This window comes from Burkholderia sp. Bp9090 (assembly GCF_003857985.1).
GTDB lineage: Bacteria > Pseudomonadota > Gammaproteobacteria > Burkholderiales > Burkholderiaceae > Burkholderia.
In genome coordinates this window covers 230,687-284,228 of the sequence record NZ_QTPV01000006.1, presented here as the reverse complement: position 1 = coordinate 284,228, position 53,542 = coordinate 230,687, and the positions used below count along the sequence as shown (strand labels likewise).

General features: G+C 68.3%; 42 protein-coding genes and 1 pseudogene (1 of these 43 only partly in view). 26 read left to right on the top strand and 17 right to left on the bottom strand.

The genetic code is table 11. From position 1 onward, the window contains the following. Positions 1-217: 217 nt before the first annotated feature. On the bottom strand, positions 218-1,858 hold the full coding sequence (locus DIE16_RS09060; RefSeq protein ID WP_124892138.1) for a S8 family peptidase: 1,641 nt from the start codon (positions 1,856-1,858) through the stop codon (positions 218-220). 418 nt (positions 1,859-2,276) lie between these two features. On the opposite strand from DIE16_RS09060, the gene DIE16_RS09055 reads away from it, so the two are divergent. Beyond that, on the top strand, positions 2,277-3,173 hold the full coding sequence (locus DIE16_RS09055; protein WP_124523952.1) for a glutamate/aspartate ABC transporter substrate-binding protein: 897 nt from the start codon (positions 2,277-2,279) through the stop codon (positions 3,171-3,173). 335 nt (positions 3,174-3,508) lie between these two features. On the opposite strand, the gene DIE16_RS36560 is transcribed toward DIE16_RS09055, so the two are convergent. After that, positions 3,509-3,646 (bottom strand): hypothetical protein, encoded by a 138-nt coding sequence (locus DIE16_RS36560; RefSeq protein ID WP_185500441.1) that lies wholly within the window; start codon positions 3,644-3,646, stop codon positions 3,509-3,511. On the opposite strand from DIE16_RS36560, the gene DIE16_RS09050 reads away from it, so the two are divergent. From DIE16_RS09050 to DIE16_RS09035, 4 genes are all read left to right on the top strand, one after another. Beyond that, positions 3,645-4,487: an ABC transporter substrate-binding protein gene (locus DIE16_RS09050; RefSeq protein ID WP_124892137.1), complete on the top strand. Its 843-nt coding sequence runs from the start codon at positions 3,645-3,647 to the stop codon at positions 4,485-4,487. The genes DIE16_RS36560 and DIE16_RS09050 overlap by 2 nt on opposite strands. A gap of 72 nt (positions 4,488-4,559) precedes the next feature. Next, the gene (locus DIE16_RS09045; protein ID WP_124484591.1) at positions 4,560-6,062 is read left to right on the top strand and encodes an amino acid ABC transporter permease/ATP-binding protein; all 1,503 of its coding nucleotides are present in this window, start codon (positions 4,560-4,562) and stop codon (positions 6,060-6,062) included. 23 nt (positions 6,063-6,085) lie between these two features. Further along, entirely contained in the window at positions 6,086-7,429 is a 1,344-nt protein-coding gene (locus DIE16_RS09040; protein WP_124892136.1) for an amidase family protein, read from the top strand. A 61-nt stretch (positions 7,430-7,490) separates the two neighbouring features. Beyond that, complete coding sequence (locus tag DIE16_RS09035) at positions 7,491-7,886, top strand: ectoine synthase (protein WP_124892135.1); 396 nt, start codon at positions 7,491-7,493, stop codon at positions 7,884-7,886. Positions 7,887-7,976: 90 nt separating this feature from the next. On the opposite strand, the gene DIE16_RS09030 is transcribed toward DIE16_RS09035, so the two are convergent. Together DIE16_RS09030 and DIE16_RS09025 are read right to left on the bottom strand one after the other, a co-directional pair. Continuing rightward, entirely contained in the window at positions 7,977-8,651 is a 675-nt protein-coding gene (locus DIE16_RS09030; protein ID WP_044843280.1) for a GntR family transcriptional regulator, read from the bottom strand. An 85-nt stretch (positions 8,652-8,736) separates the two neighbouring features. Then, entirely contained in the window at positions 8,737-9,597 is an 861-nt protein-coding gene (locus tag DIE16_RS09025; protein ID WP_124572173.1) for a DUF1989 domain-containing protein, read from the bottom strand. A gap of 460 nt (positions 9,598-10,057) precedes the next feature. On the opposite strand from DIE16_RS09025, the gene DIE16_RS09020 reads away from it, so the two are divergent. Further along, positions 10,058-11,305: a multidrug effflux MFS transporter gene (locus DIE16_RS09020; RefSeq protein ID WP_124484594.1), complete on the top strand. Its 1,248-nt coding sequence runs from the start codon at positions 10,058-10,060 to the stop codon at positions 11,303-11,305. A 34-nt stretch (positions 11,306-11,339) separates the two neighbouring features. Here the strand turns inward: DIE16_RS09020 and DIE16_RS09015 are convergent, their stop codons facing one another. The 3 genes from DIE16_RS09015 to DIE16_RS09005 all read right to left on the bottom strand — a co-directional run bounded on the left by DIE16_RS09015 (position 11,340) and on the right by DIE16_RS09005 (position 20,481). Further along, positions 11,340-12,032: a hypothetical protein gene (locus DIE16_RS09015; RefSeq protein ID WP_124523966.1), complete on the bottom strand. Its 693-nt coding sequence runs from the start codon at positions 12,030-12,032 to the stop codon at positions 11,340-11,342. Between the two features lie 150 nt (positions 12,033-12,182). Beyond that, complete coding sequence (pbpC, locus tag DIE16_RS09010; RefSeq protein WP_124892134.1) at positions 12,183-14,432, bottom strand: penicillin-binding protein 1C; 2,250 nt, start codon at positions 14,430-14,432, stop codon at positions 12,183-12,185. Between the two features lie 10 nt (positions 14,433-14,442). Then, positions 14,443-20,481: an alpha-2-macroglobulin gene (locus DIE16_RS09005; RefSeq protein ID WP_124892133.1), complete on the bottom strand. Its 6,039-nt coding sequence runs from the start codon at positions 20,479-20,481 to the stop codon at positions 14,443-14,445. Between the two features lie 304 nt (positions 20,482-20,785). Here DIE16_RS09005 and DIE16_RS08995 point away from each other — a divergent pair, with 304 nt between their 5' ends. The 7 genes from DIE16_RS08995 (at position 20,786) to DIE16_RS08965 (ending at position 27,349) form a co-directional block, all read left to right on the top strand. Then, the gene (locus DIE16_RS08995) at positions 20,786-21,292 is read left to right on the top strand and encodes a sugar dehydrogenase complex small subunit (protein WP_044843286.1); all 507 of its coding nucleotides are present in this window, start codon (positions 20,786-20,788) and stop codon (positions 21,290-21,292) included. Continuing rightward, on the top strand, positions 21,292-22,911 hold the full coding sequence (locus DIE16_RS08990) for a GMC family oxidoreductase (protein WP_124484599.1): 1,620 nt from the start codon (positions 21,292-21,294) through the stop codon (positions 22,909-22,911). Before DIE16_RS08995 ends, DIE16_RS08990 begins: the two co-directional genes overlap by 1 nt. A 2-nt stretch (positions 22,912-22,913) precedes the next feature. Beyond that, positions 22,914-24,191, top strand: a complete 1,278-nt coding sequence (locus DIE16_RS08985) for a cytochrome c (RefSeq protein ID WP_124892132.1) — start codon at positions 22,914-22,916, stop codon at positions 24,189-24,191. Between the two features lie 178 nt (positions 24,192-24,369). Beyond that, entirely contained in the window at positions 24,370-24,789 is a 420-nt protein-coding gene (locus DIE16_RS08980; protein WP_124484601.1) for a DoxX family protein, read from the top strand. A gap of 66 nt (positions 24,790-24,855) precedes the next feature. After that, the gene (locus DIE16_RS08975) at positions 24,856-25,959 is read left to right on the top strand and encodes a porin (RefSeq protein WP_124892131.1); all 1,104 of its coding nucleotides are present in this window, start codon (positions 24,856-24,858) and stop codon (positions 25,957-25,959) included. A gap of 412 nt (positions 25,960-26,371) precedes the next feature. Then, positions 26,372-26,830, top strand: a complete 459-nt coding sequence (locus tag DIE16_RS08970; RefSeq protein ID WP_185640851.1) for an NUDIX domain-containing protein — start codon at positions 26,372-26,374, stop codon at positions 26,828-26,830. A gap of 18 nt (positions 26,831-26,848) precedes the next feature. Then, a complete protein-coding gene (locus DIE16_RS08965) occupies positions 26,849-27,349 on the top strand; it encodes an AAA family ATPase (RefSeq protein ID WP_124484604.1) in 501 nt (166 codons plus the stop codon). A 51-nt stretch (positions 27,350-27,400) separates the two neighbouring features. Here DIE16_RS08965 and DIE16_RS08960 read toward each other — a convergent pair whose 3' ends face one another. From DIE16_RS08960 to DIE16_RS08950, 3 genes are all read right to left on the bottom strand, one after another. Then, the gene (locus DIE16_RS08960) at positions 27,401-27,943 is read right to left on the bottom strand and encodes a cysteine hydrolase family protein (protein ID WP_124667931.1); all 543 of its coding nucleotides are present in this window, start codon (positions 27,941-27,943) and stop codon (positions 27,401-27,403) included. Positions 27,944-28,185: 242 nt separating this feature from the next. Further along, the gene (locus DIE16_RS08955; protein WP_044843292.1) at positions 28,186-29,505 is read right to left on the bottom strand and encodes an MFS transporter; all 1,320 of its coding nucleotides are present in this window, start codon (positions 29,503-29,505) and stop codon (positions 28,186-28,188) included. 43 nt (positions 29,506-29,548) lie between these two features. Then, positions 29,549-30,733, bottom strand: a complete 1,185-nt coding sequence (locus tag DIE16_RS08950) for a M20 aminoacylase family protein (RefSeq protein WP_124484607.1) — start codon at positions 30,731-30,733, stop codon at positions 29,549-29,551. A 198-nt stretch (positions 30,734-30,931) separates the two neighbouring features. Here DIE16_RS08950 and DIE16_RS08945 point away from each other — a divergent pair, with 198 nt between their 5' ends. Together DIE16_RS08945 and DIE16_RS08940 are read left to right on the top strand one after the other, a co-directional pair. Next, the gene (locus tag DIE16_RS08945; protein WP_044843294.1) at positions 30,932-31,834 is read left to right on the top strand and encodes a LysR substrate-binding domain-containing protein; all 903 of its coding nucleotides are present in this window, start codon (positions 30,932-30,934) and stop codon (positions 31,832-31,834) included. 163 nt (positions 31,835-31,997) lie between these two features. After that, a complete protein-coding gene (locus tag DIE16_RS08940) occupies positions 31,998-32,318 on the top strand; it encodes a pyrimidine/purine nucleoside phosphorylase (RefSeq protein WP_006478890.1) in 321 nt (106 codons plus the stop codon). Positions 32,319-32,432: 114 nt separating this feature from the next. Here the strand turns inward: DIE16_RS08940 and DIE16_RS08935 are convergent, their stop codons facing one another. The 4 genes from DIE16_RS08935 to DIE16_RS08920 form a co-directional block, all read right to left on the bottom strand. Further along, positions 32,433-32,765 carry a hypothetical protein gene (locus DIE16_RS08935; RefSeq protein ID WP_185735458.1) on the bottom strand — a complete coding sequence of 111 codons (333 nt, stop codon included), beginning with the start codon at positions 32,763-32,765 and terminating at the stop codon, positions 32,433-32,435. A gap of 492 nt (positions 32,766-33,257) precedes the next feature. Further along, a complete protein-coding gene (locus DIE16_RS08930) occupies positions 33,258-35,045 on the bottom strand; it encodes a chloride channel protein (protein WP_124892129.1) in 1,788 nt (595 codons plus the stop codon). Positions 35,046-35,075: 30 nt separating this feature from the next. Then, positions 35,076-35,489: a MarR family winged helix-turn-helix transcriptional regulator gene (locus tag DIE16_RS08925; protein WP_124484609.1), complete on the bottom strand. Its 414-nt coding sequence runs from the start codon at positions 35,487-35,489 to the stop codon at positions 35,076-35,078. 116 nt (positions 35,490-35,605) lie between these two features. After that, positions 35,606-36,781 (bottom strand): HPP family protein, encoded by a 1,176-nt coding sequence (locus tag DIE16_RS08920; RefSeq protein ID WP_124892128.1) that lies wholly within the window; start codon positions 36,779-36,781, stop codon positions 35,606-35,608. 366 nt (positions 36,782-37,147) lie between these two features. Between DIE16_RS08920 and DIE16_RS08915 the strand changes: the two genes are divergently transcribed. Further along, positions 37,148-38,116 carry a LysR family transcriptional regulator gene (locus DIE16_RS08915; RefSeq protein ID WP_044843298.1) on the top strand — a complete coding sequence of 323 codons (969 nt, stop codon included), beginning with the start codon at positions 37,148-37,150 and terminating at the stop codon, positions 38,114-38,116. A gap of 33 nt (positions 38,117-38,149) precedes the next feature. On the opposite strand, the gene DIE16_RS08910 is transcribed toward DIE16_RS08915, so the two are convergent. Together DIE16_RS08910 and DIE16_RS08905 are read right to left on the bottom strand one after the other, a co-directional pair. Beyond that, positions 38,150-39,535, bottom strand: coding sequence for an MFS transporter (locus tag DIE16_RS08910; RefSeq protein ID WP_124645943.1), 1,386 nt, complete (start codon positions 39,533-39,535; stop codon positions 38,150-38,152). Positions 39,536-39,609: 74 nt separating this feature from the next. Beyond that, on the bottom strand, positions 39,610-40,548 hold the full coding sequence (locus DIE16_RS08905; protein ID WP_124892127.1) for a 2-hydroxyacid dehydrogenase: 939 nt from the start codon (positions 40,546-40,548) through the stop codon (positions 39,610-39,612). Positions 40,549-40,661: 113 nt separating this feature from the next. Here DIE16_RS08905 and DIE16_RS08900 point away from each other — a divergent pair, with 113 nt between their 5' ends. The 6 genes and pseudogenes from DIE16_RS08900 to DIE16_RS08875 all read left to right on the top strand — a co-directional run. Continuing rightward, a complete protein-coding gene (locus tag DIE16_RS08900; protein ID WP_124484614.1) occupies positions 40,662-41,573 on the top strand; it encodes a LysR substrate-binding domain-containing protein in 912 nt (303 codons plus the stop codon). A gap of 239 nt (positions 41,574-41,812) precedes the next feature. Continuing rightward, entirely contained in the window at positions 41,813-42,841 is a 1,029-nt protein-coding gene (locus tag DIE16_RS08895; RefSeq protein WP_124522083.1) for a TRAP transporter substrate-binding protein, read from the top strand. 3 nt (positions 42,842-42,844) lie between these two features. Next, the gene (locus DIE16_RS08890) at positions 42,845-44,731 is read left to right on the top strand and encodes a TRAP transporter large permease subunit (protein WP_124892126.1); all 1,887 of its coding nucleotides are present in this window, start codon (positions 42,845-42,847) and stop codon (positions 44,729-44,731) included. 8 nt (positions 44,732-44,739) lie between these two features. Further along, a complete protein-coding gene (locus DIE16_RS08885; protein ID WP_124892125.1) occupies positions 44,740-45,816 on the top strand; it encodes a LacI family DNA-binding transcriptional regulator in 1,077 nt (358 codons plus the stop codon). Continuing rightward, complete coding sequence (locus DIE16_RS08880; RefSeq protein ID WP_124892124.1) at positions 45,813-46,835, top strand: D-isomer specific 2-hydroxyacid dehydrogenase family protein; 1,023 nt, start codon at positions 45,813-45,815, stop codon at positions 46,833-46,835. The genes DIE16_RS08885 and DIE16_RS08880 overlap by 4 nt, the downstream gene beginning before the upstream one ends. Beyond that, a pseudogene (locus DIE16_RS08875) lies at positions 46,832-47,592 on the top strand (amidohydrolase family protein); the annotation flags it as partial. The gene DIE16_RS08880 and the pseudogene DIE16_RS08875, both read left to right, overlap by 4 nt. Positions 47,593-47,866: 274 nt before the next feature. On the opposite strand, the gene DIE16_RS08870 reads toward DIE16_RS08875, so the two are convergent. Next, a complete protein-coding gene (locus tag DIE16_RS08870; RefSeq protein WP_124484620.1) occupies positions 47,867-48,955 on the bottom strand; it encodes a calcium:proton antiporter in 1,089 nt (362 codons plus the stop codon). 542 nt (positions 48,956-49,497) lie between these two features. Between DIE16_RS08870 and DIE16_RS08865 the strand changes: the two genes are divergently transcribed. From DIE16_RS08865 to DIE16_RS08850, 4 genes are all read left to right on the top strand, one after another. Continuing rightward, positions 49,498-51,051: a 3-hydroxyacyl-CoA dehydrogenase gene (locus DIE16_RS08865; RefSeq protein ID WP_124892123.1), complete on the top strand. Its 1,554-nt coding sequence runs from the start codon at positions 49,498-49,500 to the stop codon at positions 51,049-51,051. A gap of 59 nt (positions 51,052-51,110) precedes the next feature. Further along, positions 51,111-52,433 (top strand): phenylacetate--CoA ligase PaaK, encoded by a 1,323-nt coding sequence (paaK, locus tag DIE16_RS08860; RefSeq protein ID WP_124645939.1) that lies wholly within the window; start codon positions 51,111-51,113, stop codon positions 52,431-52,433. A gap of 41 nt (positions 52,434-52,474) precedes the next feature. Next, positions 52,475-53,275, top strand: coding sequence for an enoyl-CoA hydratase-related protein (locus DIE16_RS08855; RefSeq protein WP_124522073.1), 801 nt, complete (start codon positions 52,475-52,477; stop codon positions 53,273-53,275). Positions 53,276-53,395: 120 nt separating this feature from the next. Beyond that, positions 53,396-53,542: the 5' end (the start) of a MarC family protein gene (locus tag DIE16_RS08850; protein WP_044843309.1), read on the top strand. The gene runs 528 nt beyond the window's last position; 147 of the gene's 675 nt are visible here — the first part of the coding sequence; it begins with the start codon at positions 53,396-53,398; its stop codon lies beyond the right edge, outside the window.

Sequence of the window (53,542 nt, the reverse complement as noted above, 5' to 3'; positions counted from 1 at the left end):
TTGTTTTCCTCGCCTCCGTCCGTCTGCGCTGTCTACGCGCTGGCGCGGTGCGCGGCGGGGGTGCGCGGGGGGGGGGGGGGGGGGGGGGGGGGGGGGGCGCGCCCCCCCCCCCCCCCCCCCCCCCCCCCCCCCCCCCCCCCCCCCCCCCCCCCCCCCCCCCCCCCCCCCCCCCCCCCCCCCCCCCCCCCCGCGGCTGCATGCGTCGAGAACGGGCCGCTTACTGCGTGGCTGACGCGACCGCGGTTCCTGCATCGAGAATGCCCGAGCCTGCCGGCAACGCGGTGCATGGCGTACTGGCCGCCAGCTTCGCCGTGTGCGTGCCGCTTTTCAGCTTCTGCTGGATCTGCGTGGGCGTGAGGTTGCCGTTCACCGCGAGCATCAGCGCGGCGACGCCCGTCACCTGCGGCGTCGCGAGGCTCGTGCCGCTCGCCAGGCCGTAGGTGTCGCCATCCGGCGTCGTCGTGCCGCTGTTGGCCGTCGACAGGATGTTGACGCCCGGTGCGCTGAGCGTGATGTTGGTGCCGAAGTTGCTGAACGAGGCGCGGCGGCCGGCTGCATCGTTGGCACCGACGCTGATCACGCCGCTGCAGTTCGCGGGCTGGTCGAGGCCGGTCGACAGACCGTCGTTGCCGGCGGCGACGACGACGGTTACGCCCTTCGCGTTCACGTCGTCGATCGCCTGCTGGAACGTCTTGCTGCAGGCGCCGACGCCGCCGAGGCTGAGGTTGATGATTTTCGCCGGCGTCGGGTTGTTCGGCACCCCGGTGACGGGAATGCCGGCCGCCCAGCGCATTGCGTCGGCAATGTCGCTCGTCACGCCGCCGCATTTGCCGAGCACGCGCACCGGCAGAATCTTGCCGAGCCACGATACGCCGGCGATGCCGATGCCGTTGTTGGCGGTCGCGCCGATCACGCCCATCACGCGCGTGCCGTGCCAGCTGCTGGTGTTCGGTTCGCTTTCGCAGTGGTAGTACGGGCCGCTCGCGTTGTCGAGTTCCTGCTGCGTGACCCAGTCGCCCGGGTCGCTCGCGTCGGGGCCGCGCGACAGGCCGTTGTTGCTGGTGTTGACGCTGGTGATGAAGCTGTAGCCGGGCAGCAGGTTGCCGACGAGGTCGGGGTGCGGCCGATAGCCGGTGTCGAGCACGGCCGTCACGACGGTCGGCGAGCCTTTGGTCTGGTTCCACGCAGGCGGCAGATCGGCGCCGGCGGTCGGGTCGGACAGATACCACTGCTGGCCGTAGCTCGGGTCGCTCGGCGTGTCGCGGACCTTCATCGGATGATCCGGTTCAGCGTAGTCGACGTCGGCGTCGGCGCCGAAGGCCTCCGCGAGCGCCGCCGCGTCGGCGGCCGCGACGCGCTGGCCGAGCGACAGCACGGCCGCGCCGTTCGAGACCGTCCGCTCGACCTGCACGTTCAGCGGCGTCGCCGCGGCCGCATACGCACGCGCGGCGCCGGTTGCCGTCGGCGCCGTCCAGCGTGTCATCGAACGCTGGATCACCGCGTCGAGCCGCGTGCCGTCGTCGATGGCCGCTCGTGCGTTCGTGGCCGTCAGCGTCTTCAGCCTGACGATCAGGTGATCGACCGGCGGCTCGTCGGGCGTGGTCTGGGCGGCCATTTGCGTGGCGGCCTGCTGCGACGTACACGCGTTGCTGCCGGAATTGGTGGGCGGGGTCGTCGGAGCAGGCGCGGGGGCCGGGGTCGGGGCCGGTGCCGTGTTGGTCGGCGACGGGTTGCTGCCGTCGCCGCCGCCTCCGCCGCAGCCGGCGATCGGGAGCAGGGCGACGGCGGACAGCATGCCGGCGAGCATGCGCGCATGGGCCGAACGGGCCAGCGCGAAATTGAAACGTTTGGCTTTCATGTTGAAAGTCGATCCTCGGAGATAACCGTCGTGCCGGCGGTGGTGCCTGGTCTGGCCTAAGCCGGACCTTGATTTTTGTCGGGCGCGCGCGGGGTTCCTGCGACACGCCATGCATTGGGTAACGGCTGATGAGGCGGCTTTCTTGAATATGTTTTGTGTGAAAAAGATGCGACGCGCAAACGATTGCGTTGCTGGGTTGCAGCATGAACGCGCGTTTGGAACGGGTGATCTGTTCATGAGGTGCAAGATTGCAGGCGGTCGACCCGGCGAAACATGCGGCGCGGGCGCTTTTGCGCGGCACGGAAACGATTGCGCGCGGTGTGGCCTTGACGAAGGGCGCTTGACGCTTTCCCCGATGCGGTGCGAATTTTTCGGGCGTAGGATCGCGATTCGATCAAGGTTTCGTCAGGAGAAAAGCATGGATCACCGCTTCCGTTGGCTGGCTGTCGCGTTGTCCTGCGCGCTGGCGGGCGCCGCGCACGCGCAGGCGCTCACCGGCACGCTGAAGAAGATCAAGGACACGGGCGTCGTGTCGCTCGGCATCCGCGAATCGTCGGTGCCGTTCTCGTATTCGGACAACCAGCAGAAGAACATCGGTTACTCGCGCGACATCGCGGCGCGCATCATCGATGCGCTCAAGGCGGAGTTGAAGACGCCGAACCTGACGGTGAAGGAAATCCCGATCACGTCGCAGAACCGGATTCCGCTGCTGCAGAACGGCACGATCGACTTCGAGTGCGGCTCGACGACGAACACGCTGGAGCGGCAGAAGCAGGCCGCGTTCTCGAACAGCATCTTTCTGTACGGGATCCGTTTCAGCACGCGCAAGGATTCGGGCGTGAAGGACTTCCCGGACCTGGCCGGCAAGACGGTCGCGACGACGGCCGGCACCTCCGACGAGCGGCTGCTGCGCAAGCTCAACGAAGAGAAAGGGATGAACATGACGATCATCAGCGCGAAGGACCATGCCGAAGCGTTCATGAACGTCACGACCGGGCGCGCGGTCGCGTTCGTGATGGACGAGCCGCTGCTGTACGGCGAGATCGCGAAGGACCGCAATCCGGGCGCGTACACGGTGGCGGGCACGCCGCTCGTCCACGAGAACTACGCGTGCATGATGCGCAAGGACGATCCGGCGTTCAAGCACGTGGTCGACGGCGTGATCGCGAAGCTGCAGACCTCGGGCGCGGCCGAGAAGCTCTACGACCAGTGGTTCATGCAGCCGATTCCGCCGAAGGGTGTGAGCCTCAACTATCCGCTGTCGCCGGAGATGAAGCAGCTGTTCAGGAATCCGACGGATCAGGCACAGTACTGATCGAAACGTCGCAGTGGCGTGCGGGCCGACACGTTGCGTGCTCGGCCTGCACGATCGAATCCCCCGGCCTTCGGGTCGGCGTCGCGGCGCGCATCCCCGCAGCCGCAAGCGCGAGCCGGGCCCGTCGCGCCCGATGCTGAACCCCGTGTCCTGATCCTCCATCGCGTGCATCGCGTTTATGGCGCCGCACCTCGACGGCCCGCCGTCCGCGCGTCGTCCCGCCCGGTCTTTTCTCCCTTGCCTGAACACGTGCCCCGCACCGAAGCGGGGTTGGCGGATGCGCGCCCGACGCACGTCCGGCGACGCTGTTTGCCGTGTAAACCCGAATACAGATTTCAATTTGAACTGGTCAGAATCGGCCGAAATTGTTCAACAATTTTCGGCGAAAAATCCCGGGGAGCCGCGTGTGGCGGCGCCTGGGAGGCGTTGCGACGTTTCAGCGCGAGAGCCGAACAACCCAGGAGCTTCGCCATGTCTGCTCGTTTCCCGGTTCGACATTTCCTCCGCGGCGTGCTCGTGCCGCTGGCCTTCGCATGCTCGCTCGCGTCGGCGGCGCCGCTGCAGACGGTGCGGCCCGGCACGCTGCTGGTGGGCTCCGACCTCACGTATCCGCCATACGCGTACCTGGACGCCGGCAAGCCTGCGGGTTTCGATGCCGAGTTCTCACGGCTGCTGGCACGTCACCTGAAACTGGAGCCGGTATTTCTCGATACGCGCTTCCCGGACCTGATTCTCGGGATGAAGGCGCGCCGCTTCGACGTCGTCGCATCCGCGCTGTACGTGACGCCCGATCGCGTGAAGCAGGTCGATTTCGTGCCGTACCTGAAGACGGGCGCGTCGCTGCTAGTCGCGAAGGGCGGCGCGTTCCTGCCGAAGACGCCGCAGGACCTGTGCGGCAAGCGGGTCGGCTCGATCAAGGGCGCGTCGTGGACGCCGAAGCTGCGTGCGGTGTCGCAGGACACGTGCAAGGCGGCCGCGCGCGCCGAGATCGCGATCCTCGAGTTCCCGACGTCGCCGGAAGCGACGTCCGCGCTGCTGTCGAAGGCGGTCGATGTCCAGATCGAGGACGCGGCCGTCGCGCAGGAGATTCCGAAGCAGACGAACGGGCGCGTCGACATCAGTTCGACCACGCTGCTGTATCCGATCGTGATCGGCCTGGGCGTGACGAAGGGCGATAGCGGATTGCAGGGTGCGCTCGAGGGTGCGTTGAACGATGCGCGGCGCAGCGGCGAATACGGCAGCCTGGTGAAGAAGTACGGGTTGCAGGAGCCGACACCTTCCGACGTCGCCAACGCGCTCGGCGCGCCGAAGTAAGCGCGCGGCCAGTACGACCTGACCACCGCGCGCCGCGCGGCCGCATCACCATCCGCGGTTGAGGAGTCTTCGATGCAGTTCGATTGGCACTATGCGTTTCAGCTCTTGCGGGACCAGGATTTCTGGGGCGCCTGCGTTGTGGTCGTCGAACTCAGCGTCGCCGCCTGGCTGCTCGGCGTGTTGCTCGGCTTTCCGGTGGCGCTCGCGAGACAGTCGCACCAGCCGTTGCTGAAGCGGGCGGCGGCGCTCTACATCTGGTTCTTCCGCAGCCTGCCGCTGCTCGTGCTGCTGGTCTTCATCTACAACCTGCCGCAGGTCTTTCCGGCGACGAGCGCGGTGCTGTCCGATCCGTTCATGGCCGGCCTGATCGCGATGGTGCTGAGCGAGACCGCCTATTTCGCGGAAATCCATCGCGGCGGGATCCTGTCGGTGCCGCGCGGGCAGCTCGAGGCGGGCCGCGCGCTGGGTATCCGCTTCACCGGCATCCAGCGGATGATCGTGATGCCGCAGGCGATCCGCATTGCGCTGCCGGCGCTGGCGAACGAGTTCATCACGATCGTGAAGCTCACGTCGCTGGTGTCGGTGATTTCGCTGGCCGAGATCCTGCTCGTCGGCCAGCGGCTGTACACGCAGAATTTCCTGGTGTTCGAAACGATGCTGGCCGTGGCGTTCTACTACGTGCTGATCGTGACCGTGTTCAGCCGGCTGCTCGGTTATCTCGAGCGGTACCTCGACGTCAGCCGCCGTACGCCGGCCCAGGCCGGCCACGTCGATCTTGCGCTGCCGCCGTCGGCGCCGGCCGTCGCGCCGAGGCCGCGGGCGAACGCCGAATTCGCGCTGCGCCTGAAAGGCGTGCAGCAGCGCTACGGCCGCCATGAAGTGCTGAAGGACATTCATCTCGACGTCGTGCCCGGGCAGGTCGTGTCGATCATCGGGCCGTCCGGCTCCGGAAAGACGTCGCTGATTCGTACCGTCAACGGCCTCGCGCCGGTGAACGCGGGCGAGATCGACCTGTACGGAGAGCCGTTCATCCGCGCGTCGGGTCCGCATCCGCCGCGCGTGTCGCACGAGCGCATCCTCGACATCGGCATGGTGTTCCAGAGCTTCAACCTGTTCCCGCATCGCACCGCGCTGCAGAACGTGATGATGGCGCCGTGCTATCACCGGCAGGCCGATGCGGCGGCGATCCGGCTGCAGGCGCTGTCGCTGTTGTCGAAGGTCGGGATGCTCGAACATGCGAACAAGTATCCGCATCAGCTGTCGGGCGGCCAGCAGCAGCGCGTCGCCATTGCGCGCGCGCTCGCGACGCGGCCGTCGATCATGCTGTTCGACGAGCCGACGTCGGCCCTCGATCCGGAGCTCGTCGGCGAAGTGCTGAAGGTCGTCGAGACGCTGGCGAAAGAAGGGATGACGATGATCATCGTGACCCACGAGATGAATTTCGCGTTCAAGGTGTCCGACCGGATCGTGTTCATGGAGAACGGGCGCATCCTGTACGACGTGCCGCCGGACCGGATTCGCGGCAGCGCGGACGCGCGCGTGAAGGATTTTCTGAAGCACGTTCACTTCGCATGACAAATGACCAGATGGGAGCGGGAATGGATCCGACGGATTTCCGGCTGGGCAACGTGAACGAGCACGCGTGTGCGGAACGGGTGCGTGCGTGTCTTGCGCATGCCGACGCGCATCCCGGCGACATCGAAGCCGCGTGGCTCGCGCGGCGCGACGACGCGGCGGTCGCCGATGCACGTGCATGGGATGCGGCGCGGCGCGCCGGCGCGATCGATGCGCCGCTGGCCGGCGCCGTGCTGACGGTGAAGGCCTGCTTCGATTGCACCGGCTGGGTCACGCATGCCGGTTCGCGCGTGCTGGCCGACGAGCCGCCGGCGCGAATCGACGCGGCGCCGGTGTCGGCACTGCGTCGGGCCGGCGCGGTGCTGGTCGCGCAGACGGCGATGACCGAGTTCGCGTACGGCGCGCTCGGCGTGAACCGTGCGTACGGGACGCCGACGACGCCGCTCGATGCGCGGCGCGAGCGGGTGGCCGGCGGATCGAGTTCGGGCGCGGCGGTGTCGGTGGCGCTCGGTGCGGCCGACCTGTCGCTGGGTTCCGATACGAGCGGGTCGGCACGCATTCCGGCCGCATTCTGCGGCGTGACGGGATTCAAGCCGTCGCGCGGGCGCTATGCGAGCGACGGCATGCGGTTTCTGTCGACGAGCTTCGACGTGCCGGGCCTGCTGGCCGCGACGGTCGGGCTGTGCCGGCAGGCGGACGTTGCGCTGCACGGCCGCGAAGCGCGGCGGCGGCGACCGGCGGCGATCCGCGACCTGCAGTTCATCGTGCCCGAGGCGTTCGTCGCGGATGACGTCGACCCGGTCGTCGGACGCGCATTCGACGCGTGGCTGTCCCGACTGTCCGCGCACGGCGCACGGATCCGGCGCAAGCGGCTCGATTGCGTGGCCGAGGCCGGCGCGGTCGCCCGCGCGGGCGGCATCATCGCGGCAGAGGCGTTCATGCTTCATCGTGCGCGGCTGGCCGCGGCGGCGGACCGCTACGATCAGCTGGTCGGCCCGCGCATCGCTGCAGGCGAGCAGGTGCGGGCGCACGACTACGCCGCGGCGCTGCGGCGCCTGGCTGCACTGGCCGCCGCGTACCACGCCGAACTCGGCGACGCGGATGCGGTGCTGACGCCGACGGTGCCGATGCTGCCGCCGCGCGTGGCCGATCTGGCCGACGAAGCCGCATACCTCGCACAGAACGCGCGTGCGTTCCGGCTGACCGAATTCGCGAACCGGCTCGACCTGCCGAGCATCAGCGTGCCCGGCGACCTGCGCAACCGTCAGCCCGTCGGCTTGCTGATCACCGGGCATCGCGGCGAGGACGCGCGGCTGCTCGATGTCGCGGCAGCGGTGGAGAGCGCGCTGACCGCCGAATCCGCATGACGCATTTTCCGGCGGCAAGGATCGCCTTGCCATTTTTCATCTCAACTATTCAGAGGTACTTATGATCGTCGTGAGATCGACCGATATCGCCAATACCGAGCGCCATGCGCGCGGCCCGGGCTGGGACAGCAAGCGCATGATCGTCAAGCAGGACGGCGTCGGCTATTCCGTTCATGAGACGCGCGTGCACGAAGGCGCCGAACTGCATCTGCACTACAAGAACCACTTCGAGACCAACTACTGCGTGGCCGGAGAGGGGGAGGTCGTCGACACGGCGACCGGCAACGTGCACCGGATCACGCCCGGAACGATCTACGCGCTGAACCTGAACGATCCGCATGTCCTGCGCGCGACGCGTGGCGACCTGCATCTCGTGTGCGTGTTCAATCCGCCGCTGACGGGACTCGAGACGCATCGGGAAGACGGCAGTTACGCGCTGCCGACGGAGCAGGTCTGACTGCGCGAGCGGTCGGGCCGTTGCGTGCCTTTTCGTGCTGCCGTTGCTTGCCACGTCTTGAGGCAAGCAACGGCGGCGCGGCGTGCAGGGTCAGGCCGCCTCGCGATGGCTGCGCTTGATTGCCTCGACGAGCATCCGCTCGGAATCGTCGAGATAGCGCGCGAGCGCGGTGACGGCTTCGCTGCGGCGGTTCTGCGTGAGGAGGTCGTAGATCTGGTATTCGCGCTGGATCCAGTCGGGCGTTTGCACGCGTTTCTCGTCGGGATCCGCGGCGAAGACGAGCCGCAGCTGTGCGGAGATGGTCCGGAAGAACTCGTCGAGCAGCGCCGACTTCTGCAGCGCGACGATGTGCTGGTGAAAGCGCAGGCTGTGCGTGCCGACGGCCTGCCAGTTTTCCTTGTCGAGTTCGCGCTCGGCCGCGCGAATGGCGGCCTGCATCTTTTCGAGCAGCGCCGGCTGCGCGAGTTCGGCCGTGTTCAGCGCATGCAGTTCGAGCGTGCGGCGCGCGACGTAGAGATCGCGCACGTCCTGGCGATTCAGCGTGCGCACGACGACACCCTTGTGGCGCACGAACGTGACGAGCCCTTCGCGGCCGAGCTGATGCAGGACTTCGCGAAGCGAGTTGCGCGACGTGTCGTATTCGGCCGCGAGGTCCATCTCGATCAGCGCGGTGCCGGGCGGCAGCTTGCCGCTGATGATGTGTTCCCGCAGTTGATGGCTGATCCGGTCGGCGACCGACTGTCCTCTCGCTTTTTCGCTTGCCATTCCGTTCGTTCGCTCCTCTCCTGGTCGTGCGCCGCCGGCGTGGCCGGCCGGCGGCGTTTCGCCATTCTACGGGCTCCGGACCGCGTTACGCCGTCTTGTCGTGCTGCCAGTCGGCCTGCGGCGGCTGCATCCCGTGCTGGCCACGGTAGGGCGCGACGCTCGGCTGCGACCAGCCTTCGAGCAGGCTCGGGTCGAGCCGGTATACCTCGACGCCGAGCGGCCGGCACACGTCGATCGGGTCGCGTGCGTCGGGGCCCCACATCGGCACCGAAAGGTCGCCGCCCGGACACGTGGACATCGCGCACAGCACGTCGATTTCCGCGAAGAACTCGAGGTAATCGCCCGGCTGCGCGGGACAGGCCTTCATGAAGTACTTGTCGTCGTCGTTCAGGCCGGTGCACTGGAACACGTTGAGCACGTCGTGCACGTCGAATTCGGTCAGCCCGTACGGCGCGACCGCCCGCACGAGGTTCGAATGACAGTGGAAATGAAAATCCTCGCCGGTCAGCAGCTTGTTCACGTACGGGTCGCAGCGCGTGCCGAGCAGGTCGTGCACGCGGCCGCCGTCGCCGTCGACGCCATAGCCGGCGAGCGTGTCGTCGGTGATCGTGACCATCGGCCGCAGGTACGGCAGCGTCGACCAGAGCCGGTCGAACGTCGTCACGTGCGCGGCTTGCAGCTGACGTGTGCGCGACGCCCACATGCGCTCGCGCGGATTGTGCAGGTTCCAGATGTTGAAGTCGGCGACTTGCGGGCCTTCGAGCGTGACGATCCGGAACACGTGACCCGCCGGCACCGTCCACGCGAAGCCGCTGCGGATCGGCACGACGTGCGACGCGATCCGTTCGCGCGCGTCCTGGCGCTGGGCGATCGTGGAATAAAAGGCTTTGTCGACGTTCAGGACGGAACCCTTGGTGACCTGGTAGGCGGCGGGATAGTTCGACATGACGCGGTGCTCTCGGGGAAATTTGCAGATTCGGAGATCCGGCTGGAATCCGTTGTGGTGGCCGGTCAGGCGTCAATTTTCATGCTGGATTGTTCAACAATTCATTGGCGCTGCGAGGAGTATAGGGGGAACGCCGGGAGGTGTGTCAATCGGTGGAAAGTACGGAGTGGCGCGGCGAGCCGCGGATGCGCGCAGGCAGGCGAGTGGCGCCGCAAACAAAAAACGAAATATGGATCAAAACCGTGGCCGTGCCGGCCGCCGGACCGGCTCGCCATGATCGGCAAGCGGGGCGTGTAACGCGTTTCGAAACCTGACGCAATCCGCATTCAACCGCGCCCACGCCAGGGGATTCCTGTCGCGTTGCGCAACAACAGGCACAATATGCGCTTCGCCGCGCACCGTTGTTCGACTTCGAGCAGCACGGCGCGTGTTGCCGCCGTCCGAATCCTTCCCGGTTGTCATGAACGCCTCGCTCACTCCCGCGCGCGAATCGAACTCGCCGCGCTTCCTGCTGTTCCTGATTTGCCTGTTCGCCTCCGCCGGCCAGCTCGCGATCGACATCTACGTGCCTGCGCTGCCCGACATGGCGCGTTCGTTCGCGACCACGCCGCAGGCGATTCAGTCGAGCGTCTCCGGCTACATGGCCGCTTATGCGCTCGGCCAGCTGATCTTCGGTCCGGTTGCCGATGCATACGGGCGCAAGCGCGTGCTCGCGTTCGGGCTGGTCATCTACACGATCGGCTGCCTGCTGTCGCTCGGCGCGCCGAACCTGGAGACGTTCGTGCTGGCGCGCTGTCTGCAGGGCTTCGGGATCGCGACCACGAACCTGCTCGCGAAGGCGATCATCACCGACTCGTTCTCGGGCCAGGCGCTGATGCATGCGTTTACCTATATGTCGATCGCGTGGGGGCTCGCGCCGATCATCGCGCCGGTGATCGGCGCGCACCTGCAGGAATGGTTCGGCTGGCGCGCGTGCCTCGTGTTCCTGCTGGTGTATTCGCTGGTGATGTGGGCGCTGCTGTGGCGCTATCGCGAGACCTTGCCGAAGCCGGTCCATCTCGAGCCGCGCACGCTGATGGCGAACGCGGGCAAGGTGCTCGCGAGCCCGGTGTTCCAGAGCTGCTTTCTCGCGCAGGGGCTGTGCTACAGCATCCTGCTGGTGTTCAACATCGTCGGGCCGTTCATGGTGCAGACCACGCTGCACAAGCCGCCGACCTTCTTCGGCTATCTCGCGCTCGGGATCGGGCTGATGTATTTCCTCGGCGGGCTGTCGAACCGGATTCACGGGCGCGGGCTGCCGAGCGCCGAGCAGCGGTTGCGTATCGGCGCACGCGTGATGGCGGGCGCGGCGGTCGCGATGCTGGTGCTGGCGCTGACCGTCGGGCTGCGCGTATGGACGCTCGCGACGCCGGTGCTCGTGATGGGCTTCTGCGCGGGCGCGATGTATCCGACGCTGATGGCGAAGGGCAATTCGCTGTTTCCGCATATCGCGGGGCTGACGAGCGCGATCCTCGGGTGCGCGCTGCTGCTCGTGTCGTCCGCGATGATGGGGCTGGCCGGTTTCGTATCGATTCACGTGCTGACGCCGCTCGCGGTGTTCTTCGTCGCGCTGTCGTTCATCGTCGTGTGGATGGTGACGAAGCTGCTGCGCTACCTCACGCAGCAGCAGGCGGCGAGCGTGGCTTGCGGGAGCGGGGAAGCCGCGTAAGCCGCGTCGACGCGGGCGGCGGCACGCCCGCCGCTCACAGCGGGTGCGCCGCGCCCGCCTGCGCCAGCAGCGAAACCGCAACCGGATCAGGCATCCCGTTCGAGTCGATCGCGCCGGCCTTGGCCAGCGCGGCGAGGTCGCTGTCGACGCCCGGTTGGCCGACCACGAACGGTGTCGTCAGGAAGGCCGGCGCCGACAGCGTGACCGCATAGCGCTGCTGCAGATTCGTCACGACCGCCGATTGCGCGGCCTGCACCGTGTTCGGGCTGCCCATCACCTGCTGGAAGTGCGCATTCCCCTGGAAATTGCCGATCAGCCCGGCCGTGTTCGTGCCGAGCTGCGCGGCGAGATAGACGAGCATCAGCTCGGTCTCGGGCGTCGTGTTGAAGGTGCCGCCCGCGTAGGCGAGCGAATGCAGGCTCGTGCCGCTCGACGCGACGGTGATCACGCACGGCAGCACGGCGTTGACCGCCACGCGGTAGTTGCCGCCGCCGTCGGTCAGCGTCGTCGCCGAGCCTTGCGCGCAGCTGACCGTCACCGATGCGCTCGCGAGCGCGGAGCCCGTGGCGGCCGTGCCGGACAGCGCGACGGTTTGCGTGTTGGCGTTGTTGAAGCAGACGTCGACGCCGAAGCAGGCGTCGCCGTTGCAGCCGGCAAGCGTCGCGAGGGCCGCGGCGCACAGCGTGCCCAGCGCGGGGCGGAGGAAGCGCGGATGGCGAAGGTTCATGGTCGCGGGCGGATCGGAAGAGTGAGCGCGGCAGGGCAACCGGCGCGCGCCGACGCTTCGGCGCGCTGTTCGTATTCTAGGTCTCCGATCGCGGGGTTGCTGGCCCGTTTGTTCGCCGCGGCCTGCGGTGTGCGGCATGGCCGGCGCCCGTTACGGCTTGCGCGCGGCCGGTTTCGCGAACGCGCCGCGCACCTCGAAGCCGATCGCATCCGCCACGTTGCCGCGCGCGTCGACGAGTTCGAGCCGGTGCCGCCCGGGCCACGGCATCCACGCGATGCGGTCGGCGTGGCCGATTACCTTGTCGTCGAGCCGCCACGCGAACCGTGCGGCATGCCCGGAAGATCGCTCGAACCAGATCCGCTGATTCTTCGGCGGAATGTCCGGATCGATCGCGAAGATCGTGCCGTCGGTCGGCGCACCGATCGTCAGCGGCGCGCGCGCGCCGTCCTTGCCCGGCGTGACGGGCGCCGCGAGCCGGATCGTGTCGAGCGCGGTGCCCGTGACGAACCACTCGTTGCGCGACGGCTCGACGTCGCGCTCGAACGTGATGCGGCGTGCTTCGACGCCGGCCGGCGGACGCGGCGCGCGGCTCGGCAGGTCGCGGTGCAGGTAGCCGACGACGGCCGACCACACCGGCGACGCGCCCGTGACGCCCGACACGTCCCACATCGGCGAGCCGTCCGCATTGCCGACCCACACGCCGACCGTATAGCGCGACGTGAAGCCGACCGTCCAGTTGTCGCGCATGTCCTTGCTCGTGCCGGTCTTCACCGCCGAGAAGAAGCGCGTCGCGAGCGGATTGTCGAAGCCGAACGTGCGCACGCGCGCGTTGTTGTCGGCGAGGATGTCGGTGACGACGAAGCTGGCCGCTTCGCTGAACACGCGCGTGCCGTTGTCCGCACGCCCCGGTGCCGATGCGCCGGCAGCGGGCGACGGCGCAGGCAGGTCGACGACCTTGCGCGCGACGCCGCCGTTCGCGAGCGCGCGATACGCATTGGTCAGCGACAGCAGCGTGACGTCCGCGCTGCCGAGCGCGAGGCTGAAGCCGTAGTAGTCGCCTTCCTGCGCGAGCGGCAGGCCGAGCGCGGTCAGCGTGCGCGCGAAGCGATGCGGCGTGACGAGCACGAGCGTGCGCACGGCCGGCACGTTCAGCGAGCCGCCGAGCGCGCTGCGCACGCTCACCCAGCCCTTGAAATCCTTGTCGTAGTTCTGCGGAATGTAGAGGCCGCCGCCGGCCGCGAGGTTGATCGGCGCGTCGTCGAGCAGCGACGCGGCCGTCAGCCGCTTCTCGTCGATCGCCTGCGCATAGAGGAACGGCTTGAGCGTTGAGCCGGCCTGGCGCGGCGCGAGCACGGCGTCGACGTCGCGTGCGCTCGACAACGCGCCCGACGAACCGACCCACGCGCGAATCTCGCCGGTCGCGTTGTCGATCACGACGACCGCGCCGTCCTGCACGTTGCGCCGGTGCGCGGGCGCGTTGAGCTCGGTCAGCGCGCGCGTGAGCGTGTCGCGCGCGAAGCGCTGCAGCGGCGCATCGAGCGTCGTGCGCACCTGCGCGCCGGCCGCGGGCCTGACCTCGGCCGCGATGCGGCGCGCGAAGTGCGGGGCGAGGGCGGCGCCGTCCGCCGTCAGGTCGTTACGGACGGCATTGGCCGGGCGCGCGATCACGAGCTGCACGTAGCCGTCGAGCGACGCGCAGGCCTGCTCCGCGTGCATGTCGCGCAGGATCCGGCACGCACGCTCGGCGACCTTCGCGCTCGCCGCGTTGGGCGCGCGCACCAGCGCTGCCGCGATCGCGGCTTCACGCGCGTCGAGGCCGGACGGCGCCTTGCCGAACAGCACCTGCGACAGCGCGGCGAGCCCGACCGTCTCGCCGCGGAACGGCACGAGATTCAGGTAGGCCTCGAGGATCTGGTCCTTGCGCCAGCCGCGTTCGAGCAGCAGCGCGTTCATCGCCTGCGTGGCCTTCTGCGGCAGCGAGCGCTGGCCCGAGCGGCGCGGTTCGTCATTGAGGAGCCCGGCGAGCTGCATCGTCACGGTCGACGCGCCGCGCGTGCGCTGGTTCCACAGGTTTCCCCATGCCGCACCGGCGATCCCGCGCCAGTCGACGCCGCTGTGTTCGTAGAAGCGCTTGTCCTCGGACACGACGATCGCCTCGCGGAACGCGGGCGACACGTCGGCGAGCGACACCCAGTCGCCGCGCCGTTCGGCGAGGTCGACGCGCGTGCGCTGCAGCGGCGTGCCGTCACGCGCGAGCAGCACCCAGTCGGAACTGCGCCAGTTGCGGCGCACGTCGTCGTAGCCGGGCAGCGCGTGCGCGACGAGCGGCGCGGCCAGCACGACGGCGACGAAAACGCGGCCGGCGAAGCGCGGCGGCCGCGGCAATCCATGATCGATCATCGCGTACCCGTTACTTGCCCGCGTCGGCCGGCTTCACGGTCATCGGCGGGTTCGGCCACAGGCCGTACACGGACGGTGCGTACAACGCCTCGACGCGCGTCGGCGGCAGCCCGAAGGTGCCGACGTTGTTCAGCCGCACCGTGTACTCGACCGAGAGCTTGCCCTTCGGCAGATAGTCGTAATACGCGCGGTAGCCGTCGAAATCGCGTTCGATGAACGCCGGCCATGCGCCGTCCGGGGATTTCTCGCCCTGCGTCGCGGCTTCCGAATCGCGGCCGAGGCCCGAGCCGAGGATCGTCGCACCGGACGGGATCGGATCGTTGACGACGACCCACGTCATGTCGCTCTGCGCGTCGATGTCGAGATGCACGCGCACGACGTCGCCGCGCGTCAGCACGCCCTTGACGGCGGGCGACACGGGCGTGACGGTCTTCGTGATCCGGTAGCCGGCCGCGAACGGCGCGCGCAGCGGCACGGCCGCGAGGCTTTCGACGGTCGCCCACGGGCGGCCCGTGCCGTCCTGCGTGACGGACAGCGTGGCCGGTGCCTGGGCCGCACGCGGCCACGGCATCAGCACGCTGCGCGCGGCGGCGGCGCGGGTCGCGGGAGTGGCCGAGGCGGGGCTGTCGGCGGGCGCGGTCGAGGGTGCCTGCGACCACGAAATCGCGCGCTCGTTGCCGCCGAGCGCGACCTTCGTCGTGCCGGCCACCGGCGTGCTCTCGTAGGTGCGCGAGAAGCGCTCGATCGCGAGCTGGCCGAGTGCGTTCGACGTCGTCGTCTGCCATGCGCCCTGGCGTTGCAGCGCCAGCAGGCCGGTCGCCACGCGCGGCATCTCGTCCTTCCACGCCGGGTCGCCCGCGAATTCCAGCGCGAGACGCGCGGCGTTGGTCTCGTTGCTCGTCATCAGCCACCACAGGTCGTCGTCGCGCGCGGTCGAGAACACGAGCTGCGTGCCCTGGTACGTGAGGCGCGCCCGCAGGATCTGCTCGACCTGCGCGCGTTTCGCGTCGCGCTGCGGGATGTCCTTCACGCGCGTGAGGATCGCGTGATAGTCGATTACCGCCGACGTCGGCCACTGGTTCGGCGCGATTTCGATCGAACCGAGCATGCGGCCTTGGGCGGCACCGTAACGCGACAGCGCCTCGATCGCGGCGAGCTTGCGCAGGTCGCGATCCTGGCGCGGAGCCCACGCGTTGCGCTCGATGCGGCCGTCGACGAAACGCGCGAGCCCGGCCTCGAGCTGCGTGCGCAGGTCTTCCGGCAGCGCGAAGCGCGGGTCGAGGCGGCCGGCCTCGTCGGCGACCACGAGCAGATACGACGACAGCGTCGGGCTGCCGTAGTGCGCATCGTCGGAAGACGGCGGGAAGTAGTTCGCGAGTCCGTCGCTGTCGAGGTAGACGGGCATGCGCGCCACCAGCGCCTGCCATTGCGCGGCGTCGTGCAGGCCGATCGCGCGCGACGTCTGCTGTTCGAGGCAGCGGTACGGGTAGTGCTCGAACCAGCGCCGCACGCCGGGCAGGCCGTCGGCGAGCTTCGACTGCAGCGACACGGCGATGCCGCCGCGCGGCGCGCCCTGCGCGTTGTTGACGGCGCCGGCCGGGGCGGACACGGGCAGCGTCAGCGTGCCGTCGACCTGGGTGAGCGTGGCCTGCTGCACGGTGACCGGCAGCGCGGGCACGACCTTCTGCGCGACGGCCAGCGCGTCGGACGCGCGCTTGCCGCCTTGCTCGGCCGCCTCGATGCGCCAGTTCAGCGCGCCGGCCGCGTCGAGCGCCTGCTCGGGCACGGTGATCGTCCACGCGACCTCGGCCGCCGCGTTGGCCGCGAGCGACACGGTTTGCGGCGCGACGTCGAGGCCCGTCACGCGCGGCGTCACGACGACCTGCATCGCGCGGTCGGTCGTGTTGCGCAGCGTGACCTGCGCGCGGAACGCATCGCCTTCGCGCACGAGCGGCGGCAGGCCGGAGATCAGCTGCAGGTCCTGCGTGCTGCGGATCGACGTGCTGCCGGTGCCGAAGCGGTCCGCGCCGACCGCCGCGATCGCGACGATCCGGAAGCGCGTGAGCGCATCGTTCAGCGGCACTTCGACGGTCGCGCTGCCGTTCGCGTCGAGCGTCACGCGCGGATTCCACAACAGCAGCGTGTCGAACAGCTCGCGCGTCGGCGCGCTGCCGCCGCCGCCGCCGGCCGGCACCGCCTTGCGGCCGAAGTGGCGGCGGCCGACGATTTCCATCTGCGCGGTGGCCGTCTCGACGCCGTACGCACGTCGCTGCAGCATCGCGTCGAGCAGGTCCCAGCTGTTGTTGGGCATCAGCTCGAGCAGCGCCTCGTCGACGGCCGCGACCGCGATCTGCGTGCCGGCCGGCGCGGGCTGCCCGTTCGGCAGCGTGACCTTCACGTGCGCCTGCGCCTTGCCGCGCACCGTGTAGCGCGTCGCGTCGGTCGTCACGGCTACGCCGAGACGATGCACGCCGGTGCCGACCTTGATCTCGCCGAGGCCATAGCGGAACGCGGGCTTCGACAGGTCGACGAACGCGGTCGGCGCTTCATGGTAGCGGCCTTCGCGCCAGAACGCGCGGGCCCATTCGACCGGCGCCTTCCAGCCCCACGTGAAGAACGAGTACCACGGCACTTCGCGAATCCGGCCGCGCAACGCGAGCACCGACACGTAGACGTTCGGCCCCCACGATTCGCCGACCTTCAGGTCGACGGTCGGGTTCTTGCCGTTCAGCTCGACGACGTGCGTTTCCATCACGCCGCCGCGTTCGACCGCGACGAGCGCGCTCGCGTAGCGGAACGGCATGCGCACCTGGAAGCGGGCCGTTTCGCCCGGCTCGTAGGACGTCTTCTCCGGGATCACGTCGATCCGGTCGGTGTTGTCGCCGCCGAACCAGAGTTGGTCCTCGCGCGTGACCCAGACGGACGTCGACGCATTCGACGTGCGGCCGTCGCCATCCTTCGCGACCGCGATCAACTGGACGTTGCCGGCCTGTTCGAGCGTCGCGTCGCAGGCCATGCGGCCCTTGTCGTCGGTCTTGCCCGAGCACAGCACGCCGAGGTCGCGCGTATCGCTCTTGTTGTCGTAAGCATAAAAGCCGCCGACCATGCGCTTGCGCGAGGACGTCGTGATGTGCGCGACGCCCTTGATCTCGATCGACACCGAGGCACGCGGCTTGCCCTGCAGGTCGACCGCGAGCGCCTGCACCGGCACGCGCTGGCCGACCGACACCCAGCGGCCGGCCTTGATGCCGGCCACCACCGCGGCCGGCCACAGGATCGTGTCGCCGCGGATCGTCTGCACTTCGCCGTTCGGGTCCGCGAACGTCGCCTCCAGCGCGATGCGCTTCGGCGCGTCGACGTCGGGCAGGCCCTTGAGCGTGACGGAACCCGCGCCGTTGCGGTCGAGCGTGAGCGGCAGCTTGTCCGCGATCAGCTTCGTCGCGTCGGGATCGTTGTTCGCGGCGGATGTGCTGTCGCCGTCCTGCGCATCGTCGTCGGCGTTGCCGTCGCTGCGCTCCGGACGATAGGGCGTGAAGCTGAAGTCCTCGAAGCGGTCCGCGAACGGCGGCGACGCCCACTTCATCAGCGCCGACACCTGCACGGGCAGGTTCGATGCGCCGCCGCCCGACACGTAGTCGATCTGCACCGCGAGCGGCGCTTCCTTGACCGCGACGAGCGGGCTCTTCTGCGCGTCGCGCGCGCCGATCGTCCCCTTGAGCACCGGCAGGCGGAACGCCTCGACGCGGAAGCTGCCGCCGTAGTAGCTGGCGGTCGGCGCATCGTCCGGGCCGCCATCGAGCGATACGCTGTATTCGCCGAGCTTCGCCGCGGGCGGCAGCGTGAACTGCGTGTCCGCGCTATGGTCGGCCGACCACGTGAGCGGCAGCTTGTAGGTCTGGTCGGAGCCGAGATGGCGGATCGTCACGCGTGTCGGGTAGTGCGCCGGGAACGCGAGGCTCTGCAGCGTCTCGGTGCGCAGGAAGTGCTTCATCGACACGGTTTCGCCGGCCCGCAGCAGCGTGCGGTCGAACACGGTATGCGCGCGCACGGTCGGCGCGCTGTCGGTGTCGGTCGGCACGTTGAAGCGCCACGATTCGATCCCGCGGTTCCAGTTCGAGCTGACGAACGCCATGTCGCGGCCCGTCTTCGGATCGTCGACGCGTGCCGACACGAAGTAGTCGTCGAAGCGTTCCGACTGGCTGCATTCGTGTTTCGGCTCGAACGGGCCGTCGATCTTCAGCAGGCCTTGCGCATCGGTCTTGCCCGACGCGATTTCGTCGCCATTGCAGTCCGACACGCGGATCTGCGCGTTCGGCACGGGCTTGCCCTTGTCGAGCGTCGTGACCCACACGAGGTTGTTCTCGCGGCCCTGTTTCAGGTGCACGCCGAGATTCGTGACGAGCACGGTGGTGCGCACGTACATGCTCGACGGCTTCGCGAGCAGCGAGCGGCCGAGCGCGGGCGACGCGAGTTCGAGCACGTAGAAGCCGGGCTTGTCGATCGGCACGCCGACGACCTCGAACGGACGCAGCGCCTTCGGGTCGGCCTTCGGCAGCGCCAGCGCGTGCGCACCCGGTTCGCCGGCGAGCAGCGACAGCGAGCGCACGTCGATGCGGCGGTTCTGCGGCGCGGGCATTTTCTCACCGGCCTCGAGCGGCACGTAGACGGGGTGCTGGCCCTTGCGCCGCAGCAGGCCCGGGACGCGTTCGTCGATCGTGCCGGCCGTCATCGACCAGTTGTCGAAGCGCTCGACGGTGCGCATCCATTGACGGATCGCGGTGTCGTCGTCGACCTTCAGGTTCGAGAATTGCGCGCCGCTCGTATTGAGGCCCGCGATGCGCAGGTCGGCCTCGACGTTGCGCAGCGTGACGGGCACGAGTGCCGGCGTATCGGGTTCGGCGAAGCGCTCGACGATCCCGAACGTGCCCGACGAGAATTTCGCGAGCGGCGGCATCGGCGCGGTGCGCGTCGCGAGCGGGAACAGGTCGGCGTTCGAGAGCGAGCGGTCGGTCACGTCGCGCAGGCCGGACGGCAGTTCGATCGTCAGGTTCGCCTGCGCGGGCAGCGGCGGGTTGAACGTGACGGTCGTCACTTCGTCGCTGTGGTCGTCGGCCGCGAAGGTCGGCGAAAGCGAACCGTCAGGACCGCTCAGCCGGATCGCCTCGGCGTTCTTGCGCGAGATCGGTGCATTGAACGACAGCGTCAGCGGACGCAGCGGCGTGCAGGGCGCCTTCGCGTTCTCGCGCTCGCACGAGAAGCTCGCGGCGAACGGCGCACGCACGGTGAAGTCGAAGCGGCGCTCGGTGTCGTTCGCGATGCCGCTCGGGCTCGCGACGCCCTTGCCGTAGACGAGCTGCATCTTCGCGCTCGCGGGCAGCGCCTGCGCGCACGACAGCGTCAGCACGCGCGCGGCGTCCTTCTTCAGCCCGAAGTGATCGAGCAGCGCGTTGCGCGCATCGTCGTCGGCGGCCGTGACGGGGATGCGGTTGCCGATGCCGGCCGCTTCGCACCAGATGTTCGCGAGCGCGGAGCGGGGCTCGGCCGGGCCATTCAGCTTCAGCACGAAGACCTGGCGCTCCTCGATCTCGCGCGAGCCGGGGCGCACCGTCACCGGGAACGGGCCGCCGGTTTGAAACGTGAAGCGGCGCGGGCCGCTGACCGCATTGCCGGCGACCGAACGCAGCGCGTCGTTGAGCGCGACCGAGCAGCGCACGCCCGGCGGCAGGTCGTTCTCGAAATCGTAGACCCACGTCTTGTCGTCGAGCCAGTGACCCTGGCCGCGTGCGGCGGTGGAATCGTTGCAGGTCATGCGCGCGGGACTCGGCGCGGATGCCGAACCGAACGCGACCATCGGTTCGTCGAACTTGACGACGCTCTGCCGGACTTCGGTGACCGTGCCTTGCGGCGACACGCTCACGGTGCGTGCCGCGCCCGCATGCAGCGACAGTGCGGCGGCGCCGCCGAGCGCCGCGACGGCGCCGATGCGCCAGAGCAGCCGTGTGGTGTGATGGGTTGAATGTGTGTTGTTGTGCTTGTCGTGCTGCTTCATCGCTCGATGCCCTCGGAGGGAAGCTTTCTGTTTGATTGCACGCGATTCTAACCGACGGGCATGCGAGCGGATGACGGGAAGCGGCGTGTCGCCGGGTTGCGACACGCCGGCATCCCGATACGGAATTGTCGCGTCGACGACACAAAGATGCCGCGAAATGTCGATTGTCTCGGATTGCGGAACATTAAATGGACTATAAAAGCATTGTCCAATCCGAATTGAGCGCGTACATTTCAGGGCCGCGCGAAAGTTTGAGAAATATCAAGCGTGGTTTTCCCGAATCCGGTGTTCGAGAGAAGGAAACATGCACAACGACAACACCCCCCACTCGCGTCGCGATCGCGACGCAGCCGCATCCGGCATCACGCGGCGTCAATGGCTGCAGGGCGCACTGGCGCTGACGGCGGCGGGCCTCACCGGCTCGCTGGCGTTGCGGGCCCTGGCCGATAATCCCGGCACCGCGCCGCTCGATACGTTCATGACGCTCTCCGAAGCACTGACAGGCAAGAAAGGGCTGAGCCGCGTGCTCGGCGAACGCTTCCTGCAGGCCTTGCAGAAGGGCTCGTTCAAGACCGCCGACGGTCTGTCGCAACTCGCCGGCGCACTCGCGTCCGGTTCGTTGACTCCCGATCAGCAAACGTCCGCGCTGTCGATTCTCGAAGCCTGGTATCTCGGCATCGTCGACAACGTCGTAATTACCTACGAAGAAGCATTAATGTTCAGCGTCGTGTCCGATACGCTCGTGATTCCTTCGTATTGCCCGAATAAACCCGGCTTCTGGGCCGAAAAACCGATCGAGAGGCAAGGCTGATGGCCGATACCGATACGCAAAAGGCCGACGTCGTGGTCGTCGGGTCCGGTGTCGCGGGCGCGATCGTCGCGCACCAGCTCGCGATGGCCGGCAAGTCGGTGATCCTGCTCGAGGCAGGCCCGCGCATGCCGCGCTGGGAAATCGTCGAACGCTTCCGCAACCAGCCCGACAAGACGGACTTCATGGCGCCGTACCCGTCGAGCCCGTGGGCGCCGCATCCGGAATACGGCCCGCCGAACGACTACCTGGTCCTGAAGGGCGAGCACAAGTTCAACTCGCAGTACATCCGCGCGGTGGGCGGCACGACGTGGCACTGGGCCGCGTCGGCGTGGCGCTTCATCCCGAACGACTTCAAGATGAAAACCGTGTACGGTGTCGGCCGCGACTGGCCGATCCAGTACGACGATCTCGAGCATTGGTACCAGCGTGCCGAGGAAGAGCTCGGCGTGTGGGGCCCCGGCCCCGAGGAAGACCTGTATTCGCCGCGCAAGCAGCCGTACCCGATGCCGCCGCTGCCGTTGTCGTTCAACGAGCAGACGATCAAGAGCGCGCTCAACGGCCATGACCCGAAGTTCCACGTCGTGACCGAGCCGGTCGCGCGCAACAGCCGTCCGTACGACGGCCGGCCGACTTGTTGCGGGAACAACAACTGCATGCCGATCTGCCCGATCGGCGCGATGTACAACGGCATCGTGCACGTCGAGAAGGCCGAGCAGGCCGGCGCGAAGCTGATCGACAGCGCGGTCGTGTACAAGCTCGAGACGGGCCCGGACAAGCGCATCGTCGCCGCGATCTACAAGGACAAGACGGGCGCCGACCATCGCGTCGAGGGCAAGTACTTCGTGGTGGCCGCGAACGGCATCGAGACGCCGAAGATCCTGCTGATGTCGGCGAACCGCGACTTCCCGAACGGCGTCGCGAACAGCTCCGACATGGTCGGGCGCAACCTGATGGACCACCCGGGCACGGGCGTGTCGTTCTACGCGAGCGAGAAGCTGTGGCCGGGCCGCGGCCCGCAGGAAATGACGTCGCTGATCGGTTTCCGCGACGGCCCGTTCCGCGCGACCGAAGCCGCGAAGAAGATCCATCTGTCGAACATGTCGCGCATCAACCAGGAAACGCAGAAGATCTTCAAGGCCGGCAAGCTGATGAAGGCCGACGAGCTCGACGCGCAGATCCGCGACCGCTCCGCGCGCTACGTGCAGTTCGACTGCTTCCACGAAATCCTGCCGCAGCCCGAGAACCGCATCGTGCCGAGCAAGACGGCCACCGACGCGGTCGGCATTCCGCGCCCGGAAATCACGTATGCGATCGACGACTACGTGAAGCGCGGCGCCGTGCATACGCGCGAGGTCTATGCGACCGCGGCGAAGGTGCTGGGCGGTACGGACGTCGTGTTCAACGACGAGTTCGCGCCGAACAATCACATCACGGGCGCGACGATCATGGGCGCGGATGCGCGCGACTCGGTCGTCGACAAGGACTGCCGCACGTTCGACCATCCGAACCTGTTCATCTCGAGCAGCTCGACGATGCCGACCGTCGGTACGGTGAACGTGACGCTGACGATCGCGGCGCTGGCGCTGCGGATGTCCGACACGCTGAAGAAGGAAGTCTGACCGTGCGGAAATCTACTCTCACCTTCCTCCTCGCCGGCTGCCTCGCGCTGCCGGGCCTCGTGCGCGCGGCCGATGCGGCCGACCCCGCGCAGGTCAAGCGCGGCGAATATCTCGCGGTCGCGGGCGACTGCATGGCCTGCCACACCGCGAAGGGCGGCAAGCCGTTCGCCGGCGGCCTGGGGATGCCGGTGCCGAAGCTCGGCAAGATCTACACGAGCAACATCACGCCCGACCCGGATACCGGCATCGGCAACTGGACGTTCGACGACTTCGAGCGCGCGGTGCGCCACGGCGTGTCGAAGAACGGCGACAACCTGTATCCGGCGATGCCGTACGTGTCGTACGCGAAGATCAGCGACGACGACGTGCAGGCGTTGTACGCGTACTTCATGCACGGCGTCGAACCGGTCAAGCAGGCGCCGCCGAAGAACGAGATCCCCGCGCTGCTGAGCATGCGCTGGCCGCTGAAGATCTGGAACTGGCTGTTCCTGAAGGACGGCGCATACCAGCCGAAGCCGGCGCAGAGCGCCGAGTGGAACCGCGGTGCGTACCTGGTGCAGGGCCTCGCGCACTGCAGCACGTGCCACACGCCGCGCGGCGTCGCGATGCAGGAGAAGTCGCTCGACGAAACCGGCGGCAGCTTCCTGTCGGGCTCGGTGCTGGCGGGCTGGGACGGCTACAACATCACGTCCGACCCGAACGCGGGGATCGGCGGCTGGACGCAGCAGCATCTCGTCCAGTACCTGCGTACCGGCAGCGTGCCGGGAGTCGCGCAGGCGGCCGGTCCGATGGCCGAGGCGGTCGAGCACAGCTTCTCGAAGATGACCGACGCCGACATCGGCGCGATCGCGACGTACATCCGTACGGTGCCGGCCGTCGCCAGCGGCGACGCGAAGCAGTCGCGCTCGTCGTGGGGCAAGCCGGCGGAAGACGGCCTGAAGCTGCGCGGCGTCGCACTGGCGTCGTCGGGCATCGATCCGGCGCGGCTGTATCTCGGCAACTGCGCGACGTGCCACCAGATGCAGGGCAAGGGCACGCCGGACGGTTATTACCCGTCGCTGTTCCACAACTCGACGGTGGGCGCGTCGAATCCGGCGAACCTGGTGCAGGTGATCCTGAACGGCGTGCAGCGCAAGGCCGGCAGCGAGGACGTCGGGATGCCCGCGTTCCGCAACGAGCTGTCGGATGCGCAGATCGCCGCGCTGACGAACTACCTGACCGGCCAGTTCGGCAACCCGGCCGCGAAGGTGACCGAGCAGGACGTCGCGAAGGCGCGTTGAGGCCGGGTACGATGCAGTAAAGGCAGGGCAACTCTGACAAGAAGAGGAGGCACAGCACATCGGGCGGGCCCCGATGCCGGTTGTTGCAGAGCGGGGTGGGTGGCTTTGGCGGCCGCCCGCCCTGGTTCGTTGGCAATCCGGTGCGCGCGGTTCGCGTACCGCTTTCGTTGATCACACCATGACACCGAATCAACCGTTTCTCGCGTCCCAGCGCGATGTGCTGCTGCTGTTGTCCCGGATCCTGCTCGTGATCCTGTTCGTGATGTTCGGCTGGAAGAAGATCGTCGACTTCTCCGGCACGATCGCGTTCATGGGAAGCGAGGGCGCGCCGGCGCCGATCATTTCGGCGGCGATCGCCGTCGTGATGGAGCTGTTCGCCGGCATCGCGCTCCTCGTCGGTTTCCAGACGCGGCCGCTCGCGCTGCTGCTTGCGCTGTATACGATCGGCACCGGCTTCATCGGCCATCACTACTGGACGATGACGGGCGGCGAGCAGATCGACAACATGATTCATTTCTACAAGAACATCGCGATCTCGGGCGGCCTGCTCGCGCTTTGCGCGGCGGGCCCCGGGCGTTTTTCGATCGATCGCGGGTAAATGGCAACGCCGGCGCGCGCATGGGGCGTGTGCCGGACGGTCGAGACTTCGAGGGGGGGCATCATTTTGCGACTCAAACATTTCGCATCGCTGATCGTGGCCGCCGCACCGACGGCCGCGTTCGCGCAGACGAGCGTGACGCTGTACGGCCGGATCGACGGCGGCGTCGAATACCTGAACCACATCGCGACGCCCAGCGGCAGCTCGACGCGCTGGAGCGCGGAAGGCGGCGACTGGGGCACCAGCATGTTCGGCCTGAAGGGCGTCGAGGATCTCGGCGGCGGGATGTCGACGGTCTTCAACCTGGAAACCGCGTTCCAGGTGATGAACGGCACGACCGGCGGCGGACGCATGTGGTCGCGCCGCGCGTATGTCGGCCTGAAGAGCGACACGTGGGGCCAGCTGCAGGCCGGCCGCAACCTGTTCATCGACAGCGACGGCGTGTGGGAATTCGATCCGTTCGTGCAGCAGGCGTTTTCGTCCGCATCGCTCGTGCGCGGCCGCAACTGGCAGCAGAGCAGCAACAACATCGAATATCACAGCCCGGTGATCGGCGGCTTCGACGTGCAGGCGCAGTATGCGTTCGGCAACCAGTCGCGCGGCTTCAACTACGGCGCGGCCGACGACTTCGGCCGCTCGGACGGGATCATGATCTCGTATCACTCGCCGCTGCTCGACGTGCGCGGCCTCTACGACGAGCTGCGCGACAACAACGGCAAGTTCAGCAACATCTTCACCGCGTCGCGCGAGTATTTCGTCGGCGCGAACGTGAAGGTGTCGAAGTTCAAGATCCAGGGCGCGTATACGCATTACCAGGCGCCGGACAGCCCGGCGGGCGTCGCCGATCGCGCCGATCACTACTGGCTCGGCGCGACCTACACGGCCACGCCGCAGTGGGCGGTGACGGGCGGCGGGTATTACGTGAAGGTCGGCGACGGCGGCGGCGATGCGTCGCACGATCCGTCGGGCCACGCGATCATGTACGTGCTCGGCACGACGTACAACCTGTCGAAGCGCACGTTCCTGTACGGCACCGTCGCGTACGTGCGCAACGGCGGGAATTCGAACTTCTCGCTGCTCGCGTCGCCGCGCGATGCGACCTCGGGCACGAGTCCGATGACGGGTGAGTCGCAGACAGGCGCGTATGTGGGCATGATGCATACGTTCTGAGCGGGGCGGCGTGTTTGCGTAAAAGGCGCGGGTGGTTAAGGCCCGTGCCTTTTCGCGTTTGCGGGGTTTGTCGGATCGTTGCGGTACTCATGCAGTGCGTTCGGAAAATTTGCACTCGCTCAAATTTTTTGCTGGACCGCAAACGCTTGAGTGCGTTACCTCTATTGCCCGATTTGGCGCGGCGGCGGTGACATCTTTCAGCCGACATGAGTCGAGAATCGCGATAACGACGCCGTCAGCGTTGCGCTGGTCAATCAGTCTTGCAGCCAACACTGATTGTCGAGATCCGATCGAGGCATTGTAGAGTTCCAGGAAACCAACACATAGTCTTGTCCTGGCTCATTCCTGAAACGTGATCGTCCGAGTCGACTCCGGATTTCGGGTTGAGGTGGTTCCGGTCAGAGAAATCATCGTGCAAATCAAGAACAAGGTACTGGTCTATCTTACGTGGCGAGACAGGTTGCTCACTTTTACGCAACCCAAGTTTCCGGAGGCCGGGAGGCAGGTGGTTGCCGGCACGATGAACCAGGGAGAAATGCCCGTAGTCGCCGCGCTACGCGAGCTTCGCGAGGAAAGTGGTATCGACGAGGCCCGGGTTGTGCGTGTTCTCGGCGAGTACTTCTACTCGATGAGGGCATTCGGAAGAAGCGAGATTCAGCACCGGCATGTCGTGCATGTTGCACTGAGTGACGCTATCGCCATGAGGACGCAATGGATGCATCTCGAGGTCGATCCGGGTTCCGGTGGTGGGCCCATTGAATTCAGCTTCCAGTGGCTTCCTCTTTTTGGAGCGGAATTCGCGCTGATCGGTGGGCACGATTTCTTCGTCCCCATGCTGAAACACTTCATGCGCGACCATTCGAGTGGATGATTGAACAGAGACTGATACATGAGGATTTGTATCGTAGGCCCGTCGGGCGCGGGGAAAACGACGATCGCCGGGGAATTGGCGCGCAAGTTCAATATCGCCACGTACGAATTCGACAACGTTTATTGGGACACGAGTGGCACGGAGTTTGTGAAGAACTCAGATGAGACGATGGCGAAGGCCATTGAAAAAATCCTCAAGCAGGGCTGCTGGTTTGTCGAAGGTGCGTACGACAAGCGGATGTATCCGCTGCTCGCCGAGTGCTCGCTGATCTTGAGGGTGGAGGTTTCATTCAGTGTGAGAGCGATGCGCTTGATCAAGCGTTTCGTTTGGTCGACGGTGACCGGCAAGTTGCCCAAGGAGACCTTCCGGAACACTGTCGACCTGATCAAGTTTTCATTCCACTTCGACAAGCGGCTCAGCGAATTTCTGTCCGCAGACGTGATGCTCTCGCGGAAAGTCGCTTCAGTTCGCGACACGTCATCGTGCATCGAAGCAATGCGCGCGGCCGGTCTTTGCTGAATCGATTGCAGTGCGTTCCTTCATGCATCGCAGTCTGACCGGCGTCGAGCGTCAGAACCCGCATGCCTCGGTCGTCGTCAACGTCGCGAACGGCCCGCCGAGCGTCGCATTGTGATGCGCGACGATCCGCTCGGCCGGCAACGCAGGCGTATCCATGCAGGTATGCGCATCGGCGACGAGCACGGCGCGAAAGCCGAGATCGGCGGCCGCGCGGCACGCCGTGTCGATGCAGTACTGCGTCTTCATCCCCGCAATCACGATCTCGCCGATCCCGGCCGCGTGCAGCCATTCGGCGAGGCGCGTGCCCGCGAAACAACTCGGCCGGGTCTTGTCGAACACGATGTCGCGTGCCGTATCGATCGCGAGCGCCGGCAGCAATGCGGCGAGCGGCGCATCGGGCGCGATCGGCGAACCCGCCGGGCCGGTGTGGCGCACGGCGAACACGGGCGTGCCGGCTTCATGTGCGCGGCGAATCAGCCGGTTGACGTTGGCCAGCACGCGTTCGCCGTCATGCGGACGATCGGGGCCATGGAACAACCCGACTTGCATGTCGACGACGAGCAGCGCACGTTTCGGGGATGGGGCTTCGGACATCGCGTTTCTCCTGAAAGGCCGGTGCGGACGGAGAAACGACGAGACCCCGTCCGGAACCGGCGGGGCCTGTGGGAATCGGTGAAGGGCGCTACGACCTTGCGCGCACTCGCCGCACGGGCCCGCCGAAGGCGGTCGTGCGCGTGGTCGTCGAAAGGGTGAGCGTGGCGTCGTGCATGGAGCGATCATGCACGATGCGCGTTCGCTGCGTCAATGACGTGTCGCACGTCCCGCGTCGCCACCGCTCAATCGAGCGCCTTCCCGGCCTTCTCGTCCATGCAGCGAATCGCGAGCAGCGTGAGCACGCCGCAGCCGATCGCATACCACGCGGGCGCATTCGGATTGCCGGTCGCCGCGATCAGCCACGTGACGAAGAACTGCGCGAAGCCGCCGAAGATCGCGACGCCCACGCTGTACACGAGCGCGCCGCCGGTCGCCCGCACCGCCCGCGGGAACAGCTCGCCGAGCATCGCACCCGTCGCGCCGATGTTGATCGCGTGCACGATCGACAGCGCGGCGATGATCGACAGCAGCGACGCGGCGCCCGGCCAGCGGTTCAGCGCGATGAACGCGGGATAGATCGCGGCCATCAGCACGATGCGCGTCCACCAGACGATCCGGTTGCGGCCGAACACGTCGGACAGGTGCCCGCCGATCGGCGTCACGAGCATCAGGATCGCGCCGGCGACGCAGCCGGCCGTCATCGACAGCCAGGTCGGCAGGTGCAGCACCTGCACGCCGTAGATCGCCATGTAGAACACGATGATGTAGTGGATCGACGTGCCGCCGATCGTCACGCCGAGACCGGCGAACACGGCCTTGCCGTGATGGCGCAGCACGTCGGCGAGCGGCAGCGACGCGACCGGTTCGTCGTGCGCGGCGGCCGGCGTGGCGGCCGGCACTTCCTCGACGGTGCGGCGCAGCCAGTAGCCGAGCGGCACGAACAGCGTGCCGATGATGAACGGCACACGCCAGCCCCAGCTCTCGAGCTGCGCGGCGTTGAGCGTCGACGTCAGCGCGACGCCGGTGAGCGCCCCGGCGAGCGCGGCGAGCCCCTGGCTCGAGAACTGGAACGACGCGTAGAAGCCGCGGCGATGCTGCGGCGCCTGTTCGAGCAGCAGCGTCGTCGACGCGCCGACTTCGCCACCCGATGCAAACCCTTGCAACAGGCGCGCAAGCACGAGCAGCAGCGGCGCGGCGAGGCCGATCTGCGCGAAGGTCGGCGCGATCGCGATCGTCGCGGTGCCGAGCGCCATCAGCAACAGCGTCAGGATCATCGCCTTCTTGCGGCCGGCGCGGTCGGCATACATGCCGATCACGAGGCCGCCGAGCGGGCGTGTGACGAAGCCGACGCCGAAGCTCGCGACCGCGAGCATCAATTGCCCGAACGACGAGTGCACCGGGAAGAACAGCTTGCCGATCAGGATCGCGAAGAAGCTGTAGACCGTGAAGTCGTAGAACTCGAGCGCGTTGCCGACCGCGGCGGCCGCGATCAGGCGGCGTTTCTTCGCGGCGGCGCGGGCATCGGCCGGCGAGCCGGCGAACGGAAGGGCGGACGTTTCCATGAGGTTCCCCTGCTAAGGCGCGGAACTGCGTGATGAAGGGCCGTCAGGCCGCGAGCCAGGCTTCGGCGACGCGGACCCAGTAACTCGCGCCGATCGCGAGGATGTCGTCGTTGAAGTCGTAGCCGGGGTTGTGCACCATGCAGCCGCCCTTGCTGCCGATGCCGTTGCCGATGAACGCATAGCAGCCGGGGCGTGCTTCGAGCATGTAGGCGAAGTCCTCGCTGCCCATCAGCGGCGCGGCCTCGGTTTCGACGCGATCGGCGCCGAGCATCTGGCGGGCGATGTCGGCCGCGAATGCGGTCGGTTCGGGATGGTTCACGAGGACCGGATAGCCGTAGTCGTAGTCGACTTCCGCCGTGATGCCGAAGCTTTCCGCCTGGCCCTTCGCGAGCGCCTCGATCCGGCGTGCGAGCAGCGCGCGCACGTCGGCGTCCAGCGCGCGCACCGACAGCTTCATCACGACGGTTTCCGGAATGATGTTGAAAGTCTCGCCGGCCTGCACGCTGCCGACGGTGATCACGGCCGCATGCTGCGCATCGACCTCGCGTGCGACGATCGTCTGCAGCGCGACCATGATGCTGCCCGCGGCCGACATCGGGTCGCGCGCGAAGTGCGGCATCGCGCCGTGTCCGCCGACGCCGCGCAGCGTGATCGTCACGCGGTCGGCCGACGCCATCGCGGCACCGGCGCGGAACGCCATGTCGCCGGCGGCGCGGCCCGGCATGTTGTGGATCGCGAAGATCGCGTCGCACGGAAAGCGCTCGAACAGGCCGTCGTCCATCATCGATTTCGCGCCGCCGAAGTTTTCCTCGGCCGGCTGGAAGATCAGGTTCAGCGTGCCGGAGAACTGGCGCGTGGCGGCGAGGTGGCGCGCCGCGCACAGCAGCATCGCGGTGTGGCCGTCGTGACCGCATGCATGCATCTTGTTTGCGTGGCGGCTCGCGTACGGCAGGCCGGTGGCTTCGGCGAGCGGCAGCGCGTCCATGTCGGCGCGCAGGCCGACGGTGCGCGTGCCTTGTCCTTCGCGCAGCACGCCGACGACGCCCGTCTTGCCGATGCCGCGATGCACTTCATAGCCCCACCCCGTGAGCAACTCGGCGACGAGATCGCTGGTCAGCGTTTCCTCGAACGCGAGCTCCGGATGCGCGTGGATGCGGCGGCGCACGTCGATCAGGTCGGGGGCGATCGCGGCGATGCCGGGGATGACGGGGTTCACGGCTTGCAGCATGGTGTCTCCTGTGGAGCAGGTGAGGCAGGTGGGGCCGGTGGGCGTTTGACGCACATATGACGGCCAAGCATATAAATTTCTGTCGGGTACCAGAAGCTGCTAAATTGCTTTGGTGCTCACCACCGGTTGCCGCTCGGGAATACCCTGATCCGCTGCGCGTGGCCGGGCGTCGGGTTTCCACGAATCACGCATGCCGCCATGAAATACCATCAGCTGAAAGCGTTCGTCACCGTCGCGGACGAAGGGAGCATCCGCGCGGCCGCGCGGCGCCTGAACGTGTCGCCGGCGGCGTTGACGAAGGCGGTCAAGGAGCTGGAGATCGCGCTCGGCGTGTCGCTCGTCGTGCGCACCGCGCGCGGCGTGCAACTCACCGCGTTCGGCCAGCAGCTGCAGGTGCGCGCGCGGCTGATCGTCGCCGAGATGCAGCGGGCGCGCGACGATATCGAGCAGGCGCAGGGCGCGATGACGGGCTCGGTCGCGGCGGCGATCACGCCGGCTGCGGCGGTGACGATCCTGCCCGACGCGTTTCGCGCGTTCCGGCGGCGCTTTCCGGTCGCGCGCGTCAATCTGATCGAAGGGTTTCCCGGCGTCGCGCTGCCGCGGCTGCACGACGGCTCGCTCGATTTCGCGGTCGCCGTCGTCGTGCCCGAACTGCTGGCGGCCGAGTTCGACCACGCGGAACTCTATGCGAGCCGATCGCTGATCGTCGCGCGCAAAGGGCATCCGCTCGCATCGGCCACGTCGCTGGCCGATCTCGTCGAGGCCGACTGGCTGATGAATCCGTCGCCGGAAAGCTCGACCCAGGTGCTGTTCAACTCGTTCGTCGCGTACGGGCTGCCGGTGCCGCAGCGGGTCGTCGAATGCCCGAGCTTCGGGCTCGCGCACAGCCTGATGACGGGCTGCGACCTGATCGCGTCGATGCCCGAACAGCTGCTGCAGGGCGAGTGGGCGCGCGACCAGCTCGCGGTGCTGCCGATCCGCGAGCGGCTGCCCGGCGTGTCCGTGCAGGTCGTCACGCGTCGCGATAGCCCTCTCACGCCGGCCGCGTCGATGCTGCTCGACTGCCTGCGCGATTCCGCGCGGCGCAAGGGGCTCCGATGAGTCGGGCAATGCATCGCGTAGTGATCCTGAACATCTGCCGCGCACCGCGGACCATTCCCGCTCGCGGCGCGCTCGCCGCGAGCCGGTATCATAGCGGCCGGCCCGCCGTTCCGGCCGGCTTCCGACAACACGCCATCCGGCATCCAGCAATCAGAGGCATCACATGACCAGTGCAACCCAATTCGACAACGTATCGGTCGTCAAGCGCGCGAACGTCTATTTCGACGGCAAGTGCGTGTCGCATACCGTGCTCTTCCCGGACGGCACGCGCAAGACGCTCGGCGTGATCCTGCCGTGCGCGCTCAACTTCGGCACGGACGCGCCCGAATTGATGGAAGTGCAGGCCGGCAAGTGCCGCGTGAAGCTCGACGGCAGCAGCGAATGGCAAACCTACGGCGCCGGCGAGTCGTTCTCGGTGCCGGGCAAGAGCCGCTTCGACATCGAAGTGCTCGAGACGCTCGACTACGTCTGCAGCTACCTGTAAGCGCATGAGCACCGGCCGCAACCCATGCGCGCGGCCGGCGCGCTGAAAGCAGAAAGCCCCGCCGAAGCGGGGCTTTCTCGTATTCGGACGGCGCGCTGCCGTCCGGCGCGGTGCTTACAGGCAGGCGTTGATGTCGCCCGCGGAAGCGGCGTCGCCACGCATGCCGACCCACGTCTTCGCGCCCGGCTTCGACGCCGGACGAACCATCGCGGCCGCGCCATTCGGCGGTTGCTGGCCCGGTACGTAGACATCGGTCGCGAGGCCGTTGGCGAGCACGTTCTGCGTGACCACCTGTTGCTGCGACTTGTCGGCCCAGGTCTTCGCGATGCACGCCGAGACGTCGTCCGCGGACTTCTGGCTTTGCCCCACGTTCTGCATGGCCGGATCGGCTGCGTGTGCGGAAATTGCCACGGTCAATGCGATGAGCGGTAAGTATTTCACGTTCACGTTTTATCTCCCTCGAGTCGTGATTGATTGAGCGGGATGCGCAGCAGAACTTGAACTGCGTTCTTGTGAGATTGCATCGGACAAATGCGGTTCCGGCGATTCCGAAACAAGTTGTTAACACGCTTGCCAAACGACAATCCGGATGCTGTCCGTTCTGTTGCGATGCGGCATGGGTCGCGCACGGCCCGCGTGGAGGCGGGGACGCGGCGGCGACGTCATGCGTCGTGAGGTCGGCTCGCTGCCCTGTGGTGTGGCGGATTGACGGCCGCGGCGTGCTGCATGTATCTGCATGTCGCGCCGCGACGCTTCTTTATTGGATGACGAAGTGGAATGGCTGAAAGGGTGGCCCCGTCGCATGAGCACCATGATGACAAACTTTCGTCCGATGAATTGTCAACCAAGTTTAAACGCCGGACGCGGCGGAATGCGAACCGGCGCGCAGGGTGCGCGCCGATCCGGAACGGCGGGGGACGGTGAAGCGCGCGGTACGTATCAGCCGGCCTTGCGCGCACCGGCGTCGCGCAGGTTGACCGGTACGACCGGGCGGAAGCGTTCGCGCTTGTGTTCGTCGTCGAAGTGCTGGAGCGCGGGCTTGATGAGGTCGCTGCGCGACACGATGCCGATGATGCGCAGCGATTGCGGATCGTCGACGACCGGCAGGCGTTCGAGGCCGAGCATCGCGAGCCGCGACGCGACCACGCGGCACGTTTCGTGCGCGTGCGCGACGGCCGGCGCACGATCGATGAATGCGTTCGCGAGCGCCGCGCCGGGACCGGCTTGCGCACGCTGCGCGTCGAGCGTCGCACGATCGACGAGACCGAGCAGGCGGCCGTTCTGCACGACGGGGTACGCACGGTGCGTCTGCTTCGCGCCGAAGTACTGCGACTCGACGGCGTCGAGCGTCGTGCCGCCGTCGATCGAGACGAGATCGTCGGCCGGCGTCATCACCTCGGCCACGTCATGGCGTTCGAGCGGATCGACGGCGTATTCCCGGTAGATGTGGTAACCGCGGCGCGCGATCTTTTCCGTCATGATCGAACGCTTCATCACGACGGTCGCGAAGCCGTGCGCGACGAGCGTCGCCGCGAGCAGCGGCAGCAGCGCGTTCGCGTCGTGCGTGAGGCCGAACGCGAACACGATCGCGGTCAGCGGCGCACCGAGCGTGGCGCCGAGCGTCGCGGCCATGCAGACGAGCGGCCACAGCGCCGGATCGCCGCCGGGCAGCACCGGCGACAGCACGGTGCCGAGGCCCGCGCCGAGCATCAGCAGCGGGGCGAGTACACCGCCGGACGTGCCGGAGCCGAGCGCGATCACCCACATCACGGCCTTCACGGTCAACAGTGCGAGTGCGATCTTCAGCGCGATGTGCTGGTGCAGCAGGTCGCCGATCACGTCGTAGCCGACGCCGAGCGCGCGCGGCTCGAGCCAGCCGCCGATGCCGATCACGATCGCGCCGAGCGCCGGCCACCACATCCAGTGCACCGGCAGCTTCGCGAAGGTGTCCTCGACGCGGTACAGCGCGGCCGACAGGCCGCACGCGAGCGCGCCCGACAGCAGGCCCGCGACGATGCACGACAGCAGCGCGACGGGCGTCGGCGGTGCCGTGGTCAGCGCAAACAGCGGGTCGACTCCGAAGAACACGGCGCGGGCGAAACCGGCGACCGCGCAGGCGAGCGCGACCGGCAGGAAACTGCGCGGACGCCATTCGAACAGCAGCAGTTCGACCGCGAGCAGCACGGCGGCGACCGGCGTGCCGAACACGGCGGTCATGCCGGCGGCCGCGCCCGCGACGAGCAGCGTCTTGCGCTCGGCGGCGGTCACGTGCACGCATTGCGCGATCAGCGAGCCGAGCGCGCCGCCCGTCATGATGATCGGGCCTTCGGCGCCGAACGGGCCGCCGCTGCCGATCACGACACCCGACGACAGCGGCTTGAGGATCGCGACCTTCGGCGACATGCGGCTCTTGCCGAACAGGATCGCCTCGATCGCTTCCGGAATGCCGTGGCCGCGGATCTTCTCCGAACCGAAGCGCGCCATCAGCCCGACGATCAGCCCGCCGATCACCGGCACGACGATCACCCATGCGCCGAGCGTGTGGTGCGCGGGCGAACGGTCGGCGAACGAAAACTGCTGGAAGAAGAACAGGTTCGTGAACAGGTGGATCAGGCTCGACAGCACGAACGCCGCCAGCGTGCCGAGCAAGCCGATCCCGGCAGCGAGCAACGCGATCCCGGGCAGGCGTTCGTTGGTCGAGAAGTCGCGTTTGTGCGGTGCGTTCATCGGCGTGAGGATAGGTCGGTAAAGCCTGGGTCAGTTATTGATCTGCGGAACCTGGAACGTGCCCTTGAGCGATTTCAGTTCCGCGCGATGCATGGCCGCGAGGTGGGCGAGCAGCGTCTCGCCGGCTTCCTCGAGGTGGACCTCGACCTGCCGGCGGTCCGCTTCGCTCGTCTTGCGCTTCACGAGCCCCAGTGCCTCGCAGCGCGTCACCAGCGCAACGACGCCGTGATGCTGCGCCTGCAGGCGTTCCGCGAGTTCGCCGATGGTGGCCCATTCGCGGTGCGGATAGCCCTTGATGTGCAGCAGCAGCAGGTACTGCAGCGGCGTCACGCCTTCGCTTTGCGCGGCGCGTTCGGAGAAGCGCTCGAAACGGCGCATCTGGTAGCGGAACTCGGACAGTTGCTGGAAATCGCTTTTGGTCAGCGCGCGTCGGGTATCGGTCATTGCGGTCGGTCGGGCAGCAGTTTCGGTAACGTAAAATATATCACAATATGATATAAATGGTCGAATTTCCGCGAAATAGATACATTACGCTGTCGTCGGCCCGTTGAGCGTCCGCGTTACGCGGCTTCGAGCATCTGCGTCTGGCGGTACAGGCCGGTGACGAGATCCGTCTGCGTGATGATGCCGACGAGCAGGCGCGATGCGTCGACGACCGGGATGTGGTGATGGCCCGAATGCGTAAACAGCGGCACCAGCGCGGTGATCGGCATGGTCTGCGGCACGGATGCGACGTCGCGGGTCATCACGGTCGCGACGCTGGGCGGCCGGCCGCCGAACGATTGCGGCAGCCGCGCGGCCAGCCGCCGCCACAGCGGGACCGGGCGGCGCAACGGGCGCGTGAGGTCGGCGCGCGTGACGATGCCGACCAGGCGATCGCTGCCGTCCACGACGGGCAGCGCCTTCACGCGATGGCGGTCGAGCAGCGTCAGCGCGGCCGTGACCGACGTCGACGGCGCGACTTCGATCGCGTTCTTCGTCATCAGGTCGGCGCACGTGAGCCGGCCGAACGTGCGCGCATAGGCCTGCATCTCGGTTTCGCGCAGCAGCATTTCGAGGTCGTCCGGGTCGACGTCGAGCCATTCGCCGCGGCGCTTCAGCACGGCGTCGAGATCGGCGCGCGTGAAGCCGCCGCGTGCCGGCGCGGCGCTGCCGCCTTGCGGCTTCGCGTCGTGGCGCACGCCGCCGTGCGGATAGCGGTGGCCCGTCAGCGCGTGGTACACGAGCGCGGCCGACAGCAGGATCGCCGATTGCAGTGCGATCGGCTCGACCACGAAGCGCAAGCCGAGCGCGTGGATCGCCGGGCCGCCGAGCACGGCCGTCAGCGCGACCGCGCCCGACGGCGGGTGCACGCAGCGCAGCGCGAACATGCCGCCGATCGCGAGGGCGACCGCGACCGCGGCGGCCGTGATCGGATCGGCGATCCACTGCGCGCAGGCGACGCCGACGGTCGCCGCCACCAGATTGCCGCCGATGATCGACCAGGGCTGCGCGAGCGGACTCGCGGGCACCGCGAACAGCAGCACGGCCGACGCGCCCATCGGCGCGACGAGCAGCGGCACGAGGCCCGGCACGCCGGGCAGCAGCCGCATCGTGACGCCGACCGTCGCGATCCCGACGAGCGCGCCCGCGCACGAGCGGATGCGCTCGCGCCAGCCGAGCGTCATCGGATGGGGAATGAAGCTGTGCAGCCATTGGCGGAAGGTGCGGCGCGACGGGGAGGAGCCTGACGACATGGACGATTGAGCGGTAAACATGACGATGCGCATGACGCAGCGCGAGGATGTCGATAATTATATCGTGTCGTGATATAAATTGTCGCGCTGCATCAACGCGTTGCCTGCGCGCGCCGCATCCGTCTTGCAGGAACCTTTCATCGGATGAAAGCCTGACTGCCCTGCGACCGCGCAAATTTGTCTGCAGCGGCGTACAATTCGGGCCACCGAATTCTCCGATACGCCACAACCACGCACGCGATGCCCGCTCTCCCGCCCGTTCCCCGGCATGGTGATCGCTTGCGCGTGGTTCGCGCGCACGCCCCGATTCCCGTCTGACGCGAGCGCCGCCGACGTTTCCCCACCGACACTCCCCAAGCCAATTCAATGGACATGCTCGAAAACATGCGCCTGTTCGTGCGCGTTGTCGAAGCCGGCAGTTTCACCGCGGTCGCCAAAGAAATCGATGCGACCACCGCGCAGGTGTCGCGCGCGGTGTCGAACCTCGAAGCCCACGTACAGACGCGCCTGCTGCATCGCACGACGCGCCATCTCGGCCTCACCGAAAGCGGCGAGCGCTACTTCGAGCGTGCGAAATCGATCCTCGCCGAATTCGACTACGCGAACGCCGAGGCACGCAACGCGCTGCTGCGGCCGAGCGGCAAGATGCGGATCCATGCGATGACGGGGCTCGGGCAGAGTCATGTCGTGTCGTCGATCGTGCGCTACCAGGAAGACAACCCGGACGTGTCGGTCGAGCTGACGCTCGCGCAACGGATGCCGAATCTCGTCGAGGAAGGCTACGACGTGTCGATCGTGACCGCGTCGCAGCTGCCCGATTCCGGCTATGTCGCGCAGACCTGCGGCACCAGTTGCAGCGTGCTGGTCGCATCGCGCGAATATCTCGCGCGGCACGGCACGCCGAAGACGCCCGACGACCTGCCGAACCACGTGTGCCTGCGCCTCGATACGCCGGCATCGCCGGCCAGCGAGTGGCGGCTCGAGCGCGACGACGGCGAGGAAACCGTCTACGAACTGCAGCCGGCACCGTTCCAGGTCAACGTGCCGGATGCGCTGTGCGTCGCGGTGCGGGCGGGGCGCGGCATCGCGTGCGTCGCGCTGTATACGGTGCTCGACGACCTGCGCGCGGGGCGCCTGATCCGCGTGCTGCCCGAGTATCGGTTGCAGACCGTCAGCGTGTACGCGGTCTATGCGACGCGCCGCTATCTCGATGCGAAGATCCGCACCTTCCTCGACCATCTGCGCACGACGCTCACGCCCGCGCTGGAGAACGACCTGCGCGAACTCGACCGGCTTGCGGTCGAGCCGATGCCGGGCAGCCGCCAGCGCGCCTGATGCCGCCGGTCGCACGCCCGGCGGCGCCCGGTATCACGCGTCCGGCGTGACGCGAATCCGTTCGAAGCGGCCGGCGAGCCACGCGTAGGCGGCGATGCCGAGCAGCCCGTGCGCGGCGACGAACCACAGTGCGCCCGCGAACGAGCCCGTGTGCGCGACGAAGTAGCCGATCACGAGCGGCGTGACGATCCCCGCGAGGTTGCCGAGACCGTTGAACACGCCGCCGCTCAGGCCGACCATCCCTTCGGGCGCGGTGTCGGCGAGCACGGCCCAGCCGACCGCCGCGAGCCCCTTGCCGAAGAACGCGATCGTCATCAGCGCGATCACGACGGCATTCGACGACGCGCCGTTCGCGAGCACGAGCAGCGTCGCCAGCGCCATCCCGACGACGAACGGCGTCTTGCGGGCGCGCGACGGATGCACGCCGCGCCGGATCAGCCAGTCCGACAGCACGCCGCCGAGCACGCCGCCCGTGAAGCCGCAGAGCGCCGGCAGCGCGGCCACCCAGCCGGCTTCCATGATCGTCATCCCGCGCCCCTTGATCAGGTAGATCGGGAACCACGTGATGAAGAAGTAGGTGAGCGCGGTGATGCAGTACTGGCCGATGTAGATCGCCCACAGGTTGCGGTGGCGGAACAGCTGCGACGCGTCGCGCCACGATAGGCGCGAGCGCTCGCGGACGCGGTTCGCTTCGAGATCGACGAGCGCACCGTGCGCGCGCAGGTAGTCGCGCTCGGCGTTGCTCACGCGCGGATGGCCGTGCGGCTCGCGATACCACGCGAACCAGAGCGCCGACAGCGCGACACCGAGCATCCCCATCCACAGGAACACGTGTTCCCAACCGAGCGCGTGCGTGAGCCACGCCATCGCGGGCGTGAACAGCACGACGGCCATGTACTGCGCGGAGTTGAACAGTGCGGATGCGGTGCCGCGCTCCGCGGTCGGAAACCAGCACGCGACGATCCGCGAATTGGCCGGGAACGCCGGCGATTCGACCAGGCCGAGCATGAAGCGCATCGCGAACAGCGCGAGCGTCGCGGCCGCCCCCTGCACGGCGAACCAGCCGACCGTGCCCTGCAGCATCGTGAAGATCGACCACAGCAGCAGGCTCAGGCCATACACGCGGCGCGCGCCGAAACGGTCGAGCAGCCAGCCGCCCGGGATCTGGCCGAGTGCATAGGCCCACGCGAACGCGGAAAACACGATGCCGAGCTGCATGGGCGTGAGCCCGAGGGCGTGCGCGACGCCGGTACCGGCGATCGACATCGTCGCGCGGTCCGCATAGTTGACGACGGTGACGGCGAAGATCAGCGCGAGGACCGTGTAACGGACGCGGCCGATCGTGCGCGACGCTGTGGATGAGGCGGGAGAGGTGGAAGAGGCGGCGACGGCTGCGCCGCCGCTGGATCGATTGGGCATGCGAGTCTCCTGGCCTCCGGCGTACGGAGGCGTTTCATTGGATGTTGTCTTGGTCGGGGAGGGGCGTGCGGCGGTCAGCCTGTAACGCTCGTCGGCGGCCGCTGGCCCGCGAAGCACGCGGCGAGGTTGGCGAGCACGATCCGGCCCATTCGTTCGCGTGTCTCGTGCGTGGCGCTCGCGCGGTGCGGCTGCACGACGACGCGCTCGAGTTCGAGCAGCGCGGCCGGCACGCGCGGTTCGTCGGCGAACACGTCGAGCCCCGCGCCGGCGATCGTGCCGTCGGCGAGTGCGCGCACGAGCGCGGCTTCGTCGACGAGCTTGCCGCGTGCGACGTTGATCAGGAATCCTTTGCTGCCGAGCGCGGCGAGCACGTCGGCGGTCACGAGCACGTTGCCGTGATCGGCGGACGCCGCGAGCACGAGCACGTCGCTGTCGCGCGCGAGCGCGGCGAGGTCGGGCACGTAGCGATAGCCGCTGTCGCGGTGTTCGCGCGGGCCGAAATAGCTGACCGGCATCCGGAACGCCTGCGCGCGCTGCGCGATCGCACGTCCCACGCGGCCAAGGCCGACGATGCCGAGCCGCTTGCCCGTCACCTGCGTCGCGAGCGGCTGCGCCACCTTGCCCCAGCGGCCGGCGCGCACGATGCGCTCGCCGGCGCCGAGGTCGCGCAGCGTCATCAGGATCAGCCCCAGCGCCATGTCGGCGACGTCGTCGGTCAGCACGTCGGGCGTCGTCGTCACGTGAATGCCGCGTGCGCGGGCGAGCTCGAGATCGACGGCGTCGGTGCCGATGCCGTTGATCGCGATGATCTCGAGCGCCCTCAGCCGCGCCATCAACGCGGCCGGCAACCCGTTCGCGCCGCCCGTGACGACGCCGCGGATGCGCGATGCGAGGCGATCGAGCAGCGCGTCGGGCTGGTCGGCCGCATACAGCCGATGCACCGCGTAGCGGGCGGACAGTTCGGCGTCGATGGTGTCGGGAAGCGGCTGGGTGAGCAGAAGGTCGATGGTCATGAGGGTCTCGGTCGGCGTGCGCGGCGCGGGCCGCGCATCAGGTGCAACCGAGTATAGGAATCGAATCGATATCGGTCTAACATCAAGACGCTATCGATTGATTCAAGATTTGAATGATTGAACTGAACCAGCTTCGCTGCTTCGTCGCCGTGGCCGAGGAACTGCATTTCGGGCGCGCGGCCAGGCGGCTCTTCATGACGCAGCCGCCGCTCAGCCGGCAGATCCAGTTGCTCGAGCACGCGCTCGGCATCGCGCTGCTCGAACGCAGCAGCCGGCAGGTCAGGCTGACCGCGGCCGGCGAGCGCTTCTTGCGCGACGCACGGCACATCCTCGAGTTTTCCGCGCGGGCCGAACAGGCCGCGCAGCGCGTCGCGCATGGCGGGGCCGGCCGCATCACGCTCGGCTTCACGGCCGTCAGCGCGTACCGGATGATTCCGGCGCTGCTCGCGCATGCGGCGCACGCGCTGCCCGACGTCGACGTCGAACTGCGTGAAATGGTGTCGACCGTGCAGATCGACGCGCTGGCGTCGCGCATGCTCGATGCGGGCTTCGTGCGCCAGCGCGCGGCGCGCCATCCGCTCGAATACCGGCTCGTGCAACGCGAGCCGATGCTCGTCGCGGTCGCGCAGGGCGCGCCGCTGGCCGCGTACGAGCGGATCGGCCCGGACCAGCTCGACCGGCAGCCGTTCATCGCGTATTCGCCGAACGAAGGCAAGTACTTCCACGACATGATCTCGGGAATGTTCGCCGGCGCCGGGCGCTTGCCGAACTACCTGCATTACGTCGGGCAGACGCATACGATCCTCGGCCTGGTGCGCGCCGGGCTGGGTGCGGCGCTGGTGCCGGCGTCGGCGCGCGAGCTGCATGTGGACGGCGTGGTGTTCCGGCCGCTCGCGGACGTCGACGTGGCGGCGGAGCTGTATCTCGCGTGGCGCGCGGACAACGACAATCCGGCGCTGCCGGTGTTCAACGCGATGGTCGAGCAGTTTCTGACGCAGGAGGCGGACGGCGGGGGCGTTGTTTAGCCAAGGTCTGTTGTCTGATGATATCAGGCGCCGCGCCCGACGCGCGCCGACACCGGCCTGCAAGACCGGCACAGACCGGCGCCGTCTGCGATTCCGGCCCAAAACCACCACGCGGAAGGCCCGTTTTTCATCCGCGCACGGGAAAACCCTCATTTTTCTCTCATCGGTCGTCGTATTACTGTATCGATACACTAAATCGATACAGTTGCGCCTGGAGGCGCACTGCAAAGGAGACGGCCATGACTACCTTCACCCGGCGGCGCTTTCTGCAAACGGCGCCCGCCGCCACGCTCGCGGTCGCGGGTGGCCTGCCGGCGATCGGCCGCGCGGCGCAAACCGTGACGCTGCGCTGCTCGTCGTCGATGCCGGCCGACCAGAACGCCGCGCACTACGTGTGGTACGAGCGGCTTGCCGCGAACCTGAAGGCGAGCGTCGGCGATGCGATCCGGGTCGACTATTTTCCGAACAGCCAGCTCGGCAAGGAGAGCGACGTCGCGCAGCAGGTGAAGATCGGCGCGATCGACATGATGATCGCGGGGTCGTCGATCTGGGCCACGGTCGCGCCCGAGCTCGGCATGCTCGATCTCGGCTACCTGTTCGACAGCTATGCGCACGTCGCGAAGGTGCTCGACGGCCAGGTCGGCACCAGCCTGAACGCGCTGCTGCAAAAGCGCGCGGGCTGCTCGGTGCTGACGTGGGGCTCGCACTTCGGTGGACGCTGCGTGTTCACGAAGCAGCCGGTGACGGCGCTGCCGGGCGTGAAGGGCACGAAGCTGCGCGTGCTGCCGACGCCGGCGTTCATGGACACCTTCAAGGTGATGGGCGCGGTGCCGACGCCGATTCCGTTCGGCGAGCTGTACATGGCCGTGCAGACGGGCGTCGTCGACGGGCTCGAGCACGATCCGGCCACCGTGCTCGCGAGCCGCTTCGACGAGATCGTCAAGTCGTGCTGGCAATCGCACCACGTGTTCGCGGCGATGACCGTCGTGATGGGGCGGCGCGCGCTCGAGCGGATTCCGGCGAACCTTCGCCCGGCGTTCGACCGCGCGGTGGCCGATGCGACCGCGCAACAGCGCGCGATCGCGACGCAGAAGGCCGCGCAGGCGGAGGCGGCGCTGAAGCAGCACGGGATGACGTTCCATCCGATGGCGGAGGCCGAGCGCGCCGCGCTGCGGCAGGCGATGCACGACCGCCTCTACGTGGCGTTCGCCAAGCAATATCCGGCCACCGCGCCGCTGTTTCCGGCGATCGCCGCGGCGCGGGGTTGAGCAATGGATACCGGTTCCGTTTCGAGCGTCGTGCCGGGCGCCGGCCCAGCCCGCCCCGCGCGCGCCGCCGTCCGCGCGCTGGCGGCGGCGATGCGCTGGATCGAATACGTGTCGGCCGCGGTGCTGGCCGTCGACGTGCTCGTGGTGTTCGTGTCGGTCGTGTTCCGCTATTTCCTGCACGATCCGGTCGACTGGGCCGAGGAGGTCGCGAGCGCGCTGATGATCGTGCTGGTGTTCTTCGGCGCGGCGACGGTGCTCGGCCGCAGCCAGCACGTCGGCATCGACCTGTTCAGCGGCTGGCTGCCGGCGCGCTGGCAGGGTGCGCTCGTGCAGATCGGACACTGGATCGTCGCGGCGGTGTCGCTGAACCTGCTGGCGTCGTCGTGGCAGCTGCTCGGCGATTCGTACGACCAGTTGACGACCGGCGGCCTGCCGGGCTGGATCAACGTGTATCCGATGATGTTTGGCGCGCTGTTCATGAGCGTGTTCGCGCTCGCGAACGCGCTGAACGCGCCGCGCCGCCGCGTACTTGGCACGCTTGCGTGCTGCGCGGTGCTCGCGGGCGCCGTGTACGGCTGGAACGCGCTGCGGCCCGAGCATGCGATCGCGCCGGGGGCGCTGCTGATCGCCGGCTTCGTCGGCGGGCTCGTGCTGGGCGTGCCGATCGGCTTCGTGCTCGCGTTCTCGGCGCTGCTGTATTTCCTCGCCGACCCGACGCTGCCGTTGCAGGTCTACTCGCAGCAGGTGATGGCCGGCGCCGATCACTTCGTGCTGCTGGCGGTGCCGTTCTTCGTGCTGGCCGGCTTGCTGATGGAGTCGAACGGGATGTCCACGCGGCTCGTCGAATTGCTGCTGCGGATCTTCGGGCGGGTGCGCGGCGGGCTCGGGTTGATCGTGATCCTTGCGACGGCGTGCTTTTCCGGCGTGTCGGGTTCGAAGCTGGCCGACATCGCGGCGGTGGGCGGCGTCGTGATGCCGGCCGTGCGCCGTGCGCGCCAGGACCCCGACGAAACCGCGGCGCTGCTCGCGTGCAGCGCGGTGATGGCCGAGACGATCCCGCCGTGCGTGAACATGATCATCATGGGCTTCGTCGCGAACATCTCGATCGCGGGGCTGTTCGTCGCGGGAATCGTGCCGGCGGCCGTGCTCGCCGCGTCGCTGGCGGTCGTGACCGTGATCTGCGGACGCCGGATCGACATCGACGCGGTGTTCGTCGAGCGCCGCGCGTGGCTGCCGCTCGCGGGCGGCGCGCTGGTCGCGCTGATCATGGTCGTGATGATCGGCAAGGGCGTGACGTCGGGCATCGCGACCTCGACGGAAGTGTCGGCCTTCGCGGTGGTCTATGCGCTGGTGATCGGCTGGACGGCGTTCCGCGAACTGACCTGGCGCTCGGTCGGCCGCGTGTTCGTGCGTGCGGCATCGATGGCGAGCGGCATCCTGTTCATCGTCGCGGCGGCGTCGAGCGTGTCGTTCGCGCTGTCGATCGAGCAGATTCCGGCGCTCGTCTCGGGCACAATGACCGCGTTTGCCCATCAGTACGGCTCGACGGCGTTCCTGTTGCTGGCGGCGCTCCTGATGATCGTGTTCGGCGCCGTGCTCGAAGGCGCGCCCGCGCTGATCATCTTCGGGCCGCTGCTCGCGCCGATCGCGCTGCAGCTCGGCATCAATCCGCTGCATTTCGGCACGGTCGTGGTGGTGGCGATGGGGCTCGGGTTGTTCGCGCCGCCCGTCGGCCTCGGGCTGTTCACGACCTGCGCGATCACGGGGACCGAGGTCGCGCGCGTCGCCCGGCCGATGGTGAAATACCTGCTGGTGCTGTTCGTTGCCCTCGTGGCGCTGATCTTCGCACCGGCGTTTTCGTTGTGGCTGCCGGCCCGTTTCGGCCTGTAGCCCGTTCAATGCAAGACGACATGAGTACGATTCAGGACGTGGCCCGTCATGCGGCCGTTTCGGTCAGCACGGTTTCGAACGTGCTCAACGGCCGCACCGACCAGATGAAGCCGGAGACGCTCGAGCGCGTGAAGGCGTCGATGGATGCGCTGCAGTACCGGCCGAGCACGCTCGCGCGCCAGCTCAAGACGGGGCAGACGCCGCTCGTCGGGTTGCTGGTGCCGTCGATGGCGAATCCGATGTACGGCTACATCGCGCGCGAGATCGAGGCTTGCGCGCAGGAGCAGTACGGTCATCGCGTGCTGATCGGCAACACGTACCGCGACGCGGGCAAGGAGGCGGCGTTCTTCGACGACCTGTTCGCGCACGGCGTGCGGCGCGTGATCGTGATCTCGTCGCTCGCCGACGAAAGCCACCTCGAACGCGCGGCCGAACGCGGGATGACGGTCGTCAGCTACGACCGCCGCGCGACGCCCGGCGAGCAATCGAAGGTCGATCACGTGACGGCCGACAACGAGGCGGCCGCGCGGCTCGCGACCGGCTGCCTCGTCGCCGCGGGCCATACGCGGCTCGCGTTCGCGACCGTGGCCGGCATCACCGTGAGCCGCAGCGACAAGATTCGCGGCTTTCTCGAAGTGGCGCGCGACGCAGGCGCCGATGCGCAAATGCTCGAAGGCGGCCCGGCGAACGAATACGGCGACGCGGTGATCGTCGAGGTCGGGCGCGCGCTCGGCGCCGCGCTCGCGGCCGATCCGGCGCGGCCGACCGGCGTCGTCGCGGTCAACGACCTGTTCGCGCTCGGCCTGATGGCGGGGCTGCGCGACGGCGGATTGCGCGTGCCGGACGATGTGTCGGTCGTCGGGATGGACGGCCATTTCCTGTCGGCGATCTCGTGGCCGGCGCTGACCACGGTGCAACTGCCCGTCACCGAGATGGCCGCGGAGATGGTGCGGCGCGTGATGCGGCACGACGGCGACCCGTCATCGGCGCCCGGGCAGTGCGTGTTCCCGGGCGTCACGCTGGTCGAGCGCGCGTCGGTCGCGCCGCCGCCGCGCGCGGTCGAATCGAACGGAGACAACGCATGACGCGCGTCTACGTGACCCATCCGTCGGGGATGTTCGATTACTACTTCGGCGCGAAGGCGCTGTGCGCGCTGCAGGCGCTCGCGGACGTCACGTGCAATCCGCTCGACCGGGAGCTCGGCACGGACGAGCTGATCGCCGCCGCGCAGGGGTGCGACGCGATCATCGCGTACCGGCAGACGCCGGCGCCGCGTGCGCTGTTCGCGGGGCTGCCCGCGCTCGCCGCGTTCCTGCGCTGCGCGGTCGACATCCGTACCGTCGACGTCGACGCGGCGAGCGAGTTCGGCGTGCTGGTCACGCAGGCGAGCCCCGGGTTCGGGCCGGCCGTCGCGGAGTGGGTGATCGGCGCGATGATCGGCCTCGCGCGCGGGATCGGCGGCTACGCGGATGCGTACCACCGCGGCACGCCGCCGCTGCCGCGGATGGGCCGCGAATTGCGCGGCAGCACGCTGGGCGTGGTCGGTTATGGACAGATCGCGCGCCAGCTCGTGCCGATCGCGACGGCGTTCGGGATGCGCGTGCTCGTGTGCGACCCGTACGTGCGGGTCGACGCGCCGTCGATCGAACAGGTCGACCGCGCGACCTTGCTGCGCGACGCGGATTACGTCGTGTGCCTCGCGCCCGCGACGCCGGCCACCGCGAACCTGTTCGATGCGCGCGCGTTCGCCGCGATGAAGCCGGGCGCGTGCTTCGTCAATGCGTCGCGCGGCGAGCTGGTCGACGAGCAGGCGCTGGCCGACGCGCTCGACGGCGGCCGGCTGGCCGGTTGCGCGCTCGACGTCGGCCGCGCGGCGGACCAGATGCCGACGCCCGGACTCGCCGCGCATCCGCGCGTGATCGCCACGCCGCACATCGGCGGACTGACGCGACCGGCGGTCGAGCACCAGGCGCTGGAGACGGTCGACCAACTCGCCGCGCTGCTCGACGCACGCGTGCCGAACGGCGCGGTCAACGCCGCGCATGCGACGCGGCTCGAACGCTGGCGGTCGGCCGACGCGTCCGCCGCGCCGGGTGTGCGATGACGCGCGACGAAGGCGGCATGCGGCTGGCGCCGGTGTGCGATTGCCATATCCACATCTACGACGATGCATATCCGCTCGCGCCGACGGCGACGTTCCGCCCGCCGCATGCGCCGGTGGATGCGTATCGCCGCGTGCAACAGACGCTCGGCCTCGCGCGGGTGGTCGTCGTGCAACCGACCGGTTATGGCTTCGACAACCGCTGCACGCTCGATGCGCTGGCCGCGCTCGGCCCGCAGGCGCGCGGCGTCGCGACGGTGCCGGTCGACGTGCCGGATGCCGAACTCGAGCGGCTGCACGCGGCAGGCATCCGCGGCGTGCGGTTCATGACGCTGTCGGGCGGCGTCGCGCGATGGGACGAGCTCGAGCGGATGGCCGCGCGGATCGCGCCGCTCGGCTGGCACATCGATTTGCAGCTCGACGGCCGGACGCTGCCCGACGTCGAGCCGATGCTGGCGTCGTCGGCGGCGCGCGTCGTCATCGATCACACGGGCAAGTTCCTGACGCCGGTTGCACCGGATGCGCCGGCCTTCGTTGCGTTGCGGCGCCTGCTGGATCGCGGCCACGTGTGGGTGAAGCTGTCCGCGCCTTCGAGACCTCGCGATCCGGTGCGCCCGGTTACGACGATGTCGCACGCCTTGCCACCGTGCTCGCACGCGCGCATGCGGCGCGCTGCGTGTGGGGCAGCAACTGGCCGCACCCGAACGCGTCGCCGCTGCCCGACGATGCGCAGCTCCTCGGCTGGTTGCACGCGTGCGCGGCGGACGCGGCGGTCGGCCGCGCGATACTCGTCGACAACCCGGCCGTGCTGTATGGGTTCGATGCGGACACCTCGATCGGCGCCGCGACGTAACGTGGTCGACCGCGGGCCGAGCCTCGACGGCCATGCGGTTGACGCGTTCGTCCACGACTTTCCGGAGCGATAGGCGCTGCGTGAAGCGAAGAGGGTGAAGCGGGGAAGGTGTAGCAGCGGGAGTTGAAGCGCGGCGCGCGGCACGGCGGATCATTTTCGCCGTGCCGCGCGCCGCTTTACATCAGTGCGTGACCGACAGGAACAGGTACGCCGCGAACAGCGACAGATGCACGACGCCGTGCAGCACCGTCGTGCGTCCCTGGCTGAGCGTCAGCGTGCTGACGAGCAGCGTCAGCGACAGCAGCACGGTTTCCATCGCGCCGATGCCGAGCGTGAGCGGCTGGCCGACCCAGATGAACACGGCCGCGACGGTCGGGATCGTGAGCCCGATGCTCGCGAGCGCCGAACCGAGCGCGAGGTTCATGCTGGTCTGCAGGCGATTCGCCCGCGCGGCGGTGACGGCCGCGAGCCCTTCGGGCAGCAGCACCAGCGCGGCGATCACGATACCGACCGCCGCTTCCGGCGCGCCGAGCTTCATCACCGCATGCTCGACGGCGGGCGACAGCAGCTTCGCGAGCAGCACGACCGCGACGAGGCTCGCGAACAGCAGCACGAGGCTGATCAGCGCGGTGCGGCCGCTCGGGGGGGCCGCATGCACTGATTCGTTCGCGCTGTCGTGCTCGGTGAGGAAGTAGTCGCGGTGGCGCACGGTCTGCACGAATACGAATGCGCCGTACAGCACGAGCGACGACACGCCGGCGAACGCAAGCTGCGATTTCGAAAAGAACGGGCCCGGCGCGGCGTTCAGGTAGTTCGGCATCACGAGCGACAGCACCGACAGCGACGCGAGCACCGCGAGCGCCTTGCTCGCGCCGCGCCCCTGGAAATCCTGCTCGCCATGCTTCCACGCACCGACCAGCAGGCAGAGGCCGACGATGCCGTTGCAGATGATCATCACCGCGGCGAACACGGTATCGCGCGCGAGGCCCGATTTCTCGGGGCCGGCGCCGAGCATCACCGACACGATCAGCGCGACCTCGATGACGGTCACGGCGACCGCCAGCACGAGCGTGCCGAACGGCTCGCCGACGCGGTGCGCGACGACTTCGGCATGGTGGACGGCGGCGAACACGGCGCCGGCGAGGGCGGCGGCGAACACGGCGATGACGAGGCCTTCGGCCGGCACGACGCGCGACAGCGCGAGTACCAGCCAGGCGGCAAGCGGGGCCACGAGGGTCCAGCGCGGGAGCTGGTTGGACGAGAGCGGCATGGACGGTTTCCTATGCGAGTGGCGGCGCGCGACGCGCCGTCACGGGTTGACGAAGCCCGGCCGGATGATCCGCCGAACGTGGACGATGATGCTGATGGGCGGCAGCGCGGAGCCGTGCTGCCCTGGATTCGCCGCCGTGAAGCGGCGAGGGGCGCGGGCGGGCCGAAGCCCGTCGCTGGATGAAACGGTTCGATGCGACCGGGTGCCGAGGGCGGGGCGCGGGTACGTCACGACAGGCGGGTGGCGCGATTCCGACCCCGAAAGGACGGCAGGCGGTGGACGGCAGCGGCGTGACACGCGGTTTCCCCCTGAAATTCGGCGATTTGTCGAATTTTATCAGGCGTTCGGGGGACACTATCTCATAATCGGACGCTTTCATTGACCTTTCGGTTTCAAAAAAGTGCCCCGATCGGTCGAATTTTTGTTCTTGCGCTTTTCGTAACGGTCTCTTGCACGACAAATTCGGGCTCGCCCTGACATAAATCTACCGACCGGTCGGTTTATAATCGCTCGCACTTCCACTTCATGACGGATCGCAAGCGATGGCTGTTTCTTCTGCACATTCGGTGAATTCGAGCGCGCTGGCGCAGTCGGCGGTCGTCGGCGTGATCGGCGCGGGCGCGATGGGCGCGGGCATCGCGCAGGTGGCCGCGGCGGCCGGTCATGCGGTGCTGCTGTACGACCTGAACGAAGCCGCATGCGACAAGGCGCTGGCCGGCATCCGCGCGCAGTTCGCACGGCTCGCGGAAAAGGGCCGGATGGAACCGGCCCAGGCCGACGCGGCCGGCAGCCGGATTCGCGCGGTGCGCGCGCTGGCCGACTTCACGGGCGCCGCGCTGATCGTCGAGGCGGCGGCCGAGCGGCTCGACGTGAAGCGCGAGATCTTCGCGACGCTCGAACGCCATGTCGACGACAGCTGCGTGCTGGCGACCAACACGTCGTCGATCTCGATCACGTCGATCGCGGCCGGGCTGCGCGCGCCGCAGCGCGTGGCCGGCCTGCATTTCTTCAATCCGGCGCCGCTGATGGCGCTCGTCGAGGTGGTCAGCGGGCTCGCGACCGCGCCGGACGTCGCACAGGCGCTCTACGACACGGCCGCCGCGTGGGGCAAGCGGCCGGTGCTGGCGAAGTCGACGCCCGGCTTCATCGTGAACCGCGTCGCGCGGCCGTATTACGCGGAGGCGCTGCGCGTGCTGAACGAGCAGGGCGGCACGCCGGCCTCGATCGATGCGGTGATGCGCGACGCCGGCGGCTTCCGGATGGGGCCGTTCGAGCTGATGGACCTGATCGGCCACGACGTGAACTTCGCGGTGACCGAGTCGGTGTTCCGCGCGTACTTCAACGATCCGCGCTATACGCCGTCGCTGATCCAGCAGGAACTCGTGAACGCGGGCTTCCTCGGGCGCAAGTCGGGGCGCGGCTTCTATTCGTATGCGGACGGCGCGACGCCGCCCGCGCCCGCGTTCGAACCGCCGTGCGATGCGCCGGCCGACGTCGTGCTGTTCGCGCAGGACGGCCCGGCCGCCGCGCTGCATGCCCGCGTTGTCGAACACATCGCGCTCGCGCGGCAGAACGGCGCACATGCCGACGAACTGCTCGCCGTGGCCGGCCGCGCGTCGATCGCGCTGACCGACGGCCGCACCGCGACCGTGCGCGCCGCGCAAACCGGCGTGGCCGACCTCGTGCTCGTCGATCTCGCGCGCGATTACGCGCAGGCCGGGCTCGTCGCGCTGACGCGCGCGCTGCAGTGCAGCGACGCGGCCTATGCGGATGCGGTCGGGCTGTTCCAGCAAGCGGGTTTTCGCGTCGTCGGCATCGCCGACGTGCCGGGCATGGTCGCGATGCGCACCGTCGCGATGCTCGCGAACGAGGCGGCCGACACGGTGAACCAGGGCGTGTGCTCGCCCGCCGATCTCGATCTCGCGATGGAGAAGGGCGTGAACTACCCGTGCGGCCCGCTCGCGTGGGCCGATGCGATCGGCATCGGCCGCGTGCATCGCGTGCTGTCGAACCTGGCGGCGAGCTACGGCGAAGACCGCTATCGCGTGTCGCCGCGCATCGCCGCGCTGCACGCGGCCGGCCGCACGTTCCGCTAGCCGCCGGCCCCGTCACCCCGATCACGATAACGACATCACTCCACTGGAGGAGCACCCCGATGATTCACCCGACGCACCCCGCCGCCGCCCTCGAGCCGATCGAGACCGCCAGCCGCGACGAACTGCAGGCGCTGCAGCTCGAGCGCCTCAAGTGGTCGCTGCGCCACGCGTACGACAACGTCCCGCACTATCGCCGCACGTTCGACGCGGCGGGCGTGCATCCGGACGACCTGAAGACGCTCGCCGATCTCGCGAAATTCCCGTTCTCGACCAAGCACGACCTGCGCGACAACTACCCGTTCGGCCTCTTCGCGGTGCCGCGCGAGCAGGTCGTGCGCGTGCATGCGTCGAGCGGCACGACCGGCAAGCCGACGGTGGTCGGCTACACCGCGCGCGACATCGACACGTGGGCGAACGTGACCGCGCGTTCGATCCGCGCGGCCGGCGGCCGCCCGGGCGACACGCTGCACAACGCATTCGGCTACGGGCTCTTCACGGGCGGCCTCGGGATTCACTACGGCGCGGAGCGGCTCGGCTGCATGGTCGTGCCGATGTCGGGCGGGCAGACTGAAAAGCAGGTGCAGCTGATCCGCGATTTCGAGCCGAAGATCATCCTCGTCACGCCGTCGTACATGCTGAACCTGATCGACGAGATGGTGCGGCAAGGGATGGACCCGGCCGAGTCGTCGCTGAAGATCGGCATCTTCGGCGCGGAGCCGTGGACGCAGGCGCTGCGCGAGGAAGTGGAGACACGCGTGGGCATCGACGCGCTCGACATCTACGGGCTGTCGGAAGTGATGGGCCCGGGCGTCGCGTGCGAATGCGTCGAGACGAAGGACGGCCCGGTGATCTGGGAAGACCATTTCTATCCGGAGATCATCGACCCGGCGACCGGCGAGGTGCTGCCGGACGGCAGCGAGGGCGAGCTCGTGTTCACGTCGCTGACGAAGGAGGCGATGCCGGTGATCCGCTACCGCACGCGCGACCTCACCGCGCTGCTGCCGCCGACCGCGCGCGCGATGCGCCGGCTCGCGAAGATCACGGGCCGCTCCGACGACATGCTGATCGTGCGCGGCGTGAACGTGTTCCCGAGCCAGATCGAGGAAATCGTCGTCGCGCAGACGAAGCTGTCGGGGCAGTTCCAGATCACGCTTTCGCGCGACGGCCACATGGACCGGCTCGATCTCGCGGTCGAGCTGCGCTCCGAGGCCGTCGCGTGCGTGACCGATGCCGAGCGCGCGGCGATCGCGCGCGAGCTGCAGCACCGGATCAAGACGATGATCGGCGTGTCGGCCGGCGTGACGGTGCTCGCCGCGGGCGGCATTCCCGCGAGCGCGACCGGCAAGGCCCGGCGCGTGATCGACCGCCGGCAGGCCGCCTGAGTTTCGCCGTTCCCTGTTTCTACCCCGAGGAAACCTGTTCGATGGATGGATTGAAAACCCTGGCCGTGGCCGTCGATGCGCGCGGCATCGCGACTGTCGCGCTGCAGCGCGGCGACGTGCTCAACGCGTTCGACGAGACGATGATCGCCGAGCTGACCGACGCGTTTACCACGCTCGGCCGGCGCGACGACGTGCGCGCGATCGTGCTGCGCTCGGACGGTCGCGCGTTCTGCGCGGGCGCCGACCTGCAGTGGATGCAGCGCGCGAGCGCGAACGACGCGGCCGCGAACCTGCGCGACGCCGAGCGGTTCGCCGCGATGATGCGCGCGATCCGGCAGTGCCCGAAGCCGACGGTCGCGCGCGTGCAGGGCCACGCGTTCGGCGGCGGCGTCGGCCTGTGCGCGGCCTGCGACATCGTGATCGCGAGCGATCACGCGCGCTTTTCGGTCAGCGAGGCCCGTTTCGGGATCCTGCCGTCGGTGATCGGCCCGTATCTGGTCGAGGCGGTCGGTCAGCGCCAGGCGCGCCGGCTCGCGCTGACCGCGACGCAACTCGCGGCCGCCGAAGCCGTCGCGATCGGGCTGATCCATCAGGCCGTGCCGCTCGACGCGCTCGACGCCGCACTCGACAAGACGCTCGCCGAGCTGAGCCGCAACGGCCCGAACGCGCTGATGGAGATCAAGCGCTTTTTCGACGCGATCGGCGAGTACCCGCCGTCGGACGAACGCGCGGCGTTCACCGCGCAGACGATCTCCCGCGTGCGGGCGACGCCGGAAGCGAAGGAGGGCTTCGCCGCGTTCTTCGCGAAGCGGCCGCCGGCCTGGGAGCCGGGCGCCGAATAAGGCGGCGGCGCGGGCCGCCGGGCCCGGGGCGCGATTTGCGTCTCGCGCGCGGGCGCTTGCTCTACAATGCGTGACCCCCGGCGCGCCGCCGGCCCAGCCCCGACCGCTTCTTCGCACCCGATGATCGTCAATCGCCTTATCTCCGAGATCCTGTTCGGCTTTACCGGCCTGATCGGCATCATCAATCCGATCGGCATCGCGTTCCTGTTTCTCGAACGCACCGAGGCGCTGACCGAGCACGAGCGCAACCTGCTCGCGAAGAAGGTG

Excerpts from the sequence above, each read along its gene's own strand:
- DIE16_RS08980 (WP_124484601.1), top strand. The coding sequence starts at position 24,370 with ATGACACCGAATCAACCGTTTCTCGCGTCCCAGCGCGATGTGCTGCTG.
- paaK (WP_124645939.1), top strand. The coding sequence starts at position 51,111 with ATGATTCACCCGACGCACCCCGCCGCCGCCCTCGAGCCGATCGAGACC.
- pbpC (WP_124892134.1), bottom strand. The coding sequence starts at position 14,432 with ATGATCGATCATGGATTGCCGCGGCCGCCGCGCTTCGCCGGCCGCGTT.
- DIE16_RS08930 (WP_124892129.1), bottom strand. The coding sequence starts at position 35,045 with ATGAACGCACCGCACAAACGCGACTTCTCGACCAACGAACGCCTGCCC.
- DIE16_RS08965 (WP_124484604.1), top strand. The coding sequence starts at position 26,849 with ATGAGGATTTGTATCGTAGGCCCGTCGGGCGCGGGGAAAACGACGATC.
- DIE16_RS08910 (WP_124645943.1), bottom strand. The coding sequence starts at position 39,535 with ATGCCCAATCGATCCAGCGGCGGCGCAGCCGTCGCCGCCTCTTCCACC.
- DIE16_RS08955 (WP_044843292.1), bottom strand. The coding sequence starts at position 29,505 with ATGGAAACGTCCGCCCTTCCGTTCGCCGGCTCGCCGGCCGATGCCCGC.
- DIE16_RS08925 (WP_124484609.1), bottom strand. The coding sequence starts at position 35,489 with ATGACCGATACCCGACGCGCGCTGACCAAAAGCGATTTCCAGCAACTG.
- DIE16_RS09015 (WP_124523966.1), bottom strand. The coding sequence starts at position 12,032 with ATGAACCTTCGCCATCCGCGCTTCCTCCGCCCCGCGCTGGGCACGCTG.
- DIE16_RS08915 (WP_044843298.1), top strand. The coding sequence starts at position 37,148 with ATGGACATGCTCGAAAACATGCGCCTGTTCGTGCGCGTTGTCGAAGCC.
- DIE16_RS08895 (WP_124522083.1), top strand. The coding sequence starts at position 41,813 with ATGACTACCTTCACCCGGCGGCGCTTTCTGCAAACGGCGCCCGCCGCC.
- DIE16_RS09060 (WP_124892138.1), bottom strand. The coding sequence starts at position 1,858 with ATGAAAGCCAAACGTTTCAATTTCGCGCTGGCCCGTTCGGCCCATGCG.
- DIE16_RS09020 (WP_124484594.1), top strand. The coding sequence starts at position 10,058 with ATGAACGCCTCGCTCACTCCCGCGCGCGAATCGAACTCGCCGCGCTTC.
- DIE16_RS09050 (WP_124892137.1), top strand. The coding sequence starts at position 3,645 with ATGTCTGCTCGTTTCCCGGTTCGACATTTCCTCCGCGGCGTGCTCGTG.
- DIE16_RS09045 (WP_124484591.1), top strand. The coding sequence starts at position 4,560 with ATGCAGTTCGATTGGCACTATGCGTTTCAGCTCTTGCGGGACCAGGAT.
- DIE16_RS08855 (WP_124522073.1), top strand. The coding sequence starts at position 52,475 with ATGGATGGATTGAAAACCCTGGCCGTGGCCGTCGATGCGCGCGGCATC.
- DIE16_RS08905 (WP_124892127.1), bottom strand. The coding sequence starts at position 40,548 with ATGACCATCGACCTTCTGCTCACCCAGCCGCTTCCCGACACCATCGAC.
- DIE16_RS08950 (WP_124484607.1), bottom strand. The coding sequence starts at position 30,733 with ATGCTGCAAGCCGTGAACCCCGTCATCCCCGGCATCGCCGCGATCGCC.
- DIE16_RS08940 (WP_006478890.1), top strand. The coding sequence starts at position 31,998 with ATGACCAGTGCAACCCAATTCGACAACGTATCGGTCGTCAAGCGCGCG.
- DIE16_RS09030 (WP_044843280.1), bottom strand. The coding sequence starts at position 8,651 with ATGGCAAGCGAAAAAGCGAGAGGACAGTCGGTCGCCGACCGGATCAGC.
- DIE16_RS09040 (WP_124892136.1), top strand. The coding sequence starts at position 6,086 with ATGGATCCGACGGATTTCCGGCTGGGCAACGTGAACGAGCACGCGTGT.
- DIE16_RS09005 (WP_124892133.1), bottom strand. The coding sequence starts at position 20,481 with ATGAAGCAGCACGACAAGCACAACAACACACATTCAACCCATCACACC.
- DIE16_RS08945 (WP_044843294.1), top strand. The coding sequence starts at position 30,932 with ATGAAATACCATCAGCTGAAAGCGTTCGTCACCGTCGCGGACGAAGGG.
- DIE16_RS08960 (WP_124667931.1), bottom strand. The coding sequence starts at position 27,943 with ATGTCCGAAGCCCCATCCCCGAAACGTGCGCTGCTCGTCGTCGACATG.
- DIE16_RS08880 (WP_124892124.1), top strand. The coding sequence starts at position 45,813 with ATGACGCGCGTCTACGTGACCCATCCGTCGGGGATGTTCGATTACTAC.
- DIE16_RS08885 (WP_124892125.1), top strand. The coding sequence starts at position 44,740 with ATGCAAGACGACATGAGTACGATTCAGGACGTGGCCCGTCATGCGGCC.
- DIE16_RS08920 (WP_124892128.1), bottom strand. The coding sequence starts at position 36,781 with ATGTCGTCAGGCTCCTCCCCGTCGCGCCGCACCTTCCGCCAATGGCTG.
- DIE16_RS09055 (WP_124523952.1), top strand. The coding sequence starts at position 2,277 with ATGGATCACCGCTTCCGTTGGCTGGCTGTCGCGTTGTCCTGCGCGCTG.
- DIE16_RS09035 (WP_124892135.1), top strand. The coding sequence starts at position 7,491 with ATGATCGTCGTGAGATCGACCGATATCGCCAATACCGAGCGCCATGCG.
- DIE16_RS08995 (WP_044843286.1), top strand. The coding sequence starts at position 20,786 with ATGCACAACGACAACACCCCCCACTCGCGTCGCGATCGCGACGCAGCC.
- DIE16_RS36560 (WP_185500441.1), bottom strand. The coding sequence starts at position 3,646 with ATGGCGAAGCTCCTGGGTTGTTCGGCTCTCGCGCTGAAACGTCGCAAC.
- DIE16_RS08865 (WP_124892123.1), top strand. The coding sequence starts at position 49,498 with ATGGCTGTTTCTTCTGCACATTCGGTGAATTCGAGCGCGCTGGCGCAG.
- DIE16_RS08990 (WP_124484599.1), top strand. The coding sequence starts at position 21,292 with ATGGCCGATACCGATACGCAAAAGGCCGACGTCGTGGTCGTCGGGTCC.
- DIE16_RS08870 (WP_124484620.1), bottom strand. The coding sequence starts at position 48,955 with ATGCCGCTCTCGTCCAACCAGCTCCCGCGCTGGACCCTCGTGGCCCCG.
- DIE16_RS08900 (WP_124484614.1), top strand. The coding sequence starts at position 40,662 with ATGATTGAACTGAACCAGCTTCGCTGCTTCGTCGCCGTGGCCGAGGAA.
- DIE16_RS08890 (WP_124892126.1), top strand. The coding sequence starts at position 42,845 with ATGGATACCGGTTCCGTTTCGAGCGTCGTGCCGGGCGCCGGCCCAGCC.
- DIE16_RS09025 (WP_124572173.1), bottom strand. The coding sequence starts at position 9,597 with ATGTCGAACTATCCCGCCGCCTACCAGGTCACCAAGGGTTCCGTCCTG.